Origin of the sequence: Mesorhizobium sp. M1227 (genome assembly GCF_040318315.1) — a bacterium.
In the GTDB taxonomy this organism is placed as follows: Bacteria; Pseudomonadota; Alphaproteobacteria; order Rhizobiales; family Rhizobiaceae; genus Mesorhizobium.
On the sequence record NZ_JAMYLZ010000003.1, the window covers coordinates 281538 to 337740 of the forward strand.

Sequence of the window (56203 nt, forward strand, 5' to 3'; positions counted from 1 at the left end):
GCGATGAGGCCGCCACGACCCGCTGGCGATTGCCGAGCACGATCTCGGCATTGGTGCCGACATCGACGATCAGCATCATCTCGTCCTGGCGGTGCGGCCCTTCCGACAGCGTCACTGCGGCAGCGTCCGCGCCGACATGGCCGGCAATGCAAGGAAGCATATAGAGCCTGGCGCCCTGGTTGAGCTTCAAACCGATATCCGATGCCTTGATGTGCACGGCGCCGGAGACGGCTAGCGCGAAGGGGGCGCCGCCGAGCTCGGTCGGATCGATGCCGAGGAACAGATGGTGCATGATCGGATTGCCGACGAACACGGAATCCAGGATGTCGTTGCGCTGGACGTTGCCTTCGGTGCAGACCTTGTCCACAAGCCCCGAAATGGCCTCGCGCACGGCGACCGTCATGCCTTCGCGGCCGTCCGGGTTCATCATCACGTACGAGACACGGCTCATCAGATCCTCGCCGAAGCGGATCTGCGGATTGGATGTGCCCGACGAGGCGGCGACGCGGCCCGACAGCAACGACACCAGATGCATGGCGATCGTGGTCGAGCCGATATCGCAGGCAAGTCCGTACGCCTCGTTCTTGAGGCCGGGCCACAAAGCGATGACCCGTGCGGTCTCGCTGTCGGTGTCCTTGTGGATGGCGGCGGTCGCGGTCCAGTTGCCTTTGCGCAAAATGCCTTGCACCTGCGGCAACAGATGGAAATCGAAATCGAGGCTCTTGAGGCCCCAGTCCTTCATCAGCGCGATCTTCAGACGGTCGAGGTCGCCGAGCGGCTTGTGCATGTCGGGTTCTTCGATCTCGACATAGCACATGCGGATTGCCGCATCGCGGGCGATGACCCTGGTGTCGGCGTCCTTGCGAATGGTCTGCGCGTTGATGACGGTGTCCTGCGGCACGTCGACGACGAGATCGCCGAGAATCTGCGCCGAGCAGGACAGCCGGCGGCGCTCGGGCAGGCCGCGTACGCGCTCGTAGCGCTCTTCCTTGGCGCCCTTGGGCGAGAGGTGATCGTTGGAGGAAACGATCTTGTGCTTGGCGAAATTGCCTTCCTGCACCTCGATCTGGCAACGCCCGCAAGTGGCACGCCCGCCGCACACGCTCTCGACATAGACACCGAGTTGGCGCGCGGCGTCCAGAACCGGCGTGCCGACCGGAAACCGGCCGCGCTTGCCCGACGGCATGAACAGCACGAGCGGATCGGTGATGTTGACGGGAGAGTTCATACGTTCCAGACTTTACTTTCTACGCAGCTCGGGTCTTGGCTACGGCAGCGATGCCGCTATGTCTCGGTTCCTCCCCAGTCCTAGGCCCCATATCGTGTCGGCCAAGACCTGGCTCAACCCCGGGCCATACGCGCTTCGCGGCCGCCGCGCCTGCGTCCGCCATTGCCATTGCCATCGCCCGGCGCGTTGACCTGCGTCCGGGCGGCAACGGCCTGGCCGCCTTCAGCAGGCTTGTAGTCCTTGTAGGTCCTGATCCAATTGGTGCAGTTCTCGTCGGTGCCGTTCAGCACGTTGGCGCCACGCACCGCTTCCATTTCCTGCGGCCGCACCGGGTTCATGATCGCCGAGGTCATGCCGGCGCCGATCACCATCGGGATGAAGGCGGCGTTGATGCCATGACGGTGCGGCAGGCCGAACGAGATGTTGGAGAGGCCGCAGGTGGTGTTGACCTTGAGCTCCTCGCGCAGCCGGCGTAGCAGGGCAAATACCTGGCGGCCGGCATCGCCCAGCGCGCCGATCGGCATGACCAGGGGGTCGACGACCACATCATGCGCCGGAATGCCGAAGTCGGCACAGCGCTGAACGATCTTCTTGGCGACGGCGAAGCGCACATCGGGGTCCATCGAAATACCGGTCTCGTCGTTGGAAATGGCGACGACGGGAACGTTGTATTTCTTGATCAACGGCAGGATGGCTTCGAGCTTTTCCTCCTCGCCGGTGACGGAATTGACCAGCGGCCGGCCTTTGGCGACCTTCAGCGCCGCTTCGATTGCCGCAGTCACGGAGGAGTCGATCGACAACGGCAGGTCGACTAGGCCTTGCACGATCTCCAGCGTCTGCACCAGCAGCGCCGGCTCGGTGGCGTTGGGATCAACTGCAGTGACGCCGGCATTGACGTCGAGCATGGTCGCCCCACAGGCGGCCTGTTCCAGCGCATCCTTGATGACGGTCTCAAAATTGCCGGCGATCATTTCGGCGGCCAGTTTCTTACGGCCGGTCGGGTTGATGCGCTCGCCGATCACGCAGAAGGGCTGATCGAAGCCGATGATGATTTCTCGTGTCGCCGAGGCGACGATGGTGCGGGTCATGAAATCTCTCCATCGTGATATAAAGAGTTCTTTATATCGTTATCTGTTTCTGATCAAGCGAATGCTGACGATTCGCGCTGTCAATGCGCGGTCTTGACCATGTCGACCTGGGTTTCGGTGAGGTCGTCATGCAGTATGTGGTCGAGCCGGTCGGCAACGAGCTGGTCGTCGCGGCGGATTTCGCGTTTCCACGGCCGGCGACCCTTCAGCACGCCAGATTCGTCGACGATCTCAGCGACGTATTCTTCCTGGCGATAGGCCATCACATGGACGCCGGACACACCGGGAATTTCCTTCACCTCATTGATGATGTCGATGCAGAGCTGCTTGCCTTCCTTCTTCTGATCCTGAGCGCCTTCCAGGCGCTTGACGATCTGATCGGGAATGTGAATGCCCGGTACGTTGGAGCGGATCCATTTGGCCGTCTTGGCCGAGGCCAGCGGCCCGACGCCGCACAGGATGAAACATTTCTCGGTATAGCCGAGATCGCGGACCTTCTGCATGTAGGTGCGGAACATCGGTACGTCGAAGCAGTACTGGCTCTGCACGAACTGTGCCCCGGCGGCGATCTTCTTGCCCAGCCGATAGGGCCGGAAATCGATCGGCGGCGCAAACGGGTTGATCGCCGCGCCAAGGAAAAGCTGCGGCGGGGTCGTGAGTTTGCGGCCGGACAGGAATTTGCCGTTATCGCGCATAACGCGGCAGGTTTCGAGCAGCGACATGCAGTCGAGATCGAACACCGGCTTGGCGCCGGGCTGGTCGCCGGCCTGCACGCCGTCGCCGGTCAGGCACAGCATGTTGGCGACGCCCATCGCAGCACCCCCAAGCACGTCGCCCTGGATGGCGATGCGGTTCCGGTCGCGGCAGGCGATCTGCATGATCGGGGCATAGCCCATGCGGGTCAGCAGCGCGCAGATGCCGACCGACGACATGTGGCAGTTGGCGCCGGAAGCGTCGACGGCATTGATGGCGTCGACCCAGCCGTCGAAAATCCTGGCGCGGTTGTAGACGTCTTCCGGATCGGCGCTGTCGGGCGGATTGAGCTCGGTCGTCACTGCGAACTCGCCGCGCCTGAGGACGCGTTCCAGCCGGCCACGCGAGGTGTGGCCGGGCAGGGGATCGAGCGGCAAATGGATGCCGGCCGGATTCTCGTCTGGCTGACGGCCGATCATGCCGATGCTCCGGTCTTCGTAGTATTCCGGGCCGCATTGCGGGCGGCCGCGGCCTGCGCGGTGACCCGCAGCCAGGCGGAAGTTTCGCGCAAGGACTGATCCACCGGCTTCTGCACTTCCAAAATCTTGTCGCCATGCACCATGTTCCGCGAGCCTTCCCAGGCTTTGACCCAGACGCAAGGCATGTCAGGCTCGACCTCGCAATTGCCGTTGGCGCGGACACCGCCGCAAGGGCCGTTGCGCAATTGCTTGGGGCAGTTCATTGGGCACGACATGCCGGTCGAGGAAAGGATGCACTGGCCGCACATGCGGCAGTCGAACATGAATCCCTTGACGCGCTTTTCGACGAATTTCACAGGCCCTTCGACACGGCTGTAGCCGATGCCCTTCCACAGCGGATGGAGGAGCAGGAACATGTCGGCGAATTTGCCGTAGAACCATTCGAGCAGCCGCGAATGCCGCACAGACCAAAGGCGCACCGCGAAAGAGCGCTGCACACGCCGCTGCGGCGACACGTCGGCCGGCTTGTAGTCGGATTTCGGCGCCGCCTTCTTGACGATGGTCGCCTGGGTCACGCCGGCTTGAGCCGTCGTCGCCGGCATTGATTGGGGATCAGACATTCTCTTTGCCCCCCGCCTTGACCAGAGCGACCAGCCGCTCACGGTCGTATTTCGCATCAAGTTCCTGAAGAGCCTTCTCGGCCTCGGCTTCAAGATCGTCACTGACCGGGAGGGGTTCTGCCTTGTGCCATTCGGCAAGATAGTCGTCGGTGCCGCCAGCGCCGGTGCGCATGGCGCACATGTCGATCGCCTCGGTGAAGCGCAGCGGCAGTTCGCGCTTGGCGTTCTGCCGGCCCTTCTTGACGATGACCTGGGCGGGGATGTCGCGCCAGTAGACGACGATCAGATCGGCCATAATTTCCTGCTCCTGCAGAGCGCCGTGCGTCCAATCGGACGCACAAACGATGCTCTACCATTTAACTCCGCTGCATCGTGCTCTCCGAAGATCGATTCCGATCTTTTGGCCAATGCAGTGGTTTCGAGCATTGCCGGAAGCGCTGTTGGGCTGCTTGTTATGGGACGACGCGGGGGCCTTCAAAAGCGACGCAATCGACGGCCGCGGTTGAAAGCGGAGTTTCTTCCAGCACTGGTCAGCCGGCGCGGCCATCGTAGCTGCCGACCAGCTTCCTGTGGAAGCGCACGTAACCTCGTTCGGTCGTGCGTAAATGCTCCGCGACGATGTCATGGAAGCGCGGCAGGCGGTGGAAGGGAACGGCCGGATAGGAATGGTGCTCGGAATGGTACGGCATATTCCAAGCCACGAAGCGCACCAGCCTTGTGGTGAAGGTGGTGCGGGTGTTCTCGAGCATGTTGGCGACATGTGGGCACAACGCGTGCTCGGCCAGCAGGTAGGCACGCAAAAACGGCTGTCCGACCAGCACCGGCACGATCCAGACCCACAACAGCAGCGCCGACTGCGCGGCGAGCGATGCGGCCAGCAATGCCGCATAGCCGATCAGGAACTGCCGTGCTTCGGCAACCACCTTGCCGCGGCGCTTTTCCGGCACAAAGCCGTCGCGGTTGCGGCCCGCCGCATTGGTTGCGATCACACGGCCCATGGCGATCCAATAGGGGCCGCCTGACAGATAGCGCAGATATTGGCTGATGGTCTCCGGCTTCGGGGCCATCAGTTCGGGGTCGTTGTCCGGGTCGTGCGTATGGCGGTGATGGGCGAAATGGAAATAGCGGAACCATGCCGGCGGCAGCAGGATAAGGAAGCCGGCCACGGCGGCGATGGTGCGATTGAGCCGCGCCGTTCTGAACGCAGTTTCATGGATGGTCTCGTGCAACGGCGTGAAGAAGAAGACGATCAGGATTCCCTGCGGCAAGACGAGCGCGGGCCAGAACGGGATGCGAGCGGCGATCAGCGCGCCTAGCAGGATAACCAGCCCGGCATGGACCGCCAGCCGGACAATGCCTGGCCGGTCAACCCTGGCGGTGAGGTCGCGACGGTCCTCGACCGAAAGGCCGGCAATGATGGTGCGGTGGTCGATGTCGCTCATGATGCAATGTTAGTGGCGGGTGGCTGTCCGGTAAATCGGCGCGTCACCAGACGCCGTTCCTTATCCCCGTCCAGAGATAAAACCATATCGTCGGATGATACCATTGTGTCGAAGGTAGGCCGGGATCCACCGTGCCGAGCTTGCCGGCCAGCGCATCCCTGACCGCTTCGACGCAGATGTCGCGCGAGAAGGCCGCCTGCCGCAACGCGTAGCTCGAAACTGTGTCGCCCGGCTGCGGTTTGCCACGCGTCTGCCGCAGCACGCCGCCAGTGTCGACGCCGGCGTCGACCAGATGCACGGTGGTGCCGAAGTTCTCCGCATCGCCTGAAGCCAGCGCCCAGTAACCGCCGTTCATGCCACGATATTTCGGGGCGATGCCGGCATGGTAGTTGAGGACCGGGCAAGGGATTTTCGCCAGCGTCTGCCGCGACAGCAAGCGGCAGCCGGCGAGCAGCACCACACCCGGCTGGATTTCCGCAATCGCCTGCAGGCACTCCGGCGCGTTGGCCGACGAGACATAAATGATCTTTTGCCCAGGCTTCGGTTCGGTTTGCAGCTTCTGCCCGGCGGCAAGCCGTGCTGCGTGGCCGGCGAAGAAGCGCTTGCCGAGGCGCGTCAGCACCATCGTGCCGAGTTGACCGATGGCCGAGGTCCAGCCTTGCCGCCGCGCCCGCGCGAGGAGCAATTGCTTTTTGGATTCAGGAGCTTCGAGGATGACGCTGACCGGGCCGAGTTGATCGGCGAGGGCGTTGACGATCGCCCAGATATGCGGGCCGCCTTCGGTGACGACGACGATCGGCCGTTGGTTTGTTTTCGACAGTGCCATGCTCTGCGACTCCCCGCAAAGAACCTGTTCTTTGCGCGCGAATGCTAGGCTGACCGGGTTAACCCCTGGTGATCGGGCTCAGCGCTTGAATTCGAGGATATCGAGCTTCGATTCGTAATAGGGCGCCGGGAACTCGATGCGCCATTCACTGGCGCTGTTGCGGAAGGCATAGCCGACCTGATCGCTTTCCGGGCCGCTGCCGTAGGGCTTTGCCGGATCGTCGTTGACGTGGAAGGAACCGAGATAGATCGCGCGTTTCTCGCCATCGTCGAAGAAGCGGCCCTTGGTGCGCTGCGAGCCGGTGATCTTTTCCAGTCTCCAGCCGGAACCGTCGTCGCTCACCTTGCATTTGAACCAGCCATAGATGACGAGCGGGCTCAATCCGCCGGCCTTGATGGTGCGGCATTGCCATTTGCCGGTCAGGTCCCTGTCAGAGAAGGGAACCAGCGGCTTTGCCAGCAAAGCGTCGAGCTGCTTGACCTCGGCGGGATCGCCGGCCTTCGCCTCGTCAAGCGCTGCCCTGCGCGTCTCGCCATACTTGTTGAGCCGCGCCTTGTCGGCAGCCGTTATCAGCTTCTGCACCTCGCCATCGGCGAACGCGGGCATGGTCAAGCAGAGGACAGTTGCTGCGGCAAACATGAGGCGAGCGATCATCGGTGGCGTTTCCTTTTTGATGGCTGGAGCAGGCTGTTTTCTTGTCTGGCGCATACCTTAATGTTTCGCCGCGTTCTGTCATCCGTGCCTGAGCATCGACAGCAGAAACGAGGTGGAAAGAATGCGGATCTTGCTGACGGGATCGTCCGGTTGGCTGGGCAGCGCCTTGGCGCCGCGCCTGCGGGCTCTTGGCCATGACGTCACCGGCCTCGATCCCGTTCCGTCTTCGGAAACGCCAATCGTCGGCTCAGTCGCCGATCGCGACCTGGTCATGAGGGCGGTCGAGGGGAACCGCGTCGAGGCCATCATCCATAGCGGCGCGCTGCACAAGCCTGACATCGAACGTTATCGCAACGAGGATTTCGTCGAGACGAATGTGCGCGGCACGCTCAACCTGCTCGACGCGGCGGCAGCATTCGGCGTTCAGCGTTTCGTGTTCACGTCGACGACGTCGCTGATGATTTCCCAAACCATTCGCGCCGGCTTCACCGGCGGGACGCGCAAGGCGGCATGGCTGACGGAAGACATGTCGCCTGAACCGCGCAACATCTACGGCGTCACCAAGCTTTCAGCCGAACAGCTCTGCCGGCTCTATCATTTGCAGTTCGGCCTGCCGGTGATCGTGTTGCGCACCGCCCGGTTTTTTCCCGAGGCGGACGACATGGCGCACGTGATCGAACAGTCGGATGCCAACACCAAGGCCAATGAGCTGTTGTTCCGCCGGCTGACGGTGGAGGACGCAGCCGACGCCCACATCGCTGCCCTGGAGAAAGCGCCGCAATTGGGCTTCGACACTTTCATCATCTCGGCACCGACGCCTTTCCAGCCCGAAGATTGCGCGGCCTTGATCGCCGACGCGCCGTCGGTCGTGGCGCGCTATTTTCCGGATTATCCGGCGCTCTACGCGAAGAAAGGCTGGACGATGTTTTCGTCGATCGACCGGGTCTATGATGCGTCGCGGGCTAGGGACCGGCTGGGTTTCGTCTGCAAGACGAGCTTTGCAGATGTGCTCGCCGGGCTTGAAGCTGAAGAACGCTTTGCCTAGAAATATCGTCAAGCCAGGATTGCAGCGCTGGCCAGTTCCTTCGTCAGGTCACCATAGCCGGTCGAGCGCCGCTCATAGGCGAGGCCGAGCATTTTCGCCGCCTTTTCGGCGACCTTGTCGAGTTCCGGGTCGTCGGTCTGAGCGATATAGATCAGCTTCTCGTAGTTGCCGAAATAGTCCTTGATCAGCTCCGGGTGCTTGTCCAGACCGAGCGGCTTCATGAAGAAGGCATCGAATTGCCGGCAGAGGAAATCGGTCATGTAGAACGACATCATGTCGTCATCGGCGACCTTCGCATAGGCATCCATGCCCTGGTAGAAAGCAAAGCAATGCGGCCCGGCCATGCGCTCGACGCCATGCTTCTCGCAGATCCGATCGAGCAAGCCACCCGTGCCGCAATCGGCATAGCCGACGAATATGTGGCTGTAGCCGTCGGTCTTGGCCTTCTCGATAGCCTTGTCCATGGCCGGCGCGATGCGGTCCGGATAGAAATGGAACTCCGCCGGCAGGCAGGTCAGGTCGAGATGGTCGAGCCCGAGCTGCTCCTTGACCGCCAAAACTTCGCGCGCAATCATCCCGCAGGCGATGACGAGCAGCCTGTCGCCTTGATCGGATTGTTGTTTTCGCGCGGTAGTCATGGAACCAGTCTAATCCATCTTCGTTGCTGTCCAGCGAATTTATATCCTGAGGGAGACACCATTCATGAAATTGTTCCGCGTCGCGCCAATCGCTATTCTCGCCTGCGCCTTGGCTGTTTCGGCCTGCGCCAACACGGTGCGCGGCGTCGGTAAGGATATCAAATCCACTGCGAAGGCTGTTGACGATACCGTCAAGAAACCCTGATCCGCACGGCTCTAAACATTTGGGAATAAAAAAGCCGCACTGCAAGGCGCGGCTTTTCTCGTTGGTGCCGGACTTATTGGCTCAGGCCGAAGCGCGGACGTTGTGCTTGCGCTTCATGAAGTCCTTGGCGGTCTCGACCGCCACCGCGGCGTCGCGGCAATAGGCGTCGGCGCCGACGGCTTTGCCGAATTCCTCGTTGAGCGGTGCGCCGCCGACCAGCACGACATAGTCATCGCGAATGCCCTTTTCCTTCATCGTATCGATGACGACTTTCATGTAAGGCATGGTCGTCGTCAGCAGCGCCGACATGCCGATGATGTCGGGCTGGTGCTTTTCGATGGCATCGAGATATTTTTCGACCGCATTGTTGATGCCCAGGTCGATGACATCGAAGCCGGCGCCTTCCATCATCATGCCGACCAGATTCTTGCCGATGTCATGGATGTCGCCCTTGACGGTGCCGATCACCATCTTGCCCTGCTTCGGCGCGCCGGTGGCGACAAGCAGCGGACGCAGGATGAACATGCCGGCCTTCATCGCGTTGGCCGACAGCAGCACTTCGGGAACGAACAGGATGCCGTCGCGGAAGTCCTCGCCGACGATGCGCATGCCCTCGACCAGAGCCTCGGTTAACACCTTGTAAGGCGCCCAGCCGCGCTCGAGAAGGATATTGGTGCCTTCCTCGATTTCTTCCTTCAACCCGTCATAAAGATCGTCGTGCATCTGCTGCACCAACTCGTCGTCGGAGAGTTCCGAAAGGATGATCTCGTCGTCGGCCATTTTTTCTCAGGCTCCTTGCCGGCTACAACTGTTGCGGCAGCTTAAAAATATCGCGTCAATACCTAACCCGCACGGGCCGGTTGTCCATAGCTGATTTGCGACTTCCCGCAAAACGAAAGCGACCGTAAATCTCTTGGAATTCTTGTCGATTTTGCGACAGGCGTTGGCGCTGGCGGGCCGTTTCGAATAGGGTGCATGGCTACGATCCGGCCAGAGACCGCAATATGCGGCCGCAAACGGATTTCAGGCCGGTGCAGGAGCCAGGCCGGAGTAAATCAGGCCAGAACGAAAGCCAGGGAAGAACGATTATGAGTGAGAACGCGCCGGTCGATCAGGAAGCGTCAAACGCACGGCGCGGGCGCGCTGCCAGCGGTGGCGCCGCAGCCCGACGGGCTGCGCGTTCGGGCGGCGGCCCCGGCACACAGCTCACCTATATCAAGCGCAAGATCAACGTCTATGAAGTGCTGGACGAGGAAGGGCTGGCGCTGATCGAAAAGAACACCGACACCGTGCTGGAGGAGATCGGCATCATCTTCCGCGACGACGCCGAGGCGCTGCAGCTTTGGAAAGAGGCGGGCGCCGACGTCAAGGGCGAGCGGGTGCATTTCCCCAAGGGCCTCTGCCGCTCGCTGTTGAAGACCGCTCCGTCCGTCTATACCCAGCACGCCCGCAACGGCGAGCGCTCGGTGCAGATCGGCGGCAACGCGACAGTGTTCGCGCCGGTCTATGGACCGCCCTTCGTGCGCGATCTCGACGGCGTCAGGCGCTATGCAACGATCGAGGATTTCCGGAATTTCGTGAAACTCGCCTATATGGCGCCGTCGATCCACCATTCCGGCGGCACGGTTTGCGAGCCGGTCGACGTGCCGGTCAACAAGCGCCATCTCGACATGGTCTACAGCCATATCAAATATTCAGACAAGCCGTTCATGGGCTCGGTGACCGCGCCCGAGCGCGCTGAAGATACGGTGGCAATGGCCAAGATCGTGTTCGGTGACGATTTCGTCGAGAACAACACGGTGCTGACCAGCCTGATCAACGCCAACTCGCCGATGGTTTTCGACGAGACCATGCTGGGAGCGCTGAAGGTCTATTCGCGCCACAACCAAGCCTGCATCGTCACGCCGTTCATCCTTGCCGGTGCGATGAGCCCGGTGACGGTCGCCGGTACACTGACGCAGGTTTTGGCCGAAGTGCTGGCCGGCGCGTCGTTCACGCAGCTGATCCGGCCGGGTGCGCCGGTGCTGTTCGGCACCTTCGCCTCGTCGATCTCGATGCAGTCGGGCGCGCCGACCTTCGGCACGCCGGAGCCGTCGCTGGTCTCGTATGGCGCCGCACAGCTTGCCCGTCGGCTCGGCCTGCCGTTTCGCACCGGCGGTTCGCTCTGTGCTTCAAAAATCCCCGATGCGCAGGCCGCCTACGAGAGCGCCAACACGCTGAACTCGACGATCCTCGCCGGCACCAACTTCGTGCTGCATTCGGCCGGCTGGCTCGAGGGCGGTCTCGCCTCCTGCTACGAAAAGTTCATGATGGACATCGACCAGCTCGGCATGACGCAGAAGTTCTCCGAGGGTGTCGACCTGTCGGAAAACGGCCAGGCGATGGATGCCATCCGCCAGGTCGGCCCGGGCAGCCACTATCTCGGCTGCGACCACACCCAGGCCAATTTCCAGACCGCGTTCTACCGTTCCAACATTGCCGACAACAATTCTTACGAGCAATGGCTGGCGGAAGGCGAAAAAACCGCGCCGCAGCGCGCCAACGAGCTCGCCCGCCGCTGGCTGGAAAGCTACGAGGCGCCGCATCTCGATCAGGGTATCGACGACGGGCTGAAGGACTTCATTGCCAGGAAGAAGGCGTCGATGGCCGACGCCTTCACCTGAAAGGAGCCCGAATCAGGCGGGGCTAAAGTCGCCAACATCATCCACAAGGAAGTCTGGCGGAGTGCCTTCTCCGACCCGGACAAGAAGGGATGATCCCGAGCGCAGCATGATCGAAACCATCGCGGCTGCGCTTTCCGCCCACGGCCTTATGCTTCGCGGCGGCTTCGATTTTGCGGGCGGTGAGGAAACACCTTCCGGTCTCTCCGGCGCTGCCGCCAGATCCGTTCTGCTGGTGGGGCAGGCGGGCGCCGCACCTTGGCCGCACTTCCTGCGCTGGCTGGAGAGACAGTCACAGCCGATCGACGATCCGCTCGACAGATGGTCTCGCGAAGTGATCGGCGCGGTGGCCGAAAGATTCGGGGCACGCGCGGTGTCGCCGTCCGACAGGCCTTATCTGCCATTCCAGCAATGGGCGATGCGTGCGGAGGGGCTGAAGCCGTCGCCGCTCGGCATTCTCATGCATCCGAAATATGGGCTCTGGCATGCCTATCGCGGCGCGCTGCTGTTCGAAAATGAGATTGCGCTCCAAGAACCCCACGACGTAATTCACCTTTGCGATACATGTTTGGAAAAACCTTGCCTGAAATCCTGTCCGGTCGAGGCTTATTCTGCGAATGGTTTTGCACATGAAACCTGTCTGGCCCATGTGCTCGGGCAAAACGGCGCGCCTTGCCGAACCGGCGGCTGTCTTGATCGCAACGCCTGTCCCTACGGCACCGATTATCGCTATCCGTCCGAGGTTCAGGCCTTTCACATGGCAGCATTTGCGCGTCTGTAGCGTCGCCGAATGCCGCACGAAATCTTGAAGCAGATCGCCTCACTACAGCTTGCGGCGACGGCCACCGCGGGTATCTATCGCACGTCAGATCAACGGAGCGGATGATGGCCACGCAAGCGATGCAGATCAAGACAAGCGACGGCATTGCCAAGGCCCGGCTGTTCCGTTCGGCGGCCCCAGCCAAGGCAGCGATCATCCTCTACATGGACGTTTTCGGTCCGCGACCGGCGCTCGACCAAATGGCGGAAAGGCTTACCGACGAAGGCTATGCGGTGCTTGTGCCGGACCTCTTTTACCGCAATGCGCCCTACGGTCCGTTCGATCCCAAGACTGCGTTCGGCGACGAGAGGAGCAAGGCTGCCATCACAGGTCTCCTCGGCGGCACGACCCAGGAGATGACGATCCGCGACAGCGGCGCTTTCCTCGATGTGCTCGCTGCCCAGGGCCTAACCGGGCCGGTCGGCATTGTCGGCTATTGCATGGGCGGAGCGCGGGCGCTGAACGCCGCGGCCAGCTATCCCGATCGCATCGCCGCCGCGGCCAGTTTTCACAGCGGCAATCTGGCTGGTGACGCAGCCGACAGTCCGCATCGGAAGGCCGCCTCGGTCAAGGCAAGGGTCTATATCGGCACCGCCGGTGTCGACCGCAGCTTTCCGCCGGAGCAATCGGCGCGGCTGGCCGAAACACTGCGCGCCGCCGAGGTCGATCATGTCATAGAGAACTATGCCGGTGTGGCGCATGGCTGGTGCATGCCGGACCATAGTGCCTTCGATGCAGCCGGCGCCGAACGCCACTGGAAGCGGCTGACGACGCTGTTTGCGGAGACGCTCGGCCAAGGCACGCCAACCATCACGACGTGACCGCCCGCCAAAAAATTCTTTCCATCGCCCCAAGGAACCGCCATTAGCCTTCGTCCAACAGGCAAATGATGGCGATGATGCTGGACGAAAGCGAAGCCTCCGACGCCGAACTGATCGGACGGGCGAAGGGCGGAGACCGGGGTGCTTTCGGCAAGTTGCTCGAAAGGCACTATGGTTTCGTCTATCGCGCCGCCTATCGTTGGTGCGGGAAAAAGGCCGACGCCGAGGACATCGCCCAGGAAGTCTGCGTCCGGCTCGGGCGGGCGATCCGCGATTATCACGGCAGCGGTGCCTTTACGACGTGGCTCTACACCATGACGCTGAATGCGGCGCGCGACATGATGCGCAAGACCGCCCGTGAGACGGTCAAGACCGAGGCCTATGGCGCCTATGCGCTGATTTCGGGGGAAATCTCGGCTGAGCCGGAAGACCCGGCCGAGGCGCTCTGGGCAGCGGTGCGCAAGCTGCCGGACAAGCAGCGCGATGCGGTGCTGCTGGTTTATGGCGAAGGGCTGAGCCACGCCGCCGCCGCCGAGGCGATGGCGATCTCGGAGACGACGGTTTCCTGGCACATCCATGAAGCGAAGAAACGGTTGAAGACGCTGATGCGTTCAGCCGGGGAAGTGTGACCATGGTCGACGACAATCAACTGAACAGGCTGCGCGATATCGCTGCACCGGCGCCCGATGCGGATGCAAAGGCGCGTGCCCTGCAGGCCGCGCTGCGTGCCTATGATATGGACGAAAAAACTTTACCTGCCGCCCAAGGATCGGCAGGCGGGGTTCGTCTCACAGAGCGAGCACAAAGGCTCTGGAGCGAAATCATGCAAAAGAAACTCTTCGCCACGCCGGCCATTGCCGGGCTCGTTGCCCTGCCGATCGCCGGATACGCTACCATCTACATGCTTGGGGAATCCAAATTCGGCGGGCCCGAATTCGGCGGGGATAAGATCACCGAAACGCTGGCTGACAAACCGGCGACCGTCAAACCGCCGGTCGTTGCCGAAGCGGACAAGCAGAAGAAGGCGGACGCCGACCGTGAAAGCCGCGACACCGGCGAGGCGCTTGTGGCGCCGACATCGCCGCCGAAGGCGGAATCGACCGCAGTCGGCGGGCTGACGCAGCAGGATGTGCTCAGCCGCAATGCACCTGAACCGGCGCAGAGCGGCGAGTTCGCGCTGGATGGGGGTGCAAGCTCCGCGGCTCCGGCAGTCGATGGCGGCGCGCGGGTCGGACGCATGCCTGGCACGGTTGCCGAGTCCAAGCTGATGGCACAGCAGCCCGCCGCTGCGCCGGCCGACCAGATGCTGCCGCAAGAGGAAAACCGCGACCGCGTCGAGAATTTCAAGACCAACCCGGTGCATGCCGCACTTGAAGACCCGGTCTCGACCTTCTCGATCGATGTCGACACCGCTTCCTATTCCTTCGTCCGGCGCTCGCTGAAGGAAGGCTTTATCCCGCAGGCCGACACGGTTCGCGTCGAGGAGATGATCAACTACTTCCCTTATGCCTGGAAGGGACCGGACTCCGCCTCGACGCCGTTCAACTCGACCGTCAGCGTCATGCCGACGCCGTGGAACGAGCACACCAGGCTGATGCATGTCGCCATCAAGGGTTTCGACGTGAAGCCGGCCGAGCAGCCCAGGGCCAATCTGGTCTTCCTGATCGATGTGTCGGGCTCGATGAACGAGCAGGACAAGCTGCCGCTCCTGCAGTCGGCCTTCCGGCTGCTGGTCAACAAGCTGAGACCTGACGACACCGTCTCGATCGTCACCTATGCGGGCGATGCCGGTACCGTGCTGGAGCCCACCAAGGCTTCGGAAAAGGACAAGATCCTCGCTGCCATCGACAATCTGACATCCGGCGGCTCGACGGCAGGCGAGGCCGGCATCAAGGAAGCCTACAGGCTGGCACAGAAATCCTTCGTCAAGGACGGCATCAATCGGGTGATGCTCGCCACCGATGGCGATTTCAATGTCGGCCAGACCGATGACGACGACCTGAAGCGGCTGATCGAAAAGGAGCGCAAGACAGGCGTATTCCTGTCGGTGTTCGGCTTCGGCCGCGACAATCTGAACGACCAGATGATGCAGACCATCGCCCAGAACGGCAATGGCACTGCTGCCTACATCGATACGTTGGCGGAGGCCGAGAAGGTGCTGGTCGAGGATGCCTCCTCGACACTGTTCACCATCGCCAAGGACGTGAAGATCCAGGTCGAGTTCAACCCGAACAAGGTCTCGGAGTACCGGCTGATTGGCTACGAAACCCGCGCTTTGAACCGAGAGGATTTCAACAATGACCGGGTCGATGCCGGCGAGATCGGCTCAGGTCATTCAGTCACCGCGATCTACGAGATCACGCCTAAGGGCAGCGGCGGCGAACAGATCGACCAGTTGCGCTACGGCCAGGCCTCGGTGAACAATGGCGGCGTTGCCAATGCCGACGAATATGCTTTCGTCAAGATCCGCTACAAGCTGCCGAACGAGGACACCTCGAAGCTGATCACCACGCCGGTAACGTCAGCCAACGAGGTGGCGTCGTTCGACCAGGCCAGCACCGACCAGCGTTTCTCCGTTGCCGTTGCTGCCTTCGGCCAGAAGCTGCGCGACGAGGATGCGACCGCGAAGTTCGGCTACGACAAGATCATGGAGATTGCCACTGCCGCCAGAGGAGCCGACCCGTTTGGATACCGGTCCGAGTTCCTCTCGCTTGTGCGCCTTGCCTCGGCGCTCGGCGGTAACCGGTAGTGGCAATGACGGCCGGTTTCTTTCAGATGGGATCGTTCTGATAGGGGGAGCCGGCCTACGGGCGGGTGAGGCAGGCCGGCGAGGGAAACCTTGCCGGCCTTTTTTCGCGGCCGCACTGCTTCGCGCGGACCATGTCGCAGACGAAAGCGTCAGGCGCGTCCGCGGCGCCGCTCGCGGCGGGCTTCGCTGGTCTCGGCGACGTTGACCGTAGCCTGCTTGTTGCGCATCGGGCCGATGCGTTCGACGATCTGCTCGACGGTCGGGCGATCCGACTTGGTGTGCGCATCGAGCGCCTTGCGCATGGCGGCGAGGTGCTGGAACGAGGTGCCGCAGCAGCCGCCGACGATCTTGGCACCGGCGTCGACGGCGAGACGCACATAGTCGGCCATCAGCTCGGGTGTGCCGGAATAGTAGATCTCGGCACCGCGAAATTCGGGAATGCCGCAATTGCCCTTGACGATCACCGTTGCTTCCGGCTTCGCCTCGGTCATGTCGAGCAGCGAAGCGAGAATGTCGGAGGCACCGACACCGCAATTGGCGCCAACACCGAGCGGTGTCTGCGACAGGCCATCGACGACGCCGTGGATGTCCTTCGGCAGCAGTCCCATCATGGTGCGGCCGGCGGTGTCGAAGGAGCCGGTATAGGTATAGGGCAGGCCGACGCGGATGGCGGCTTCGGCGGCGGCGCGGATTTCGTCAGGCGCCGACATGGTTTCGATCCAGGCGACTTCGGCGCCGCCGGCCTTCAGTCCCTCAATCTGCTCGGCAAAGGCTTCGACCGCCTCGTCGTAGGTCATGGCGCCGAGCGGCACCAGTAGCTCGCCGGTCGGGCCGACGGAGCCGGCCACGATCACCTTGCGGCCGGCCTTGCCGGCGACGGCGCTTGCGATCTCGGCGGCGCGCTTGTTCAGTGCGTAGACACGGTCCTGCGCATGGTGCAGCTTGAGCCGATGGCGGGTGCCGCCAAAAGAGTTGGTCAGGATGATGTCGGCGCCGGCATCGACAAAGTTCTGGTGCAGGCTGGTGATGGTGTCGGGCGCGGTCTCGTTCAAGAGCTCGGGAGCCTCTCCGGCCTCAAGGCCCATGGCGAACAGATTGGTGCCGGTGGCGCCATCGGCGAGCAGGACGCCCTTTTCGGCAAGCAGAGCGTCGATCGGATTGGTCATGTGAAATACGCCTTCCCGGAAGAATAACTGAGATAAGGATATAAAGAATTCTTTATGTGCCGTCAATGTCGGCACGTAGAGCAACCGGTCAAAATCGCATCTCCGCCAGCTTTCGTGTGAAGCTGGCCGCTTCATGCGCGTTGACGTCCGCGGCACGGATCAGATTGTCGAAATGGCTGGTCAGGATGCGGATCGGCTGCGTGGCGTTCAGCACCAGATACATGTCGCCGACGTAAATGGCGGCGCGATAGGGCCCGAAGATGGTGTAGGGGATCGAATAGCGCATCCGCCCGTCATAGAGAAACAGGCGGAAGGTGGGATAGAGGTCGTCGAGCAGCGTCGCCATGTGCAGGAGCTGCTGGTGGCGGTCGGCCTCCGGAAAGCGGTCCCACACGCCCAGCCCGCGCGCGAAGATCTCCAGCGTGTGGCGCGGCATACAGACTTCCATGTCGGTTTCGGGCCGTCGGTTGTAGTCGATGCGGTACTGCGTTTCGCCGGCCTGTGCCTCGCGGCTCTTGTTGGCGATGACGGCTTCGTAGTCGACAAGCGCCTCGGTGCGCAGAAGATCGGGAATGCCGGCCGGCACGTAGCGGATTTTCGTTCCCGCCGCCTCGGCATGCCAGCGAGCCAGCAGCGTGCGGTCGAAGCCGTCCGGCGCCTCCTCGATCTCAAGGCTCTCGCGGATTTCACCGGTGACGCCCTCATCGTGGCTGAGGCCGAGCAGCCAGTCGAGCGAGACTTTGAATTCGGCGGCGATGTTGAGCAGCGTTTCGGCGCGGGGAAGGCGGATCGACGCGCCGGAGAGCAGCTGCGACAGTGCCGAACGGTCGATGCCAACCGCGGCGGCGAAGGCCGACTGGTTCAAATCGGACCTTGTCAAGAGCATTTTCAGGCGCTCGCGAAAGATCGTCGACAGGTCGCGCTTGTCCAAATCTCTACTCTCCCTGACGTGAGCAAAATTTTGCGCCGAAGCGATCTACATGGCGTTTAGAGCGCAAATGAATCTACGAGCTTGTTTACAATAGATAACATCTGCAGCTGAAAATGCGCAATCGCAACAGTTTGTGCGCTTTATCGCGTTGCAGCGATGCAACGCTCCTGACACAATGCTGTCAGGAATCAAACGGGTTCCGGCGACTGGAAGGCAGTGGTCGATAGCATGACGAGCATGGGCAACAGGCGACACGGCGCAACGGCCATCGAATGGCCGACAGCATTTCTCGCACTTCTCTGCTACGGCGGCTGGCTCGCTACCGGCTTCCTGCTCTGGCCCTCTTGCCCGCTGCTGGCACTCGCCTTTCTGACCCTGATTGCGGCGCTGCAATCCTCGCTGATGCACGAGGTCCTGCACGGCCACCCAACCCGGAATGCGCGGCTCAACGAAGCCTTTGTGTTCCTGCCGATTGGCCTTGTCTGGCCGTTTCGCCGATTCAAGACCATTCATCTGCGCCACCATGCAGACGAGCGCCTGACCGATCCGCTCGATGATCCCGAAAGCTATTACAAGGCTCTCTGGCAGCACGAGGAGCTGCCGTCGGCGATGAAATTCCTGCTGAAGGTCAACAACACGATGATCGGGCGTTTGGTGCTAGGCCCGTGGCTTTCCTGCATCGGCTTTTTCATCGACGACGCCAGGCAAGTTGCCGCGGGCGACAATTCCATCCGCAAGGCATGGCTGCTGCATGCGATCGGCCTCGTCGTGGTGCTGCCTGTCGTGCAGTTCGGCTTCGGCATGCCGTTGTGGCTTTACGTTCTGGTGCCGGTTTGGCTTGGGCAGTCGCTGATTTCGATCCGCACCTACGCTGAGCACCAATGGTCTGAACATCCGGAAGGCCGCACGATCATCGTCGAGCGCTCGCCGCTGTCCTTCCTGTTCCTCAACAACAATCTGCATTTCGTCCATCACAAGAGCCCGACGGTGGCCTGGTACAGGCTGCCGAAGGTGTTTCGCGACCGCCGTGACGAATGGCTGCGGATGAACAATGGCTATGCCTACCCGAACTATTTCGCGCTGCTCAAGGCCTATGCCTTCAAGGCGAAGGAGCCGGTCGTCCATCCCGTGCTGCGGCGCATGCCGGAACCAGGACGCGCATTCAAGCCGCGCGTCAGGGCACGCAGCCTCAATGGGCTTGGCAGCGCACCGGTACCCGCCGAGCCGCCGAAAGAATGATTCTTGCGTTGTTGCAGGCGGTGCCGCGCGGACGACGCTTTCCTGACCTTGTCAATTTCCCCGCATAACGGTCAAATCCCGGCATGAGCGAATTCATTGCGGCTTTGCCGATGTACGACTGGCCGGAAGCGCGGGACGATGTCGACGCGCAATGGGCGCGGCTGCGCGATGCTTTCAGACAAAAAGGCATCGATGCGCCGGAGACGATCATCCGCCGCACCGGCGATTTGCCCCCCGTGCCTGGCGGTATTCGCGACGATCAGGGAAAACCCATCGCGCCCGATCCGGCGACATTGCCGCCGGACGAACTGGATTTTCACCAGCTCTGGCTGCATCCGGCGCTGCTCTTTGCGCAAACCTGCTGGGGACCGATGGAACTCGGCCTGTCGCAGCGTGTCCAGCTCATCGGCCAGCCGCGTTACGACGCCTTCGAGGGTGGACAGGGCGAACTCTATTCGAGCGCCATCGTCATGAGAGCGGGCGAGGCACCGCCGGCAAGGGCGCCGGCCGACGGCGGTGCCGTCATTCCGCTCGATCAGCTGCGCGGCAAGCGCTTTACCTTCAACAGCCTCGATTCCATGTCGGGCATCATCGCGCCAGCCCGCGACCTGCAAACATTGGGCGAGAGTTTGGATATCTTTTCCGCGCTGAGCGAAAGCTGTGGGCACCGTGCTTCGATCGTTGCCGTTGCCGAGGGCAGGGCGGACGTCGCGGCGATCGATTGCGAGAGCTGGGCGCTGGCGCAGAGTTTCGAGCCGGCGGCGCAGAAGGTGACGGTCGTCGGCTGGACAAGGCGGCGCAAAGGCTTGCCGTTCATCACGGCCAGGACAACGCCGGAAACGATCGTCGCTGCGATGCGCGAGGCGATCGCCGCGCTCGCATAAAGCGCGTCGCGTTCGGTCGGCCTCATGCGACGCGCTTTAGATTCTTGTTTTATGCATGTCGTTATCGCAAAGCCGCTGCATACTTTTGCGCGACATGCATTAGCGTCGCTCAGCCGCCAAGCAGCCGATTGTCGAGCGGGTAGGTCGAAAGCTTCTCGTTGCCGGTTTCAGTGATCAGGATCTGTTCTTCGATCTTGACGCCTTCGTAGCCGCCAAGCCGACCGATATAGCTCTCGACGCACAGCACCATGCCAGGTTCGAGCACTCCGTCCGGTGTGTCGTCGGTCCAGTCGCCAGCATGCGGCAAAGTCGGGTATTCGTCGGCAAGGCCGACGCCGTGATAGAGCACCCCGTAACGGGCCGGGAAGCAGTCTCCCGGTGGCACTGACGAGCCCTCGACGAGGTCGCGGAACGATATGCCCGGCCGCATCAGCTCGGTGTTGTGGGCGATCTGGTCGGCGGCGATGCGGAACAGGTCGCGCTGCTCCTGCGACGGCGGCGCATCACCGCAAAGCCAGGAGCGCGAAAGGTCGGCGCAGAAGCCGTAAGGACCGATCAGGTCGGTGTCGAAAGCGACGAGCTCGCCGGCCTCGATCGTCCGCGACGAACACTCCTGGAACCATGGATTGGTGCGCGGGCCCGACGCCAGGAGCCGGGTTTCGATCCATTCGCCGCCGCGCGCGATGTTGCCGCGATGGAGTTCGGCCCACAATTCGTTCTCGGAGATGCCAGGCCTCAGCGCCTTCTCCATCTCGCCCATTGCCGCCTCGCAAGCGGCGATCGCCCGGCGCATGGCAAGGATTTCGTCGGGCGATTTGATCAGCCGGGCATTTTCCATCACCGCCTCGCCATTGCCGGTCGAGATGCCGAGGCGGGCGAGCTCTTCGATGCCCTCGGGATTGATGTGGTCGACTGCGATGCGGCGATTGCCGCCGCCATGTTCCAATACCAGGTCGGCGATGCCGGCTGCCCAGCGGCGGACTTTTTGACTGGTCAGCTCGCCGCTGTACAGATAAGCCCACGACACCGCCGGCCGCACCTCGTCGACGACGCCGGAATGATCGGAAAGGTGCTCGCAGGAGAAATAGTCGAACAGCACCACCGGGCCATCGGTGGCAACGAAACAATGCCTGGTCCGATTGTGTGCGACCCAGAGCTGCATGTTGGTTGCGTCGGTGGCATAGCGGATATTGACCGGATCGTAGAGCAGGGCTCCCGCATAGTCGCGGCGCTTCAGCTCGGCGCGGATGCGCTCGAGCCGATATCGGCGCATGGCGGGCAGGTCAGGAGCAGCAATGCCCGCCGCCTGCCATTCGACTTCCGCCAGCGCTCCATAGCCCAGCGCATGCTGGTTGAGTTCAGCGGCCTTCAGCCGCGATTTTTTGTGCAGCACATCGTTCGAGCCGTCCGGCTCGAACGGCATGATCTTGCGGTGATGACGGGGCCGGTCAGTCGGGTTCCTGTCCACCCTCGGCTCCTCCGCTAACGCCTTCCTTGGGCGCCGTGGTTTCTCCCACCGCCATTCTCTTCAATCTTACATAGGCGCCGGCCCGGGCGGACTTGCCGGTGCCGCGCAACAGCGGAACCATCATTTGCCGTGGTTGGCCGTCCGGCTCATAGCCGGCCGCTTTGAGCTGCTCCAAAATGACCGGACGCGGATCGTCTCGGTCAAGCCAGACGAGTACGGCCGGCTCCTGCATCAGCGTTTCGAAATTAGGCACTTCCTGGTCAAGTGCGACCAGGTTTTCATCGACCAACCGCAGGTTTCCGACCCATGCACCATCAGATATTGCGGTTTTGACCGGTCCGTCCGCAGTCAGTTGGCGATAGAGGGCGGGGTAATCCACGCGGATCATCCGCGAGAGGCCACTGGTCCCGTTTATCTGGACGTACCAGGTGGCGGGCGCGAGCAGCACGGCGATGATCGCTCCAGCCGCGATCACCAGGAGCTGCGCATTCCTGCCGCGCGGCGCCAGCCGTTCCATAGTGGCGACGATGGCCAGCGGCAACATGAACAGGACCGGTAGCAGCCAGCGGTCCTTGACCACCGTCACGCCGGTGGCAAGTACAAGTACTGCAAGCATGGCCAAGCCGAGCGCCAAGGTACGCCACAACAGAATTTCCCTTGCCGGACCTTTCGGGTGCCGCTCGGAGAAACGGAACTTCGCCAGCCAGAACGTGAGGGCGGAAACGAGCACCGGCAAGACCGCGAAATTGAAGGTGCCCATGATAAACTTGCCGGCGCCGACAAAGGCCGCCGCCACGCGCCCTTGTTGCGCGTCTATTCCGAACTTCTCGCCTCTCGACAATAAATCGGCGGGATGCATGAGGCTCCAATAGGTGGTTGGCGCCAGCACCAATATCGCGACCGCTATGCTGATGGCGAACTTCGGATCGAGAATCGCGCTGCGCCATTCGCGCAGCGACAGCACGGCCGCAACAAGGGCCACCACGAGGAAGACATCATTATATTTGGCAAGAATTGCCGCCGCCGTGGCCAGGCCAAACGCCGCATAGGCGATCATGCTTCGCCGCTCGAGAAGATAGGCCATGGCCAGCAGGAGCAGCGAGCAGAAGCCGACGACGGCGACGGAATGCGACAAGGCGCGCTGCGATTCCCAGACGATCTGCGGGACGGTAAACAGGCCGAACATGGCCGCCGCCGCTGTCGCTTTGGTGTAGCTGAACCGCCGCATGGCGGCGAACACGCTGCAGGCGGCAAGGAACAGCACGGAGTATTTGACGAGCTTCAGCGTGAAGATACTGGTGCCGAAAACATGCGCGGCCAGCCAGTTGATCCAGGTGTACAGGGGTGGTTGCGAGCCGCCATATCCAGCCCAGAGATACGGAACATAGATCAGCTGCTCCGCATCATCGATGCCGACGCCGGTTCCCGCCCAAGAGCTCAACAGGGACAGTATGATGGTCTGCAAGGCAAAGTAAGCCGCGACCATGACGATCGCCGCCGGGAAGGGGCCGATCCGTCCCTCGGCCAGCCACTCGGCCCATCTCAGATTGTACTTCAATGAAATCTCATCGCCCTTGCCAGCAGAGTGTTGCCGGCTGCGCTAGCATGAAGAGTATGCTCCGCACAATGCGACCGGCTGGCTGCGCCTACGTCCTCATCTTTTCGCCGCTCGGGTCGAAAGGCGGTTCGACATTGATGCGTGCGGGACGCCGGTGCCCGAGGATTTCGATCTCGAACAGGCCGGCGCTCTCGTTCTCGGCAAGCGCCGCCGGTACATATCCCTGCGCCATCGACTTCTCGACATAATGCGCATAGCCGCCGGAGGTGACCCAGCCGACCACGCGCCAGTTGCCGTCGACAATGCCGCGCACGGCAGACGCGCCTTCGGCGGCGTTCGAGCCGCGCACTTCCTTGCCGCCCGCGTCGAAGCGCGGCGCGCCATAGCCATGCGGCTTTTCCACGGTGCCGTAATCCTTGCCGCCGACCTTGGCCCAGATCGGCTCATCGCCCATGACGTCTGCATCCGCGGCATCGACGATGAAGGAGACACGGCGCAGTTTCGGCCCTTCTGCCTGTTCCTTGGCCGCTGCTTCCCGGCCGATGAAGTCGTTCTTCTCCAGCTTGATGAAGCGGTCCATCGAGCCTTCGAACGGTCCGTAGATCGGACGTAGCTCGCGGAACCAGGTCGGGAAGTTCTTCTCAAGGCGCATAGAGAGCAAAGCCCGCATGCCGAAATCGACAAGCCCAAACTCTTCGCCAGCCTCCTTGATCGCCTTGTAGACAAGGCGCTGGTAGGCAGGCGCCATCCAGATCTCGTAGCCGAGGTCGCCGGTGTAGGTGATGCGATTGACCATGCAAGGCGCGCCGCCGACCGCCATTTCGCGGAAATCCATAAAGCGGAAGGCCTTGGTCGAGATGTCGACATCGACCAGTTTCTGCAGCAGGTCGCGGGATTTCGGCCCGGCGATGGAGAGACCGACCAGCGTCTGGTCGAAGCGGTGGATGCGGATGCTTCCATCCTTTGGCAGATGCTTCTCGAACCAGCGCATGTGGTATTTTTGCGCTGCCGAAGAACCCCATATCATGAAGCGTTCTTCCCCACCCCTTGGGCCCGCCTTGGCGATTGTGAAGTCCCCGATCAGCCGGCCGAACTCGTTCAGCATGGGCGTCAGCACGATGCGGCCGGTCTTCGGCATGCGATTGGTCATCAGACGGTTGAGGAAGTCCTCGGCCCCTGGCCCGGAGACTTCGTATTTGGCGAAGTTGGCGATCTCGGTGACGCCGACCCTCGCGCGGGTGGCGCGCACCTCCTCGCCGATCGGGCGGAAATCATTGGAGCGGTGGAAGGACACGACGTCCTTCGGCTCCGAGCCTCTCGGCGCGAACCAGAGCGGGGTTTCGAGACCCCAGCTGTCGCCCATGACGGCGTTGTTGGCGATCATGGTGTCGTAAAGCGGGGTCGTCTGCGCTGGTCTTGCCGCCGGTAATTCCTCGTTGGGAAAGCGGATGGAGAAACGGCGCGAATAATTTTCGCGGACCTTTGCGTTGGTATAGCGCAGCGTTGCCCATTCGCCGAAGCGCGCAACGTCCATGCCCCAGACGTCGAAGCCGGGGTCGCCATGGACCATCCAGTTCGACAGCGCCAGGCCGACGCCGCCGCCCTGGCTGAAGCCGGCCATGACGGCGCAGGCGCACCAGAAATTGGTCAGGCCCTGCACCGGGCCGACCAGCGGGTTGCCGTCCAGCGCGAAGGTGAAGGGGCCGTTGATGATCTGCTTGATGCCGGCCTTTTCGATGCCGGGGAAATGCTTGAAGCCGATCTCGAGCGACGGCGCGATGCGGTCGATGTCGGGCTGCAGCAACTCGTGGCCGAAATCCCACGGCGTGCTGACCGGCGACCACGGCTTGCAGGCCTTTTCATAGGTGCCGAGCAGGATGCCGTTGCGTTCCTGGCGGGTATAGATCTCGCCCTTGAAATCGAGCACGCCAATCATCTCGCGGCCGGTCGACTTGTTGAATTCCTCGACCTCCGGCATCGGCTCGGTCAGGAGATACATATGCTCCATGGCCAGCACTGGCAGTTCGACGCCGACCATGCGACCGATCTCGCGCGCCCACAGGCCGCCGCAGTTGACCACATGCTCGGCTTTGACTGTGCCTCGCTCAGTGACGACGTTCCAGGTGCCGTCGACCTCCTGCGTCAGTTCCACGACGCGGTTGCGCAGTACGATCTCGGCGCCTAGCTTCCTGGCGGCCTTGGCATAGGCATGGGTGGTGCCGGAAGGGTCGAGATGGCCCTCGACTGGATCCCACATGGCGCCGACGAAATTCGTCTCGTCCATCAGCGGGAACATTGCCTTGGCTTCGGACGGCGTGATCAGTTCGGTGTCCATGCCGAGATAGCGGCCCTTGGCGTGGGCGAGCCGCAAGAAGTCCATGCGCTCGGGCGTGTCGGCCATCATCACGCCGCCGGTCAGGTGCAGCGAGCAGGATTGGCCGGAAATCTCCTCGATCTCCTTGTAAAGCTGCACCGTATAGGCCTGCAGCTTGGCGACGTTGGGATCGCCGTTCAGCGTATGGAAGCCGCCCGCCGCATGCCAGGACGAGCCGGAAGTGAGCTCCGAACGCTCGATCAGCATGATGTCGGTCCAGCCAGATTTGGCCAGATGATAGAGCACCGAGCAGCCAACGACGCCGCCGCCGATGACAACCGCTTTTGCATGAGATTTCATGAAGATAGATCCGTTTTCGAAGAGATTGAATCGAGTGAGCGGGGCGCGAAAACAAAGCGGAGATGGGATACAGCGATGTTTCGGGCCAGCCTGCCATCAAGACGGAGTGGGGGTCGACTACTCATCAGATGATCAAAAATCGGTCGGCGCGCCGCCTTCGGCCCGGCGCTTGTCGACGAAGGCGTTGAGCTCCTCCCGGATTGCCGGATCCATGTAAGGCTCTTCATAGGAGGCCAGCCGTTCCTTCCAGACGCGATTGGCCTTTTCGAGCGCCGTCGGCGATCCGGCCTCCGCCCAACTCTCGAAATTGCGCCAGTCCGAGATAATAGGCGCATAGAACGCGGTCTTGTAGCGGTCCTGCGTGTGCTGGGTGCCGAAGAAATGGCCGCCGGGGCCGACGGACTGTATGGCGTCGAAACCGAGTGCTTCCTCGGAAAGATCGAGCGGCGTCAGGAACTCTGCGACCATCTGCAACAGGTCTATATCCAGGATGGTCTTCTCATAGGAGCAGCGCAGGCCGCCTTCGAGCCAGCCGGCGGCATGCATCATCAGGTTGCCGCCGCCCTGGATGGCGCCCCACAGCGAGAACACACTTTCATAGGCGGCCTGCGCGTCGACCGTGTTGGCTGCGCAGGTGTTGGAGGTGCGGTAGGGGATGTTGTAGCGGCGGGCGAGCTGCCCGCCGACCAGCTGCGCCTTCATATATTCCGGCGTGCCGAAGGCCGGCGCGCCGGACTTCATGTCCACATTCGAGGTGAAGCCGCCGTAGCCGACAGGCGCGCCCTTGCGCACCATCTGCGCGAAGGCGATGCCGGACAGCGCCTCGGCATTCTGTTGCACCAGCGCGCCGGCAATCGTCACCGGCGCCATAGCGCCGGACAGGGTGAACGGCGTCACGATGACCACCTGGCCCTTGCTCGACATCTGGATGATGCCTTCCATCATCGGCACGTCGAGCTTGAGCGGCGAATTGGTGTTGATGATGGTGAATACCGACGGCTCCGCAAGCAACTGCTCATGGCTGATGCCACGTGCGATCCTGGTGATCTCGATGCCGTCGACGTTGCGCTCCTTGCCGAGCGAATAGATGTGGAACATCTTGTCGGTCAGCGTGGCGAGGTCACGTATGCATTCAAGGTGGCGGACGGACGGATGGATGTCGATCGGCTCGACCGGATAGCCGCCCGTGCAGTTCAATATGTTGTGCATCTGCGCAAGCTTGAGGAAGTTGCGGTAGTCCTGCTGGTTGCCCGGCCGGCGGCCGCGGTCGACGTCGGAGCAATTGGGCGCCGACGCCATCATCGAGATGATCAGATTATCGCCGCCGAAGCGCACGTTGTGCGCCGGGTTGCGGGCGTGGATGGTGAATTCCGGCGGGCAGTGCGCAACCAGTTCCAGGATCATGTCACTGTCGAAGCGCACCCGCTCGCCGCCTTCGCGTACATCGGCGCCATGCGCCTTCATGATGCGCCGGGCTTCGTCATGCAGCACGTCGACGCCGATTTCCCGCAGCACGCGCAGAGAGGCGAGGTGGATAGATTCCAGCTCGTCGTCGGAAACCAGCCGGGTCGGCGCCAGCGGGTTCTTCAACTGCCGAAACGGCGGCTGCTCGAACGCCGCCGATCCGCCGGCACGCTTTCCCGCGCGGCCGCCGCGGCGGGCGCGGTCGTTTGCCAATGCAGGTTCGGCGGGCTGAATGGCGGCGGTCATGATAGTCCTCGTACGCTGCGGCAATGCGGCGGCATAATGGACTGCCGGCCGGCCAGCCATTGCGGAGGCGGCGACCACTAGGACGAGGGAAGCGACATGCCTGAAGGGCAGCCGGAGGGATCGTCAGGCTCTTATTCTCTTCCGGCTGGCGCAAGCGGTTTTCGTTGCCGGTGCTTACCGCGATGAAAGCGAAACGCTAGTCCTGCATCATGGACCGGGCGGAACAGGACAGCGGCGAGACAGTGCAATGGGCGGCGATCACCGGCGTGATCGCCACCGTCTCGGTGTTCGCCATCGCGCAAGGGCTGAGCTATCCGCTGTTGAGCTTCATCCTGCAGCGCCAGGGCGTCTCGCCGGCCATGATCGGCCTGTCGGCGGCAATGACGCCGATCGGCTTCATCGTCCCGTCGCCGCTGGTTCCGGCGCTGGCGGGGCGTTTCGGGGCAGGGCGCACCGCGCTTACTTGCGCGGCACTTTCCGCGCTGGTGCTGGCGCTGATCGGCTGGACGCAAAATGTCTATCTGTGGTTTCCTCTGCGCTTTTTGATCGGCGCCGTCACCAACCCGCTCTACGTGCTGAGCGAAGTCTGGGTGATCGCACTGGCGCCGCCGACACGCCGCGGCCGCGTCATGGGCATCTATTCGACCATCATTTCGGCGGGCTTTGCGGCGGGGCCGCTGTGCCTGCTTGCCGTCGGCACCGAGGGGTGGCCGCCGTTCGTCGTCGGCATTGCCGCATTCCTGTTTTGCGGCGCCTGCCTCGCCTCGGTGCTGGCACGGCTGCCCAAGGTCGACGAGAGCGGGCACCGGGTTTCGGTCCTGGGGTTCGTGCCGCAGGCTTGGCTGTTGTTATCGGCCGTCGTCCTGGCCGCCGGTTTCGAACAGGCGGTGCTCGCCTTGCTGCCGGTCTACGGAACACATTATGGCATTGCGGAAGCGCGCATGTCGGCGCTGCTGTCGGTGATGATCGCCGGCAACATCGCTATGCAGGTGCCGCTCGGCCTGCTGGCGGAACGACTGACAGCGCGGCTGGTGCGGTTCATCTGTGTTTCGATGACGGTGCTCGGATGCGTTCTGTTGCCGGTTCTCTGGCCGTGCGTCTTCATCTGGGGCGCGGTTTCCTACGGCATTTACACGATGTCGATCATTGAACTCGGCGAGCGGTTCACCGGCTCGGCACTGGTCGCCGGCAACGCCGCCTTCTCGCTGATGTGGGGCGTCGGCGGCATCGCCGTGCCGCCGCTGGCGGGCAGCGCCATGGATGTTGTTGGCGCCGGCGGCCTGCCAATGACGCTCGGTGCCATTTGCCTGGCGCTGGCAGTTGTAACGGTCATTCGAAGACGGATGGTGTGAATGCCAGAAAGCCGCCGTTTCTGACGAATGACTTGAATGTAAGCGGCCCCATGTCGATCTTGGCTATGTCGCCACCCGACTCAACCGGAGACCTCATGAGCAAATCGAATACCAAGGGCCAGCCGGGTTCGGCGGCCGAAGACCCGTTTCTCTGGCTTGAGGACAGGAGGGGCAAGCAGGCGCTCGACTGGGTGCATCACCAAAATGCAGTTACGGTCGGGGAGCTGCAGGGTGATCCGTCCTATCAGACGTCGTTCGAGACGGCGCTCCACCTGATGACAGCCGAGGATAACATCGCCGTCGGGGCCGCTATCAACGGCTATGTCTATAATTTCTGGCAGGACCGGACGAACGTACTCGGCCTCTGGCGGCGCACCACCGTCGCCTCCTACAAGACCGACAAGCCGCAATGGCAGACGATCATCGACTTCGACAGCCTGGCGGCGAAAGAGGGGGTGAAATGGGTGTTCAGCGGCGCCAGTCGGCTCTACCCCGACTTCAGCCGCTGCCTGCTCAACCTGTCGCCGGATGGAGGCGATGCCAGCGAGATGCGCGAATTCGATATCGAAAGCAGATCGTTCGTCGATGGCGGCTTTCGCGCTCCTGCCTCGAAGTCGAGCTTTAGCTGGCTGGACGAGGACACGGTTATCGTTTCCGCCGCCTTCGAGGAGGACGACAAGACCCAGTCCGGTTATCCGCGCGTGGTCAAGCTTTGGCGGCGCGGCACGCCACTGGAAGCGGCGATGCCGATCTTCGAGGCGCTGAAGCAGGATCTTGCCGCCGGCGGGTCAGTCGAATTCGACGGCGACAAGCGTCATGTCTTCCTCGCCCAGACCATCGACTTCTTCGCCTCCCACAGTTTCCTGCGGCTGCCTTCCGGCGAGAACAGGCGCATCCCGTTGCCGGACGACGTCACCGATACAGCGCTGTTCAAGGGCCAGCTCGTCTTCGGCGTGCGTACCCCGTGGACTGCGCCGGACGGCACGCTGTGTAAGCCCGACGGGCTCTATTCACTCGATTTCGAGCGCTGGATCGAAACCGGGATATTCGGATCCCTCGATACCGTGCTCGAGCCGGCGCACCGCGTCTCGATCGCCGGCATTGCCCGCACGCAGGACCGGCTGTTCATCAATTTGATGGACAATGTGCGCGGCAAGGTCGTCGCCGGCGAGCGCAGCGACAGCGGCTGGGAGTTCAAGCCCGTGGCGTTGCCCGAAAACGGCAATGTCGGCATCAGCCATGCCGAGCATTTCGGCTCCAGCGTCTCCTTCTCCTTCACCGATTTCCTGACGCCGAGCTCGATCATCTGGTCGGACGACAACGCCGCGGGGCTGGCAACGGTGAAGTCGCAGCCGGCGCGTTTCGATGCGTCGTCCCTGGTCTCCGAACAGTTCGAGGTGCGCTCGAAGGATGGCACGATGATCCCGTACTTCGTCGTCAGGAGGCGCGACTTGCATGGACCCGTGCCGACATTGCTTTACGGCTATGGCGGCTTCGAAGTGCCGCTGCTGCCCGGCTATGCCGGCGTGCGCGGCAGGCTGTGGCTGGAGAAGGGCAATGCCTATGTGCAGGCCAACATCCGCGGCGGCGGCGAGTTCGGCCCGAACTGGCACCAGGCGGCGCTCAAGGCCAATCGCCAGAATGCCTTCGACGATTTCGCCGCGGTCGCGCAAGATCTGGTCAAACGCGGCATCGCCACGCCCGCCACGCTGGGCATCCAGGGCGGATCGAATGGTGGCTTGCTGACCGGCGTCTCGCTGACCCAGCACCCGGAATTGTTCGGTGCAGTGATCATCGACGTGCCGCTGCTCGATATGCTGCGCTACACCGAACTGCCGCCCGGCGCGTCGTGGATGGCCGAGTATGGCGATCCGGCGAAGCCGGAAGAGGCAGCCTGGCTCGCCGCCTATTCGCCCTACCAGCATGTAGACACGGATGCAGCCTATCCGCCGGTGTTGCTGACGACCTCGACCGCCGACGATCGCGTCCATCCCGGGCATGCGCGCAAGATGGCGGCACGGCTGCAGGCGGCCGGCCATGGCAAGACGCTGTTCTTCGAGGAGACCGAGGGCGGCCATGGTGGACGCGGCGACCGGCGGCCGCAGGCCGCACAGGCGGCGATGAAGTACGTCTTCCTGCAGCGGGCCCTGACTGGCACCAATTGACCGGCGTCGCTTGACCGGCACGGCTTGAACTGAGGGCTCGAGGCAGCCTAAGGTACATGCATGGCTCGGCTGGCGAAATCGGGTTGCGCATTTAGGGTGGCGGTGACGCCGTCGTCGCGCACGCTACGCGCCGAGCTGTTGCGGCTCTGCGCTCGCATCGGCTATTCGCCGCCCGCTGTCCTCTGACGAATCCGCCCCGGCGCGAAAGCTGCCGGATTGGTTCAAGAGGAAAGACCAGACATGACCTACCAGAATTATTCGCTGAAGCAGCTTCAGCAGATCGATGCCGCGCATCACCTTCATCCGTTCACCGACCACAAAGAGATGCGCGAGACCGGCTCGCGCATCATCACCCACGCCGACGGGCCGTTCATCTATGATGCCGAAGGGACGGAAATCCTCGACGGCATGGCTGGGCTGTGGTGCGTCAATGTCGGCTATGGCCGCGACGAGCTCGCCGACGCCGCCTACGCCCAGATGAAGGAGTTGCCCTACTACAACTCTTTCTTCAAATGCTCGACGCCGACGCCGGTTCTGCTGTCGAGAAAGCTGGCGGAGATCGCGCCAAGGCACATCAACCAGGTGTTCTACGGCTCGTCCGGTTCGGAGGCCAACGACACGGCGCTGCGCCTGGTCCGTCACTATTGGGTGCTGGAAGGCAGGCCCGAGAAGAACCGCATCATCTCACGCAAGATGGGCTATCACGGCTCGACCATCGCCGGCGCCTCGCTCGGCGGCATGGATTTGATGCACAAGCAGCTCGGAGGCGCCGTGCCCAACATCGTCCATGTGATGATGCCCTATGCCTATGAGCTCGCACTGCCCGGCGAAAGCGACCATGATTTCGGCCTGCGCGCGGCAAAAGCGGTCGAGGACGCGATCCTCGAAGCCGGCGCCGACAAGGTGGCCGCCTTCATCGGCGAGCCGGTGATGGGGGCAGGCGGGGTGAAGATCCCGCCGATGAGCTATTGGCCGGAGGTGCAGCGCATCTGCCGCAAATACGATGTCCTGCTGATGCTGGACGAGGTCATCACCGGATATGGCCGCACAGGCGAGTGGTTCGCCGCACAAGCCTTCGATGTCGAGCCCGACACCATCACCACGGCCAAGGCGCTGACCTCTGGCTATCAGCCGCTGTCGGCGCTGCTGGTCGGCGACCGCATCGCGGCGACGCTGGTCGAAAAGGGCGGCGAATTCTATCACGGCTACACCTATGCCGGGCATCCGGTGGCCTGCGCGGTGGCGCTGAAGAACCTCGAGATCATCGAGCGTGAAGGCCTGGTCGAGCGCGTCAGGAACGACACCGGGCCTTACTTCGCCAGGGCCCTGCAGGAACGTCTCGGTGGGCACGATCTGGTCGGCGAGGTGCGCTCGTTCGGGCTGATGGGGGCGATCGAGATCGTCAAGGACAAGGTGACCAAGGAGCGCTTCCTGCCTGCCGGCAGCGCGGCGGTGATGGTTCGCGACCACGCGATTGTCCAGGGCATGATGCTGCGCGCTACCGGCGACACGATGATCCTGTCGCCGCCGCTGATCTGGACGCGCGAGACGATCGACATGGCCTGCGACCGCATCGCCACGGCGCTCGATCTGGCGCAAGCGGATTTGCGCAAGGGGGTAAGGTAGAACCATCGCCGGGCGTCCTGCAGTCGGACGCTCGGCGATCGCTGCGTCGATCGCCGAGCAGATGGTCGAGGACGTGGACAAAGTCAGTTCGAATTCGGCTGCGGGTGGAAACGCGCCCCATCCAGGCACTGCCGACTATTCAGCTTTGGCGCGCCAAGCCTACCTCACTCCCCGGCTGGCAAAACTCGTCCATGCCGAGCGCGGCAAGCGTGCGAACGGCGCCCGTCTTGTCACCTGCCGCCGATCAGCGTGACGTCCGTAAGCCATCCGTAAGTCCGGTCCTGTCAACTTCGCCTGATCGACTTCAGCAAGGGATCATTCGTTCAAGGAGACCAAAATGGGCGACTAGCTGTCCTTAGCGCCACGTCGCAACGAATTGCGCCACGTTGAAGAGCGAACAAGTCGAGCGGTGTGCAAATCTGAAGCATGCTTGCTTCCCAATTGAGGCATTTGGCGAATCCAAATCTGAGGGAGTGACACATGTTTAAATATCTGTCTCGGGAGGGTCTCACGCGCGAACAATCGGAAGCCCTGGAAAAGGCCGCGTTCTTGATCATCAGCGCGCGGAAAGAAGCCGCGGCGCTACTGGCGCGGGCGGGAGTAACTTTACCTGATAATGGGTTTGGGTTCGGGAACCCTTGCAACGCGCACATAGAGGCGCACGGCAACTGCCCGTGCAACGATTACACGGGCGATGGTGGGCCATGTTTGACGCAGACTACCCTCGATACGGCCTTCCCCCCGTCCCGGAGTTGCGGCCATCCACCATCAAAACATCTCTCCACGTAAGGCGTATTGGAGACAGTTGATGCGCACCGTTTCTTTGATCCTAGCCTTGGTTATGCAATCGGTCATCACTGTATCTCTTGCGCAGGACGCCAAAACACCTTTCAAAAGGCCGGTTCCAGAAGAGCACAAGGGCTTCGTGGCGGAAATTGAGAGTGTTTTCAGGAAATATCCAAAGGCGATCGCTCGCTACAAACTCGTGGATATCGGCCTCGTAAATATTGGCGAGATGCCGCGCGTGGAGTGCACAGTGGAATGCGAGTTTGATTCTACTTGGGGCGGATGGTGCAAAGACCGTTGTGATACGGAACGCGAAGAATAGCACTGCCGGTTTCCATTGCCCGGTTGCTAGTCGACAGACACGCGCTTTATGATGGCTGCTGAAGCGCCGATCGGGCCCGTTGCCCGAGATCGTTGTGCGGGAGGGACACTATGGCCCAGCAGGAGCAGTGGCAGCTGGAAGGCAGCGCCGCGGACCTCTACGAGCGCTACCTGGTCCCGGCAATCACAGCCCTGTGGGCTGCGGACCTGATGGATCGTGCTGCGCCTCAATCTGGTGAGCGGATTTTGGACGTAGCTTGCGGCACCGGCGTGGTGGCACGCTCGGCGGCCGAGCGTATGGGAAGTGGGCAGGTCGTCGGCCTCGACATCAATACGGGCATGCTCGCCGTTGCTCGGTCGCTCCCGAGAGGCGCTGGAGCGCGTATCGACTGGCACGAGGGAAGCGCGCTCGAAATGCCGTTCCCTGACTCCGCCTTCGATCTGGTTCTTTGCCAGCTCGGACTGCAGTTTTTTCCGGATCGATCTAGTGCGCTCCGTGAGATGTTCCGGGTTCTGGTGCCTGACGGCCGACTGGCTTTAAACGTTTTCAGCGCTATTGAGCACACTCCTGCGGCGAAGGCGCTGGCGGATGCCTTGGATCGACACCTCGGTCCAGGCGCTTCGGCAACGAAAAGGTCTGAGCATTCACTCGCCGATGCGGACGAGCTTTACCGATTGGTGGCCGAGGCGGGATTTCGTCAGGTGACCATCCACACGACGACACAAAACATCCGATTTCCCTCGTCTAGGGAATATGTGCGACTACAGCTGGCAGCGACTCCGCAGGCCGGGCTGGTCAGCAGAATTGATGCCGGGCATCGGGAAGCAGTCATCGCAGCGATCACCGGTGATCTAGATTTTTCGCTGGCAATCTATTCAACTGAAGGGGAGCTGATGTTCCCCCAAGAGGCCCACGTCGTGCTCGCACGCAAGTAGCGTAGCTGACCGATGAGCCATGGCACCGACGCGCTGGGGGATTGGGGCGCGACCACCTGTGGGTCGACGTAGCTCAGGACAGCAGCCACGACGCCGACGATCATCTGGAGACACGCCAGGGCGATCGCCTCATTGTCCTTGAAGAATGCGAAACGCAAAAACCGCGCTCCATCGGAACGCGGCTTTGCCAGATACGCATGGCGCTTCGCCAACAATACACTTGCGAAACTTACGGCGAAACTTACGGGCTCCGGTACGCGAGACCTGATCCGGAGCGCCGGGCGGATGTCCGCCTCGCAATCCGTTTTAAACGCATATCGTTACTGCAGGGTTAGCAAGAGCTTAAGCAAACCTAAATTTGCCGGCTTTCCGCATTGGGCAGATCGAAAACCTGTGAACCTGGAGCTTACGCCGGGTCACCACGGAGGAAATTAATGATGCCGGAAAAATCCGCGCCGGCATTCCCTTGTGCGTTGAACAGCGCATAAAGCTGGGCTGCCTCGGCGCCGAGCGGCGTTGCTGCACCGACGCTCTGTGCGGCCTCCTGCGACAGTTTCAGGTCCTTCAGCATCAGTGCCGCCGCGAAGCCAGGCTTATAGCCATTGTTGGCGGGCGATGTCGGCACCGGGCCGGGCACCGGGCAATAGGTGGTCAGCGACCAGCACTTGCCGGACGAGGTCGAGGCGACGTCGAACAGCGCCTGGTGCGACAGGCCGAGCTTTTCTGCCAGCACGAAGGCCTCGGCAACGCCGATCATCGAAATGCCCAAAATCATGTTGTTGCAGATCTTCGCCGCCTGTCCGGCGCCGTCGTCGCCGCAATGAACGATGCGGCCGGCCATCGGCTTGAGGATTGGTTCGGCCTTGGCGAAGGCATCCTTCGAACCGCCGGCCATGAAGGTCAGCGTGCCGGCCGCCGCACCGCCCGTGCCGCCGGAGACCGGCGCGTCGATCGACAGCAACCCGTGCTTGGCGGCGATGGCATGGGCCTTTCGAGCCGACTCGACATCGATGGTAGAGGAATCGATGAACAGCGCGCCTTTTTTTGCCCTGGATACTATGTCTGCGTAAACCGACAGAACATGCTTACCGGCTGGCAGCATGGTGATGACCGCATCGGCGTCTTTCACCGCCGCAACGGCGTTGGCCATGATGACGACGCCGTGTTCCCTGGCGATGACGAGATTCTCCGGCACCAGGTCGAAGCCGTGCACGGCATACCCGGCCTTGACCAGGTTGGAGGCCATCGGATTGCCCATATTGCCGAGGCCGATGAAGGCGATGGTGGTCATAATGGCGCTCCGTGGTTTGGGTAGGCAGTAGGCAGTAAGCGACCTATTCGGGCGCAAGTTTGCTAATAAGTTGGCGAAGCATTTTCCCGATGCCCTCGGTCGCTAAAAGCACGTGATAAGCTTGATCATGCGTAGCAAGGCCAATGCGTTCGGCGATCTGGAGGTGTGTCTCGAACTCCTTCAGCGATCCCTGGGCAATCCTGAGAAATTGCTGATAGGAGCCTCTGTCTCGGCCGTAACCTTCCGCGATGTTTGCAGGAATAGAGGTTGCTGAGCGGCGGATTTGGCTGGTCAACCCATACAATTCCTCTTTTGGCCATGCCTTGGTCAGGGAGTAGGTGGTGACGGCCAGATCCATCGCCTGCTGCCATACGATAAGATCCTTGTACGAATTGATCTTGCCGGTCATCTTTCTGCCTACTGCCTACTGCCTACTGCCTTACCGTCCGATCAGCGCGCGAGCGATGATGACGCGCATGATCTCGTTGGTGCCTTCGAGAATCTGGTGGACACGCAGGTCGCGCACCAGTTTCTCGATGCCGTAGTCGTGCAGATAACCATAGCCGCCGTGCAGCTGCAGGGCGTCGTTGGCGACGTTGAAGCCGGCGTCGGTGACGAAGCGCTTGGCCATCGCCGACCATTTCGAGGCCTCCGGCGCGTTGCGGTCGAGCTTCGAGGCGGCGGTGTAGAGGAAGACGCGCGCTGCCTGCAGTTCGGTCTCCATGTCGGCAAGCTTGAACTGCAGCGCCTGGAACTGGTTGATCTTCGAGCCGAAAGCCTTGCGTTCGGCGGTGTAGGCGAGTGCCTTGTCGAGTGCCGATTGCGCGCCGCCGAGCGAGCAGGCGGCGATGTTCAACCGGCCGCCGTCCAACCCGGCCATGGCGATGCCAAAACCGGCGCCTTCAGCCGACAAAAGATTTTCGGCCGGCACCTTGCAGTCCTCGAAGACGACCTGGCGCGTCGACTGCATGTGCCAGCCCATCTTGTGCTCGTTGGCGCCGAAGGAAAGGCCCGGCGCATCGTTCGGCACGACGAAGGTGGAAATGCCTTTCGGCCCGTCGGCGCCGGTGCGCGCCATGACGACATAGAGGTTGCTGTCGCCGGCACCGGAGATAAACTGCTTGGCGCCGTTCAGCACATAGTCGCCGCCGCTTTTGACCGCACGCGTCTTCAGCGCCGCGGCATCGGATCCCGAACCCGGCTCGGTCAGGCAGTAGCTGGCCAGCCATTCCATCGAGGTCAGTTTGGGCAGGAAGCGCCGGCGCTGCTCGTCGCTGCCGAAGCGGTCGATCATCGATGCTGCCATGTTGTGGATCGAGATGAAGGCGGAAAACGCCGGATCGGCACGCGAAAGCGCCTCGAAGATCAGCACGGCGTCGAGCCGGCCGAGCCCCGAGCCGCCGACGTCGTCGCGGACATAGATGCCGCCAAGGCCGAGCGGACCTGTCTCGCGGATCACATCGGCCGGGAAATGCTTGTTGCGATCCCAGTCGAGTGCGTTCGGCGCCACGCGGTCGGCGGCGAAGGCTTGCGCCATCTCCTGGATGGCGCGCTGGTCCTCGTTGAGTTCGAACTGGCTGGTGCCCGCATCGACAGCGGCGTCCATGGCGTGCTCCCTGATGTTTCCGGCCTGCTGGCCTGTCGTTTTTGGCTTTGCGCGCCGTCCAATCTAGACCAATGATGCCGCCGCGCAACCCGACCCGTCTTGATCCAACCATCTGGGCAGCCGCTGTGGGCGAATGCGCTTTGGAGCAAAGTGTGACGACAACTTTCGACGAACTGCTTGGATGCTTCCATGCCTATCTCCAGACGTTCGATGATGCGCTGGTGCGCGACGCCGTGGCCCGGATCGGCTGGGACATGCCGTCCCGTCCGCTCGAACCGCATGCACTGCCTTGTCTCGTCCAGCTCGACCGGATCGTCGAACTCGCTCCCGCTGCGGCCAAGTCGCTGGCGCGGCTGGTTGCGGAGCGTCGCGGCTATCTGCACTGGGGCCAGACCTATGGCGAGGCGGATTTCGGCAAGGTTTTCATCGACAATTACGGCTGGCTGGAGGTGTTCGGTACACGCGGGCATTTCGTCAATGACGAGGTCGCGGGCGGCCTGCTGATCCTTGGACCCGACACCGTCTACCCCGATCACCACCATGTCGCGGAGGAGATCTACATCCCGCTGACCGGCGGCACCGAATGGCGCATGGGCGATGGCGGTTTTCGCCTTCGAGCGGCGGGCGAGGTGATCCACCATGCCCCTGATATCAGCCACGCCATGCGCACCGGCAAGGAGCCGCTGCTGGCGCTCTACATCTGGCGCGGCGGGCCGCTGGCAGCCAAGTCGACGATCACCGGAACTGTTGCGCAGGGCAGGGGCTGATATGGCCAAGGCGATCATGCTGCAGGGCACGGGTTCGGATGTCGGCAAGACGGTGCTGGTTGCCGGCCTCTGCCGCGCGGCGAAGAAGCGCGGCCTGAAGGTGCGGCCGTTCAAGCCGCAGAACATGTCGAACAACGCGGCCGTCGCCGATATTCCGGGCGATTCAGGCGGCGGCGAGATCGGCCGCGCCCAATGGCTGCAGGCGATCGCCTGTGGCGTGGCGCCGACCATCCACATGAACCCGGTGCTGCTCAAGCCGCAGACCGATGTCGGCGCTCAAGTCGTCGTGCAGGGCAAGGTGTTCGGCGAGGCGCGGGCGCGCGACTACCAGGCGCTGAAGGGCCGGCTGATGGATGCGGTACTGGACTCCTGGGCAAAGGTCGGCGAGGGCGCCGATCTGGTCATTGTCGAGGGCGCCGGCTCGCCGGCCGAGATCAATCTCAGGAGCCGCGACATTGCCAATATGGGCTTTGCGACGCGCGCCGGCGTGCCGGTGATCCTGGTCGGCGATATCGATCGCGGCGGCGTCATCGCCTCGGTCGCCGGCACCCATCTGATCCTGCCGGAGGAGGACCGGAGCATGATCGTCGGCTACCTCATCAACAAGTTCCGTGGCGACGTCTCGCTGTTCGAAGACGGCATCAAGGCGATCGAAAAATTCACCGGCTGGCGCTGTTTTGGCGTCGTGCCGTGGCTGAAGGCGGCGGCGCGGCTGCCATCGGAAGATTCCGTCGTGCTCGAGCGACTGGCGTCCGGCGAGAAGCGCGCGCTGAAGATCGCCGTGCCGGTGCTCTCGCGCATCGCCAATTTCGACGATCTCGACCCGCTCAAGGCCGAACCGCAGGTCGAGGTGGTGTTCGTGCCGCCTGGTGAGCGCTTGCCCGAAGATGCGGGTCTGGTGGTCATTCCCGGCTCGAAGTCGACGATCGGCGATCTCCTGAAATTGCGCGAGAACGGCTGGGACCGCGACCTTGCCGCGCATAGGAAACGCGGTGGTCATATCGTCGGCATTTGCGGCGGCTTCCAGATGCTTGGTCACATCGTGCGCGATCCCGACGGCATCGAGGGCAGCGTTACAGAAACGCAAGGGCTTGGCCTGCTCGACGTCGAAACGGTGATGGAGCCGGAAAAGACGGTGCGCAATGTCAGCGCGCGCTCGGTGCAATTCGATCTGCCGCTCGAGGGCTACGAGATCCATCTCGGCCGCACCACCGGTCCGGACACGCTGCGGCCGTCCGCCGTTATCAACGGCATCGATGACGGCGCTATCTCGGCCGACGGCAAGGTGCTGGGCACCTATATGCACGGGCTGTTTTCCGCCGACGCCTTCCGGGCGAAATTCCTCGAAAGCCTCGGCGTCAAGGGCGGCGGCATCGACTACCGCGCCGAGGTCGAACGGGCACTGGACGAGATCGCAGCCGAACTGGAAACCCACCTCGACTGCGACACGATTTTTGGGCTGGCGCGTTAGATACTTTGCCTGAGCATGATCTTGTCCGAAAACCGGTCTCCACTTTTCGGGATCATGCTTTCTCGTCAGCCTTCGGCCAGTAGGTGCCGAACGACCAGACGTTGCCTTCCGGATCGCGGCAGATGAATTCGCGGCTGCCATAGTCGCGATCGGTGAGTTCTTCCAGAATCTCGGCGCCGGCGGTCTTTGCCCGCGCGTATGCCGCGTCTGCGTCAGCGACCGCAACGTAGATCGACTTGCCGCCACCCGAACCCGGCGCGCCGACCATCTTGCCATAGGCGTCGTCGCGCGCCGTGCCGAGCATGACGATCGAAGAGCCGAAAGCGAGCTCGGCGTGGTGCACCACGTCGCCTTCGCCATAGCGGGCGCGAACGCTGAAGCCGAAGGCCTCGCACAGCCAGTCGATCATCTTGCCGGCATTCCTGTAGCGCAGCGCCGGATAAAGCCGCGGTGGTTCGGGGGTGTTCGGCATGGCTGATCTCCTTCAGCGGGTTGGTCGATCAACCCAGTCTGCGCGACGGCCGGTTGCGCGTCTTGAAGAAATGTTACCTCGCGGCAAGCGCCGTCGGCGCGACGCCTGCCAGGTCGCGAAACTCGCGCACCAGATGCGCCTGGTCGGCATAGCCGCAGTCGGCGGCGATGTCGGCCCAAGCGCTGTTCGCCTGTCTCGACAGGCCAAGCGCATGATTGAAGCGGACGATGCGCGAGAGCGTTTTTGGGCCGGTGCCGATAGCGTCCGAAAATTTTCCGGTAAGATGCTTGCGGCTCCAGCCAAGCTTTTCGGCCAGCGTCGAGATGCGGATCCGCCCACGCGTCGAGACGATCGTCTCATAGACCCAGACCATTTCGGTCTGAGTGCGGTCCGCGGTTGCCAACCGATCACCGACGAAGGCTTCGGCGATGGCAAAGCGTGTGCTCCAATCCGGCGCATTGCCAAGCCTTTCGCGCAGCGCGATGCCGTCGACGCCGAGCACGTCATCCAGGCCGACCATGCGGTCGGTCAATTCGCTCATCGGGCGGCCGAAGAAGCGACGAGCGCCGAGCGGGGTGAAATTGATCTGCACACAGCAGGCGCCGCCGAAGGATTCGATCACTACCGGCCCGGCATAAAGGCCGGCGGCAAAACTGGCGAAGCGGTCATTGTCGCCCGGGTCATGGCCGAGCCCAATGGCAAAGGGTTCGGCAAAGCTGATGACCAGCGGCACGGTCAGCGAGGCATATTCGACGGCGCGGAAATGGCCTGGCATGGTTTCGCGAAAGCCGCACATGTCGGTGACGACGCCCTGAAGCCGATGGCTCGGCGCGCGCCGCACCATCTCGAACCGATCGAGGCCTGGGCTTTCGTGGCGGCTGCCGTCTTCGCTGTCGGGCATGCGCTTTCCTTCCGCCACGCGACTTTAACAGACCATACGCCGGAATCAAAAGCGCCCGGTTTTGGCCGGGCGCTCCGAGTTGCCTGAGATTCTGAATTGTCTGGACGTGTTTAGGCGCCGCGCATCAGGCAGCCGGCGGCCAGCACGATGTAAGCGATGACAACAATCCACACAGCAGCCAAAGGGATGAACGCAAGGACGCCAAGCGCGGCGAGAACGCCGATAATGGCGATAACAAGGGATATAATGAAAATAAGCTGGGTAGGCGCACTGAGATTCATGTTCGGTCCCTCCTCAACATGATTCGTACAACGGCATAGTATCAGGCGCGCGGTCACACACCAATGAGCGCAGCGGGTTCGCCGGATTGGCCGGCAGTTTTATGGAGTGCCAGAACGGTGCGGCGCATTCGATCACGAAGGGCAATCGCTTCGGACGAATGACAGTTTCCAAATTGTGGCGGAGACCACCAATTGTCGATGTCGCCGCCGCCCCTCATTGCCCTGCCGGGCATTTCTCCCCGCATAGTGACGGGGAGAAAGGGCTGGTCGCAACGTCGGCGCCTTTTCTTGCAGCGCCTGCGATTGGCGAAACCGGTGACGAGAGCGCCCCTCTCCCGTCACTAAACGGGGAGAGGATGCCGGCAGGCAGGTGAGGCGCAGCGCCAACGCCCTAAAAGGGTGAGGAGGCGAATTCAAAACCGATTGCCCTGTTCCACCATTCGCACCCGTTTGCGCCAAGCCGATTCCGCGCTACCTTCCCGACGAATCGGAAGGGGCTGATGGCGATGGGATTGCTGGACCAGATACGCTCGATCTTCGACGGCGACCCCGGCGTGCGCAAGGTCGCGGACGATCCGGTGCTGTCGGCGGAATTGCTGATGCTGTTCCGTATGATCCTGGCCGACGGTTCGGTCAGCGAAAGCGAAATGACCGCCTTCAGGCGTATCTGCCGGGACGCCTTCGGCATTCCCGACACCAGCATCGACAGCGTCATCGAATATCTCAACGATTTCGGCTACGAGACCAACAGCTCGCAGGCCGTCGCCCAATTCCGCGACCTCGACGTCGAACGGCGCAAGCTGCTCGCCCGCCACATGGCCGAGATCGCCAAGGCCGATTCGCAACTTGCCGGGAGCGAGATGCAGCTGTTGCGCCGCACGCTCGACCTGCTCGACATCAGCCCGGCCGATTTGGTCAAGCCGCAAGGCTGAGGCCGCTCACCCCTGTTCCTGCAGTCGTTTCGCGATCGCCCGGTGCAGGTCTGGAGCAGCAGTGACCAGCGCCTTGGCCGCCTCGGACTGCGGGTGGTCAAGTACTTCGCTCGTCCTGCCGCGCTCGACGATCTTGCCGTCATGCATGACCATCACCTCGTCGGTGATGGCGCGGGCGACGGTCAGATCATGGGTGATGAACAGATAGGCGATGCCGAGCTTCTGGTTGAGGTCGGCGAACAGATCGAGGATCTGCGCGCGGATCGAGACATCGAGCGCCGAGACCGGCTCGTCGGCGACGACCAGTTTCGGCCGCGTGATGATGGCGCGGGCGATCGAAAGGCGCTGGCGCTGGCCGCCCGAAAACTCATGCGGATACTTGTCCATGTCGCCTGGTGAGAGGCCGACCTCGTGCAGCGCATACGCCACCATCTCGCGCCGCGCGGCGGGCGCCGGCTTCTTCTCCAGCACATGCAGCGGCTCGGCCACCAATCTCTCGACCTTCTGGCGTGGGTCGAACGAGCCGTACGGGTCCTGGAACACGACCTGCATGTCGCGCCGTGCCGGCTTCAGCTCCGCCTCGCTCTTGTCGGTGAGGATATCGCCGCGGAAGCGGATGGTTCCCGATGTCGGCTTGTCGAGTGCCAGAACCATGCGGGCAAGCGTCGACTTGCCGCAGCCGGAACGGCCGACGAGCGCCACCGACCGGCCGGGCGCCATCGAGAAGGAGACATCGTCGACGGCGCGGATGGCAGCCGCGCGTTTAAACAGGGATATGCGCCGTCCCGGATAATCCCGCGTTACGCTCTCTACCTGAAGCAGCGGTTTGGCCGATCCGCTGTCGTGTGTGCGGGCCCGCGCCGGCACATGCATCGAGGCCTGCGCCAGCTGTCGCGTGTAGGGATGAAGCTGTTCGGACAGCGTGCGCGCGGTATCGCCGGCCTCCATGACCTCGCCATGGCGCAGGATGGTGATGCGGTCCGCCATCTCGGTCACCACTGCGAGGTCGTGCGAGATGAGCAGAAGACCCATGCGGTTTTCCGCTACGAGGTCGCGCAGCAGGTCGAGGATCTGCGCCTGCAGCACCACGTCGAGCGCGGTCGTCGGCTCGTCGGCGATCAGCAGCTTGGGCTTCAGCGCACAGGCGATGGCGATGACGACGCGCTGGCGCTGGCCTCCGGACAGCTCATGCGGATAACGCGACAGCGGGAACTGCGCCGCCGGCAAGCCGACCCGGTCGAGCATTTTTCGCGCCCGTTGCTCGGCGTCCGCGCGGCTCGCCCTGGTGTGCCAGCGAATACCTTCGGCGACCTGCTCGCCAATGGTCTTGACCGGGTTGAGCGCCGTCATCGGCTCCTGGAACACCATGCCGATGTCGTCGCCGCGCAGCGCGCACATCTGGTCCTCGCTCGCCGCCAGAATATCGATGCCGTCGAAGGTAACGCGTCCCGTGGCGCGTGCCGCCCAGGGCAAGAGCTGCATCACGGTGAGCGCAGTCATCGACTTGCCGGAGCCGGATTCGCCGACCAGCCCCATCACTTCGCCGGGCGCCACGGACAGCTCGATGTCCCTGAGGATGGGCGTGCCGCCGATGGCCAGCGACAGCTTCTCGATTTCGAGCAGGCTCATCGCTGCCGCCGCGACTTCGGATCGAGAATGTCGGCAATGCCGTCGCCAAGCAGGTTCAGGCCAAGCACGGTGACGACGATCGCCATCCCGGGAAAGATCGCCATCCACGGCGCCACCACCATGCGGGTCTGGGCGTCGAACAGCATGCGGCCCCAGCTCGGCATCGGCGGCTGGGTGCCCAGCCCGACGTAGGACAAGCCCGCTTCGGCCAGTATGCCCAGCGCGAACTGGATGGTGCCTTGCACCAGCAGCAGCGTGGCGATGTTGGGCAGCACATGTTCGATGCTGATCAGCGTCCTGCTCTTGCCGGCGGCGCGGGCGGCGAGGATGAATTCGCGCGGCCAGATCGCCAGGGCGCCGGCGCGGGCGACGCGCGCGAACACCGGGATGTTGAAGATGCCGATGGCAATGATGGCGTTGAACGCGCCGGGCCCGAAGATGGCAGTGATCATGATTGCCGAAAGCAGCGCCGGAAAGGCGAAGACCAGGTCGTTCAGCCGCATCAGCACGTCATCGGCGATGCCGCCGCGCGCCGCAGCGAAGGCGCCGAGCGGCACGCCGACGCCCATGCCGATGCCGACCGCCACCAGCGCCACGGCGATCGAGTTGCGGGCGCCGACCATGATCATCGACAGGATGTCGCGACCGAAATGGTCGGTGCCGAACCAGTGCGCCAACGATGGCGCCTGGGTCTTGTCGGAAATGACCAGCCTGGTGACGTCGTAAGGCGTCCACACGAAGGAGAGGATCGCGACCGCAGCCACCAGTGCGGTGACGACGAAGCCGGCGAGGAACGAACGGTTTCGAAACGCCTTGGCCAGGATGCCGGCAAGGTTCTCGTCGGGGATGTCGATGTGCAGCGTCATTGCCTGCCTCTCAGGCGCGGATCGACCACCGCATAGGAGAGATCGACAACGAAATTGACGATGATGACGGCGGCAACCAGCAGCATGACGACGCTCTCGACCACGATCAGGTCACGCTGGTTGATTGCCTGGAACACCAGCCGGCCGAGGCCGGGCAAATAGAAGACGTTCTCGATGATGATGGTGCCGGCAAGCAGGAAGGCGAATTGCAGGCCTAGAATGGTGACCACCGGGATCAAGGCGTTGCGCAGCGCATGCCGCCACAAGACAAGACGATAGGGCAGGCCCTTGGCGCGGGCGGTGCGGATGTAGTCCTCATTCAGCACTTCAATCAGCGCCGAGCGGGTGACCCGGGCGAGGATCGCCGCCTGCGGCAGAGCGAGGGCGACCGCCGGCAGGAGCAGCGACTTCAGCGCCGGCCAGACGCCGGCGCCCCAGCCGGGAAAACCGCCGCCCGGCACCAGCCGCAGCCAGACGGCGAACAGATAGATCAGCATCAGCGCAAACCAGAAATTGGGCACGGCGACGCCAAGCTGGGCGGCGCCCATCGCAATCGTGTCGCCGGCGCGGCCGCGTCTGCTGGCGGAAAACAGCCCGACCGGAATGGCAATGACTGTGGACACCGCCAGCGCCATCAGTGCCAGCGGCAGCGAGACGACGAGGCGCTCGCGGACCAGATCGATGACCGGCACCGAATAGGTGTAGGAACGGCCGAAATCGAGGCTCAGCAAGCCGCCGGCCCAATGCAGGTAGCGCAGCACGACGGGAGCGTTGAGACCCATCTGGTTGCGCAGCAATTCGATCTGGTCGGCACTGGCGTTCAGGCCAAGCATCAGCCGCGCCGGGTCGCCGGGAATGATCTCCAGCACGGCAAAAACGACCATTGAGGCCAGAACCAGCGTGACGATGGCGATGATGAGGCGCTTGAGGAGGTAGGCGGTCATGGACGTTGAGGAACCGCTGTGTTGCCGGACGCAAAAACCGGGCGAAGCTTGCGTTCCCGCCCACCCCCCTCTGTCCTGCCGGACATCTCCCCCTCAAGGGGGGAGATTGGCAGTTTCCACGCTGGCACTGTCCTTGCAACGCTAGTGGTTAGCGAAAGCGGCGATGAGGGCTCAATCTCCCCCCTTGCGGGGGAGATGTCCGGCAGGACAGAGGGGGGTGTGACGGAGTGCAACTTTCGCCCTTCTATCAGCGACCCGCTCAATCCGTCCACTTCACCTTGGTCAGGTCGTTGGCCTGGATCGGGGCATTTTCCCACAGGCCCTGCAGTTTGGCGTCCCAGACGCCGACCTTCGGCAATTCGTAGAGGAAGCCGACCACGGCGTCATCGGCCAGGACCTTCTGCGCCTCGCCGAGCAGCGTCGTGCGCTTGGCCTCGTCGGAGGTAAGGTTCAATTCGTCGATGATCTTGTCGAAGGCCGGATTGTCGTAGTTGAAGTAATAGTCCTTACGCGAATAGATATCGATGTCGTTAGGCTCGGTATGGGAAACGATGGTCAGGTCGTAGTCCTTCTTGGTGAAGACCTGGTCCAGCCATTGCGCCCATTCGACCGGGATAATCTCGAGATCGATGCCGATTTCGCGAAGCTCGGAGGCGATGATCTCGCCACCAAGCCGCGCATAGGAGGGCGGCGGCAGCTTGAGCGTCGCCTTGAAGCCATTCTCCAGGCCGGCTTCCTTCAGCAACTCCTTGGCCTTCTCCACATTGTGCGGATAGAGGCCGGTGAGGTCGACATAGGCCTTGCTGGCGGGCGACATGTGCGAGCCGATCGGCACGCCTAGGCCGGCCGAGGCGCCGTCGATGATCGCCTTGCGATCGAGCGCAAAGGAAATCGCCTGCCTGACCTGCAGCTTGTCGAAGGGCGGCTTCTTGTTGTTGATCGACAGGATGGTTTCACCCTCGGTCGAGCCGATCACCACCTTGAAGCGCGGATCGTCCTTGACCTGGGCGACGCTGTCGGGGTCGAAGAACGGAAAGGCCTGAACGTCGCCGGAAAGCAGCGCCGGAACGGCGGCGGCGGCATCCGGAATGATGCGGAACTCGGCCTTGTCGAGAAATACCGGGGCGCCCCAGTAATTATCCGACTTGACCAGCGTGATCGATGAGCCCTTGGCCCAGTTCTGGAACTTGAACGGGCCGGTGCCGATCGGTTTTTCCTTGTTGGTGTCGGCTGTCTCAGGCGCCACGATCACCGCGTCGCCCCAGCCCATATTGTAGAGGAACGAGCCTTGCGGGTTCTTCAGCGTGACCTTCACCGTCGCGGGATCGACGACCTCGACCTTGTCGATGGCGGCAAACAGGGCCTTTTGCGCGTTGACGGAATTGTCGGCGCGGGCACGGTCGAGCGAGAATTTCACGTCGTCGGCGTTGAAGTCGGTGCCGTCATGGAATTTCACGCCTGTATGCAGCTTGAAAGTGTAGACCTTGCCGTCGTCGGAAATGCTCCAGCTTTGCGCGAGATCGGGCAGCACCTCGCCGTTCGGGCCGATGCGGGTCAGGCCCTCGAAGACATTGGCATAGAGTACCTCGTCGATTGCCGCGGCGGCACCCGCGGTCGGGTCGAGATGCGGGGGTTCGAGCGTAATGCCGATGACCAGGTCGGTGCGCGCGGCCATCGCTGAGGTCCCGGCGGCCAACGCCAGCGCCGCGGCGGCCAGAATGGTTTTCCACAATTTCATCGTGCAACTCCCCATGTCTAAAACACGTGCTCAAACCCGGGCGGATAGAAGCGTGAATTCGCCGCCGAGTAAATTGCGTTTCGTACCGTGTGCCGACGCCGGGAGGAATGTTTTTCCGCCCATGGCCGGATCATGGCGGGCCGGCGCCCCTCAGCAGCACGCCGAGGCCGATTGCCATCACCTTTGCCGAGTCCAGCATGTCGGCAATGCCGACCCATTCATCGGGCCGGTGGGCGAGATCGAGGATGCCCGGGCCATAGGCGATGCAGTCATAGATGTGGCCGATGCGGGCGATGTGCTTCTGGTCGTAGGTGCCGGGCGAAATCACATAATCCGGCTCGCGGTCGAATATCTCCATGATGCCTTGCGCGACCGCCTTCACCACCGGTGCGTCGCGCTCGGTCATCAGCGGCAGCACCTCCATAAGATCGCGGATCTCGTAATCGAACTTTTTGCGCTCGCGCTTCAGCCGTTCCAGGATATCGGTCACCTCGCTCTTGACCGTAGCGAGATCCTCTTCGAGCAGGAAGCGGCGGTCGATTGTCAGCCGGCAGGAATCGGGCACGTTGGGCGAGGGCAGGCCGGGCCGGAAATCTTCCGTCTGGCCGCCATGGATCGAGTTGATGTTCATGGTCGAGCGTTTTGCGCCTTCGGGCACGACCGGCATGCGCGTCATCTTGCGGTCGAGCGCCGGAAACAATTCCTCCTCGAAGGCCCGCAGCACGGCGCCCATATGGCGCACCGCATTGTCGCCGAGGAACGGCATCGAGCCGTGCGCGATCTCGCCCTTGGTCTCGATCTCCGCCCACCAGACGCCGCGATGGCCAAGGCAGATGCGATCCTTGTTGAGCGGCTCGGGAATGATGACGTGGTCGACCTTCGGTCTGGAGAAATAGCCGAGCTTGGCCAGATGCGCGACGCCGCCAAAGCCGCCGGACTCCTCGTCGACCGTGCCTGAAATCTCGATGGCGCCGGGAAAATCGGGAAACACCTCCATGAAGGCTTCAGCGGCGATGATCGAGGCGGCAAGCCCGCCTTTCATGTCGCATGCGCCGCGGCCATAGACCTTGCCATCCCTGACGATGCCGGCGAACGGATCGAGGCTCCAGCCGTCGCCGGGCTCGACGACGTCGATATGCGAATTGAAGTGCACGCAAGCACCCGGCGCCCGGCCATCGAAGCGGGCAACGACGTTGACGCGCGGGTAACGGTCAGTGTCGCCGGGCGTGCCCTCGGCACGGATGAATTCGATCTCAAAACCACGCTTCTTCAGCCGCTCGCCAATGTATTCGGCACATGGCCGATAGGCTTCGCCGGGCGGATTGATGGTTGGAAAGCGGATCAGATCCGCAGTCAGTGCAACCAGATCATCGGCTTGGTCATCGATGGCCTTGAGGAGCCGTTCGTTCGGTTCGTTCATTCGGCGAATTGAGCAGCGGATGAGGCGGTTTTGCAAGCCCGATGGCGAATTGCGAGGCGATTGCGTGTCGTTACGGCAACTATTGCGGGAAATCGTTCAAATTCGCTGCTTTGGATTGGTGAAATCGTCAGGGAGTAGGTGTTAGCTCGCTGGCTTGCCATCAAAACGCTGGAGAACAGCGTGAGGCAGGCAGGCAAGGGGCATCAAAGGGCATCAAAGGGGTTTGATTGCATGAAAAACACTGTTCTCATGGCAGCGGCATTGGTAGCGATGCTGTTCGGTTCGTCGTTCGAGAGCCGTGCGGCCAGCCTGGTCGCGAACATCGATATTTCCTCACAGACGATGACGGTAAGATACGGGCTTTCGTATTATCGGTGGAGCGTTTCCACCGCCCGCAAGGGCTACATCACGCCGCGCGGCAGTTACCGGCCACAGCGGACGGCCCGGATGTGGTATTCGCGCAAATACGACATGTCGCCGATGCCCTATTCGGTGTTCTTCCGCGGCGGCTATGCCATCCACGGCACCGGCGCGATCCGGCAATTGGGGCGCCCGGCATCGCATGGCTGTGTGCGCCTCCACCCCAGCAACGCCGCCGCGTTCTATTCGATGGTGCGCGAAGCCGGCTTCGGCAATACGCGGATTCTCGTGACGAATTAGGGCCTGCTCCTCGGCCCGCAATAAAAAACCCGCCGGAGCGGCGGGTTCATTGGGGCCAAATAGCACCATACCGAAATTAGTAGCATAGCTGCCGGCACAAAGCAAGAACAAAATAAGGCTTGCGCCCAAAAAAGATGGTGCGCTCAGGCGGGTTTGTCGCGCATTGTCGCCGGCCGACGCTTTTTGCGGCCGCTGATCTCCCAGCGCTTGTGGAACCACATCCACTGGCCGGGGTCTTCGCGCACCCAGCGCTCGACCACGTCGTTGAGAAGCTGGGTGGTGGCGGGGACGTCGACACTGCCGCCGGCGGTGCGCGGCAAGGTGAGCTTGTCCTCGATCTCGAGCCGGAAACGATTGTTCGGCAGGCGCACGCAGCGCGCCGGGTAGACATCGCAATCGTAGTGCCGCGCCAGGGTGCCGAGAACCCGGTTGCTCTCGCAGGGGCGGCCGAAGAATGTCGTCTCGAGCCCGCCGGTGAATTTTTGGTCGACCAGCACGCCGATATTGCCGCCTTTCTCGAGGATGGCCGCAAGTGCGAACGAGGCACCGGTCGAAGACGGCAGCAGCGATCCCATGCTCGAGCGGCGGGTCGAGAGGATGTAGTCGGCGAGGTAAGGGTTGTTGGGCGGGCGAAACAGCGCCGTGATGTTCATGCCGAATGTCGCCGCAGCCACCGGCAGCAGCTCGAAATTGCCGAGATGCCCGGTGAAGACGATATGCGGCTTGTCCTCGCCAGCGATGCGCACGAAATGCTCCACGCCCTTGACCTCGACACGGCCCGGCTTCGTCGCAGCGGGATCGTAGTCGAACAAAGCATCGAGAAAGATGTATTCGGCGGCCAGGCGGGCCATGTTGCCCCACATATCGGAAGCGATCGCCTCGATCTCGGCATCGCTTTTTTCCGGATAGGCCTTGCGCAGATTGTCGACGGCAACCTGATGGCGCGCCACCCAGGGGCCGATGCGGCGGGCAGCGCGGTCGGCGAAATTGAGCGCCCTGTCGGGCGGCAGCAGGCGCAGCGCGGAGATGATGATCATCGCGACGCGCGCGACCAGCCAGTAGTTGAACTGGCGAAGCCGCCTGCCATAGCGGAATCCCACGTCCCTGCGGATCTTCCTGAAGGCGTTGCCGATCATTTCAGCCGACGCGCAGGATGATCTTGCCGAAGACGTCGCGGCCTTCCATGCGCTTCAGCGCCGCATCGATGCCGTCGAAGCCGACCTCGGTGTCGATCACCGGCGCGACCCGGCCCGCGGCCATCTTCTGCATGGCGTCGGCCATATTTTCCATGCGGCAGCCGAACGAGCCGAGCAGCTTCAACTGCTGCTGGAACAACTGCATCAAATTGATCTGTGTCGACACGCCGGAGGTCGAGCCGCAGGTGACCAGCCGGCCGCCGCGCTTCAGGCACAGCATCGAGGCGGCAAAGGTGTCGGTCCCGACATGCTCGAACACCACGTCGACGCCCTTCTTCTTGGTCAGCTTGCGCACGATGCCTTCGAAGCGGTCGTCGCGATAATTGATTACGTGGTCGGCGCCGAGCGCCTTGGCCTTGTCGATCTTGTCGTTCGAGCCGACGGTGGTGATGACCATGCAGCCCATCTTCTTGGCCAGTTGAATAGCGGCGGAGCCGATGCCGGAGCCGCCGGCATGGACCAGTATCGTCTCGCCGGGTTGCAGCCGGGCATTGTCGAACAGCATGTGCTCGACCGTGCCGAAGGTGACAGGCGCCACCGCCGCGCCGATTTCGCTCACGCCTGGCGGGGCGGGGACCAGAAGGCGCGCCGGCAGGTTGATCTTTTCCTGCGCAAAGCCGTCGAGATGGAAGCCGTGCACGCCCGAGACATGCTCGCAGAGATTGTCACGGCCTTCGCGGCAGGCGCGGCAAAGACCGCAGGTGCGGGCGCCATAGATCGACACCAACTGTCCGGGCAGGAGGCTGGAAACGCCGGGGCCGACCGCCTCGACCTCGCCGGAGGCCTCGGCGCCGACGACCAGCGGCAGCTTGCGCTTGGCGAAGGCCATGCCGCGCCAGCCCCAGACGTCGATATGGTTCAGCGCCACGGCCTTGATGCGCAGCGTCACCTCGCCGAGCGACGGCGGCGGCGGTGGCGGCAGGTCCACCGTTTCAAGCCGGCGATCCTCGATAAGTTGCAATGCGCGCATGCCAGATCCCAGGTTGCGCATGACCGAGAACCGTTTCGGAAAGGACCATGCGCACGACAACAGTGCTAGAGCGGAACGGTCGCTTAGACCGGTTCCCGCGCCATGACAAGGCAGGTGTTCTGGCCGCCAAAGCCGAAGGAGTTCGACAGGACGGTGCCGACCTCGGCGTTGCGCTTGGTGTTCGGCACCACGTCGAGCACGATTGCCGGGTCGGGATTGTCGTAGTTGATGGTCGGCGGAATGATGCTTTCGCGCATCGTCATCAGCGAAAATGCGGCCTCGACAGCACCGGCAGCCGATAGGGTATGGCCGATCATCGACTTGTTCGACGAGACCGGCATTGACGAGATCCGCTCGCCGAATACCGTCGACAGCGACAAATGCTCCATCTTGTCGTTTTCGGGCGTCGAGGTGCCATGGGCGTTGACATAATCGATCCCGTCCTCGCTCAGGCCGGCATCGGCAAGAGCGGCGCGCACCGCCGCGATCGCCGGCGAACCGTCCGGCTTGGAGCGGGTGCGATGGAAGTCGTCGGCCTTTTCGCCGCAGCCGCGCAATATGCCGAGAACGGTGGCGCCGCGGGCAAGTGCTGCCTCCAGCGATTCCAGCACAAGGGCGCCCGAGCCTTCGGCGAGCACGAAGCCGTCGCGGTCCTTGGAGAAGGGTTTTGAGGCCTTTTCAGGGATGTCGTTATGGGTGGAGAGCGCCGATAGAAGCGAGAAGCGGATCAGCGCCTCGGCGGTCGCCGAGCCATCGGCGCCGATCGACAGCGCCCTGTCGCATTCGCCGCGGCGGATCGCCTCGACGCCGAGCTGGATCGCCGTGGCGCCCGAAGCGCAGGCGGTCGACAGCGTAATCGGCAGGCCGCGCGTGCCGAAACGGTCGGCAAGCCGGTCGGCAATCGAGCCGAACTGGGTGGTCTCGAAGATGTCGAGTTCCCTGAGGCCGCGCGCTACCCGCAGCAGCCTCTCTGCACCGGTGTCGTGCCTGTCTGAATTATTGGGCGTGTCGGAATTGTAGAGCGAAAAGCGCTCGCTCCAGTCGAGCTCGACCGGCGGCGAAGCGAGGAACAGCGGTCCGCCGAAATCGCCGGCATCGAGGCCGGCCTCCGACATCGCTTCCTGGGCGGCGGTTTCGGCAAGCTCATAGGTGAGGAGACTGGCGCCCTTGGAACTCGACGGCAGGAAATCGACCATGCCGGAGATGCGGGTGTTGAGATGATCGACCGGGAAGCGGGTGATCGGATGGATGCCGGACTTGCCTGAGGTAAGTGCCGCCCAATTGTCGGTTTTGCCAACACCGAGCGACGTCACCACGCCGATGCCGGTGACGGCGACGATGGGCCTGCCCATGTGGTCGTTCAGATTGGCCATTTGTTGTCCAAAAACCTGTTTCTCTTGGAGCGTCGGATCGCCCGAAAACCGCGCCACACTTTTCGGTCCGATGCTCTAGGCGGCTTTGATCAGCGCCATGCCCTCGAATTGGTGATAGCCGATCGCCGTTGCAAGGACGGTCTTCGGGACGCCGGCAAACGGCTTTTCGACTGTGGCGTCGAAGACAGGGTAGGCGGCCTTGCGGTCGACAGCCAGCGCCGCCAGCGCCACGGCAAAGGGGAACTGCGCTTCCTTCATGTGGCCAGTCAGCGTCGAAAAGCCGCGTGCGGCGATCGCCGGATTGGCGTCGAGCGCCGATTTCTCGGCGGCGGTCGCGGCATGGGCGCCCGAAGCGCCGGAGATCGCGAGCAGCTCGCCATTCGGCAATGCGGCTTGCTTCAACAGCACGGCGATCTCGCCGTCGAGTTCGTCCCGCCGGCGCCTGGCGCGACCGGACAGGACCGGGCCGAGCTCCGCATAGATCTTCCGGCCACGGCTTTCCGCATGCTCGCGCTGCTCCAGGACGAGAAACGCGCCGCCGGATCCGGTCACCACGCCGCCGCCTTCGGCACCTTGCCTCTGCCAGACCGGCCGCCACGGACCGCGATGCAGGTAGCCGGCCAGTTCATAGCCGAGCAGCATGTCGGAATGTTCGGTCTGGAAAGCGCCGCCGACCAGAATATGCGTCGACTGGCCGGAGCGGATGCGCGCGGCCGCGGTCTCGACAGCGGCAACGCCGGCACCTTCCTCGCCCATGAAGGTGCGCGACGACCCCGTCACCTTGTGGACGATCGAGATGTTGCCGGCGAGCAGGTTGGAAAGCTGTGCCAGAAACAGCGTCGGACGCAATTCGGTGGTCAGCTTCTCGTTGAGCAGCACGTCGCGGTCATTGCGGCTTTCCGATGCCGCGAGAATGGCCGCATCGACCGCCTCGTCGCGCTCGCCGCCGCCGGCGGCCACCACCATGTCCATGGTCGCGCAGAGTTCGTCATTACCCTTGATGCCGGCATCGTCGAGCGCAAGGCCGGCCGCATAGGTGCCCAGCCTCTGCCAGGTTTCCATCTGCCGCTGGTCGCCACGCTTGGCGATCTGCAGGTTCCAGTCGATCTCGGGCAGCGGATGGACCGTATAGGGCGAGAAGCGCGAGGCCTCCAGAACCGGCTCAAGCCGTGGCTGGAGGAGCTTTTGCCAATGCGCATCCGGACCCTCGCCCAGTGACGAGACAAGGCCGATGCCTGATATGACGACGTCGTGGGGGTTCATGGGAGGCTGTTGTGGGTCGGGCGCGTCAGGCGCTGTGTTCACGTGGCGTTCTTGGCGGCGACGAGCGCGTCGATCTTGGCGCACAGGTTCTTCATGACGAAATAGTCGTCGGTCGAAGCCTTGCCGTCATTGACTTCCTGCGTCCACTTTTCCAACGGCACCTTGATGCCGAATTCCTTGTCGATGGCAAAGACGATGTCGAGGAAGTCGAGGCTGTCGATGCCGAGATCGTCGATGGTGTGGCTTTCGGGCGTGATCGTCTCGATGTCGATCTCGCTGGTGTCGGCGATGATCTTGGCGACTTTGTCGAACGTGGTGGACAAGGGCTTTTCCTTCGATTGCGGGCGGAATCTGTCCGCATGTGTTTTGGGCTGTCTAATCGGTTTTTCCGGGCAGGAAAAGGCCTGATACGCCGCGCGCAGATGGGATTGCTGCCCAGGCAGAGCAATAGGGGTCGCTGGCAACCCCCGGCGATATGCCGAAACCGTCCCATCTCTGACCATTGGGTGTACCAATGTACCATGGTACAAAGATCTATGACCATAGAACGCGTGCAGACCGGGGTGCGCCTGGAAAAACGATTGGTGAAGGTGCTCAAGGCCTTGGCTGAGCATCGCGACATGAGCCCGGGTGACCTCATCGAGGGCATCCTGCTGCATGCTTTCGAAGGCCGGACGCCGTTCTCCGCGGCGACCCTGGAAACAATCGGCCAATTGAAGCGCATCTACGAAATGGAGCTTGCCGCAGCGGACAGCCACCGTCCGGCGGAAACCGGCGGGGAGGGCGGATGACGAGCCATCTTGAGCGCAGCCACAGCATCGTGCTTTCGGGGCCGATCGACCGCGGCTTTCCGCTGTTCACGCCGATCGGAGAGACCCTGTGGGTGGACGGCTGGCGTATCGCATCCGCTATGTTCGCGTTACGCGGATTCGCGTTTCGGATTTGTCGAGGTGGCCTGCCGACCGACCACTAACGGAGGCACGGAGGCGTCGATTACCTATGCGTTCACGGCCTTGGAGCCCGGCAGGAGCATCCTATCTGTCCGAACTTACAGAGGACGCGTTCGCGGACATGATCGAGGGATGGAAGCTCCGTGTCGACGCTTGGCTGGTAGCGGTGAAAATCTGACGCCAAGTAACTTAAACGAATTGCCACCAAGGGTGGAATGTTACCTTCGTCTCGTAGATGGGAACGAGCAAGTAGCGGACAAAGCGGTCGCTCAGTGAAGTTTCCTGCGTTCTGTGCCTTGATGATGGGACAATTCTTCGCCGCTGATCGGAGCAACACCCGTGGCCATGCATTCCTTCCACATCCACATCCCGGATGAACAGATCGAGTACCTACAGCGTCGTATCCAATCGACAAGATGGCCGTCGTCGATCTTCGCATACGGATGGGACGACGGTACTGACGTTGATTTCCTCAGAAAGCTTTCACGTTACTGGGAATACGATTTCAGGTGGCGCGATCACGAAAAACGTCTGAACCTGTTGCCTCAGTTTAGGGTCACGATTGACGGGTGCGACATCCATTTCGTTCACCAGAAAGGAAAGGGGTCAGCACCCTTGCCGTTGATCCTCACTCATGGCTGGCCCGGCTCCTTCGCCGAGTTCGAGCACGTCATCCCGCTGCTCACGGA

The 56203-nt window shown here is 62.6% G+C and carries 54 protein-coding genes (2 of these 54 only partly in view); 22 read left to right on the forward strand and 32 right to left on the reverse strand.

Features of this window, described 5'->3' with window-relative positions:
• The 8 genes from NKH28_RS06895 to NKH28_RS06930 form a co-directional block, all read right to left on the reverse strand.
• A protein-coding gene (locus NKH28_RS06895) for an ASKHA domain-containing protein (RefSeq protein ID WP_023676517.1) crosses the window boundary here: on the reverse strand, positions 1-1228 show its 5' portion. Its footprint begins 842 nt before the window's first position; 1228 of the gene's 2070 nt are visible here — the first part of the coding sequence; its start codon is at positions 1226-1228; the stop codon falls past the left edge of the window.
• A gap of 113 nt (positions 1229-1341) precedes the next feature.
• Positions 1342-2316: a methyltetrahydrofolate cobalamin methyltransferase gene (locus NKH28_RS06900; RefSeq protein WP_023676516.1), complete on the reverse strand. Its 975-nt coding sequence runs from the start codon at positions 2314-2316 to the stop codon at positions 1342-1344.
• A gap of 80 nt (positions 2317-2396) precedes the next feature.
• On the reverse strand, positions 2397-3488 hold the full coding sequence (locus tag NKH28_RS06905; RefSeq protein ID WP_023676515.1) for a methylenetetrahydrofolate reductase: 1092 nt from the start codon (positions 3486-3488) through the stop codon (positions 2397-2399).
• Positions 3485-4108, reverse strand: coding sequence for a methylenetetrahydrofolate reductase C-terminal domain-containing protein (locus tag NKH28_RS06910; RefSeq protein WP_352454616.1), 624 nt, complete (start codon positions 4106-4108; stop codon positions 3485-3487). The genes NKH28_RS06905 and NKH28_RS06910 overlap by 4 nt, the downstream gene beginning before the upstream one ends.
• Positions 4101-4403 carry a virulence factor gene (locus tag NKH28_RS06915; RefSeq protein ID WP_352470289.1) on the reverse strand — a complete coding sequence of 101 codons (303 nt, stop codon included), beginning with the start codon at positions 4401-4403 and terminating at the stop codon, positions 4101-4103. The genes NKH28_RS06910 and NKH28_RS06915 overlap by 8 nt, the downstream gene beginning before the upstream one ends.
• A 235-nt stretch (positions 4404-4638) precedes the next feature.
• On the reverse strand, positions 4639-5550 hold the full coding sequence (locus NKH28_RS06920) for a fatty acid desaturase (protein WP_352679959.1): 912 nt from the start codon (positions 5548-5550) through the stop codon (positions 4639-4641).
• Positions 5551-5593: 43 nt separating this feature from the next.
• Complete coding sequence (locus NKH28_RS06925) at positions 5594-6376, reverse strand: formyl transferase (RefSeq protein WP_352679962.1); 783 nt, start codon at positions 6374-6376, stop codon at positions 5594-5596.
• 78 nt (positions 6377-6454) lie between these two features.
• Positions 6455-7030, reverse strand: a complete 576-nt coding sequence (locus NKH28_RS06930) for a DUF4893 domain-containing protein (protein WP_352928347.1) — start codon at positions 7028-7030, stop codon at positions 6455-6457.
• A 121-nt stretch (positions 7031-7151) separates the two neighbouring features.
• Between NKH28_RS06930 and NKH28_RS06935 the strand changes: the two genes are divergently transcribed.
• Positions 7152-8075 carry an NAD-dependent epimerase/dehydratase family protein gene (locus tag NKH28_RS06935; RefSeq protein ID WP_352978310.1) on the forward strand — a complete coding sequence of 308 codons (924 nt, stop codon included), beginning with the start codon at positions 7152-7154 and terminating at the stop codon, positions 8073-8075.
• A gap of 8 nt (positions 8076-8083) precedes the next feature.
• Here the strand turns inward: NKH28_RS06935 and NKH28_RS06940 are convergent, their stop codons facing one another.
• Positions 8084-8713 carry a DUF1638 domain-containing protein gene (locus NKH28_RS06940; protein WP_352707867.1) on the reverse strand — a complete coding sequence of 210 codons (630 nt, stop codon included), beginning with the start codon at positions 8711-8713 and terminating at the stop codon, positions 8084-8086.
• Positions 8714-8777: 64 nt separating this feature from the next.
• On the opposite strand from NKH28_RS06940, the gene NKH28_RS06945 reads away from it, so the two are divergent.
• Complete coding sequence (locus NKH28_RS06945; protein WP_023676507.1) at positions 8778-8918, forward strand: entericidin A/B family lipoprotein; 141 nt, start codon at positions 8778-8780, stop codon at positions 8916-8918.
• A gap of 81 nt (positions 8919-8999) precedes the next feature.
• Here NKH28_RS06945 and NKH28_RS06950 read toward each other — a convergent pair whose 3' ends face one another.
• Positions 9000-9698 carry a cobalamin B12-binding domain-containing protein gene (locus NKH28_RS06950; protein ID WP_023676506.1) on the reverse strand — a complete coding sequence of 233 codons (699 nt, stop codon included), beginning with the start codon at positions 9696-9698 and terminating at the stop codon, positions 9000-9002.
• A gap of 308 nt (positions 9699-10006) precedes the next feature.
• Between NKH28_RS06950 and NKH28_RS06955 the strand changes: the two genes are divergently transcribed.
• The 5 genes from NKH28_RS06955 (at position 10007) to NKH28_RS06975 (ending at position 15968) form a co-directional block, all read left to right on the forward strand.
• Positions 10007-11581 (forward strand): trimethylamine methyltransferase family protein, encoded by a 1575-nt coding sequence (locus NKH28_RS06955; RefSeq protein WP_352452099.1) that lies wholly within the window; start codon positions 10007-10009, stop codon positions 11579-11581.
• A gap of 106 nt (positions 11582-11687) precedes the next feature.
• Positions 11688-12359 carry a hypothetical protein gene (locus tag NKH28_RS06960; RefSeq protein ID WP_352707868.1) on the forward strand — a complete coding sequence of 224 codons (672 nt, stop codon included), beginning with the start codon at positions 11688-11690 and terminating at the stop codon, positions 12357-12359.
• Between the two features lie 104 nt (positions 12360-12463).
• Positions 12464-13219, forward strand: a complete 756-nt coding sequence (locus NKH28_RS06965; protein ID WP_352978313.1) for a dienelactone hydrolase family protein — start codon at positions 12464-12466, stop codon at positions 13217-13219.
• Positions 13220-13287: 68 nt separating this feature from the next.
• The gene (locus NKH28_RS06970) at positions 13288-13848 is read left to right on the forward strand and encodes an RNA polymerase sigma factor (RefSeq protein ID WP_352452095.1); all 561 of its coding nucleotides are present in this window, start codon (positions 13288-13290) and stop codon (positions 13846-13848) included.
• Positions 13849-13850: 2 nt separating this feature from the next.
• Entirely contained in the window at positions 13851-15968 is a 2118-nt protein-coding gene (locus NKH28_RS06975) for a vWA domain-containing protein (protein WP_352742269.1), read from the forward strand.
• A gap of 149 nt (positions 15969-16117) precedes the next feature.
• Here NKH28_RS06975 and bmt read toward each other — a convergent pair whose 3' ends face one another.
• Both bmt and NKH28_RS06985 read right to left on the reverse strand, forming a co-directional pair.
• On the reverse strand, positions 16118-17134 hold the full coding sequence (gene bmt, locus NKH28_RS06980) for a betaine--homocysteine S-methyltransferase (protein WP_352617637.1): 1017 nt from the start codon (positions 17132-17134) through the stop codon (positions 16118-16120).
• A gap of 88 nt (positions 17135-17222) precedes the next feature.
• A complete protein-coding gene (locus NKH28_RS06985; RefSeq protein ID WP_352452091.1) occupies positions 17223-18065 on the reverse strand; it encodes a helix-turn-helix domain-containing protein in 843 nt (280 codons plus the stop codon).
• Between the two features lie 228 nt (positions 18066-18293).
• On the opposite strand from NKH28_RS06985, the gene NKH28_RS06990 reads away from it, so the two are divergent.
• Complete coding sequence (locus NKH28_RS06990) at positions 18294-19304, forward strand: fatty acid desaturase (RefSeq protein WP_352742267.1); 1011 nt, start codon at positions 18294-18296, stop codon at positions 19302-19304.
• A gap of 83 nt (positions 19305-19387) precedes the next feature.
• Entirely contained in the window at positions 19388-20188 is an 801-nt protein-coding gene (locus tag NKH28_RS06995; RefSeq protein ID WP_352452089.1) for a phosphate/phosphite/phosphonate ABC transporter substrate-binding protein, read from the forward strand.
• A gap of 109 nt (positions 20189-20297) precedes the next feature.
• Here the strand turns inward: NKH28_RS06995 and NKH28_RS07000 are convergent, their stop codons facing one another.
• From NKH28_RS07000 to NKH28_RS07015, 4 genes are all read right to left on the reverse strand, one after another.
• A complete protein-coding gene (locus tag NKH28_RS07000; protein ID WP_352978419.1) occupies positions 20298-21611 on the reverse strand; it encodes a M24 family metallopeptidase in 1314 nt (437 codons plus the stop codon).
• A gap of 25 nt (positions 21612-21636) precedes the next feature.
• A complete protein-coding gene (locus tag NKH28_RS07005; protein ID WP_352978315.1) occupies positions 21637-23214 on the reverse strand; it encodes an ArnT family glycosyltransferase in 1578 nt (525 codons plus the stop codon).
• Positions 23215-23302: 88 nt separating this feature from the next.
• On the reverse strand, positions 23303-25888 hold the full coding sequence (locus NKH28_RS07010; RefSeq protein ID WP_352978317.1) for a GcvT family protein: 2586 nt from the start codon (positions 25886-25888) through the stop codon (positions 23303-23305).
• Positions 25889-26020: 132 nt separating this feature from the next.
• A complete protein-coding gene (locus tag NKH28_RS07015; protein ID WP_352470303.1) occupies positions 26021-27598 on the reverse strand; it encodes a trimethylamine methyltransferase family protein in 1578 nt (525 codons plus the stop codon).
• Between the two features lie 209 nt (positions 27599-27807).
• On the opposite strand from NKH28_RS07015, the gene NKH28_RS07020 reads away from it, so the two are divergent.
• From NKH28_RS07020 to NKH28_RS07045, 6 genes are all read left to right on the forward strand, one after another.
• On the forward strand, positions 27808-28950 hold the full coding sequence (locus NKH28_RS07020) for an MFS transporter (protein WP_352978319.1): 1143 nt from the start codon (positions 27808-27810) through the stop codon (positions 28948-28950).
• Positions 28951-29045: 95 nt separating this feature from the next.
• Complete coding sequence (locus NKH28_RS07025; protein ID WP_352978321.1) at positions 29046-31115, forward strand: prolyl oligopeptidase family serine peptidase; 2070 nt, start codon at positions 29046-29048, stop codon at positions 31113-31115.
• Between the two features lie 240 nt (positions 31116-31355).
• Positions 31356-32741, forward strand: coding sequence for an aspartate aminotransferase family protein (locus tag NKH28_RS07030; protein WP_352815767.1), 1386 nt, complete (start codon positions 31356-31358; stop codon positions 32739-32741).
• A 480-nt stretch (positions 32742-33221) separates the two neighbouring features.
• Positions 33222-33530: a DUF6422 family protein gene (locus NKH28_RS07035; RefSeq protein WP_352815765.1), complete on the forward strand. Its 309-nt coding sequence runs from the start codon at positions 33222-33224 to the stop codon at positions 33528-33530.
• Positions 33531-33549: 19 nt separating this feature from the next.
• Positions 33550-33849, forward strand: coding sequence for a hypothetical protein (locus NKH28_RS07040; protein ID WP_352815764.1), 300 nt, complete (start codon positions 33550-33552; stop codon positions 33847-33849).
• A 110-nt stretch (positions 33850-33959) separates the two neighbouring features.
• A complete protein-coding gene (locus NKH28_RS07045) occupies positions 33960-34784 on the forward strand; it encodes a class I SAM-dependent methyltransferase (protein WP_352539671.1) in 825 nt (274 codons plus the stop codon).
• A 406-nt stretch (positions 34785-35190) separates the two neighbouring features.
• Here NKH28_RS07045 and mmsB read toward each other — a convergent pair whose 3' ends face one another.
• The 3 genes from mmsB to NKH28_RS07060 are packed head-to-tail and all read right to left on the reverse strand — an operon-like array spanning position 35191 to position 37681.
• Positions 35191-36075, reverse strand: coding sequence for a 3-hydroxyisobutyrate dehydrogenase (gene mmsB / locus NKH28_RS07050; RefSeq protein ID WP_352815763.1), 885 nt, complete (start codon positions 36073-36075; stop codon positions 35191-35193).
• Between the two features lie 43 nt (positions 36076-36118).
• Positions 36119-36484, reverse strand: a complete 366-nt coding sequence (locus tag NKH28_RS07055) for a four helix bundle protein (protein WP_352815761.1) — start codon at positions 36482-36484, stop codon at positions 36119-36121.
• A 30-nt stretch (positions 36485-36514) separates the two neighbouring features.
• Positions 36515-37681: an isobutyryl-CoA dehydrogenase gene (locus NKH28_RS07060; RefSeq protein ID WP_352815760.1), complete on the reverse strand. Its 1167-nt coding sequence runs from the start codon at positions 37679-37681 to the stop codon at positions 36515-36517.
• A gap of 152 nt (positions 37682-37833) precedes the next feature.
• Here NKH28_RS07060 and NKH28_RS07065 point away from each other — a divergent pair, with 152 nt between their 5' ends.
• Both NKH28_RS07065 and NKH28_RS07070 read left to right on the forward strand, forming a co-directional pair.
• Positions 37834-38448 carry a dimethylsulfonioproprionate lyase family protein gene (locus NKH28_RS07065; protein WP_352742252.1) on the forward strand — a complete coding sequence of 205 codons (615 nt, stop codon included), beginning with the start codon at positions 37834-37836 and terminating at the stop codon, positions 38446-38448.
• Position 38449: 1 nt separating this feature from the next.
• On the forward strand, positions 38450-39919 hold the full coding sequence (locus NKH28_RS07070) for a cobyric acid synthase (protein WP_352978325.1): 1470 nt from the start codon (positions 38450-38452) through the stop codon (positions 39917-39919).
• 52 nt (positions 39920-39971) lie between these two features.
• Here NKH28_RS07070 and NKH28_RS07075 read toward each other — a convergent pair whose 3' ends face one another.
• The 3 genes from NKH28_RS07075 to NKH28_RS07085 all read right to left on the reverse strand — a co-directional run bounded on the left by NKH28_RS07075 (position 39972) and on the right by NKH28_RS07085 (position 41573).
• Positions 39972-40391 carry a VOC family protein gene (locus NKH28_RS07075; protein WP_352451986.1) on the reverse strand — a complete coding sequence of 140 codons (420 nt, stop codon included), beginning with the start codon at positions 40389-40391 and terminating at the stop codon, positions 39972-39974.
• Positions 40392-40464: 73 nt separating this feature from the next.
• Positions 40465-41292: a helix-turn-helix transcriptional regulator gene (locus NKH28_RS07080; RefSeq protein WP_352815756.1), complete on the reverse strand. Its 828-nt coding sequence runs from the start codon at positions 41290-41292 to the stop codon at positions 40465-40467.
• 110 nt (positions 41293-41402) lie between these two features.
• The gene (locus tag NKH28_RS07085; RefSeq protein ID WP_352451984.1) at positions 41403-41573 is read right to left on the reverse strand and encodes a hypothetical protein; all 171 of its coding nucleotides are present in this window, start codon (positions 41571-41573) and stop codon (positions 41403-41405) included.
• 500 nt (positions 41574-42073) lie between these two features.
• Between NKH28_RS07085 and NKH28_RS07090 the strand changes: the two genes are divergently transcribed.
• Positions 42074-42505, forward strand: coding sequence for a TerB family tellurite resistance protein (locus tag NKH28_RS07090; RefSeq protein ID WP_352815754.1), 432 nt, complete (start codon positions 42074-42076; stop codon positions 42503-42505).
• Positions 42506-42511: 6 nt separating this feature from the next.
• Here the strand turns inward: NKH28_RS07090 and NKH28_RS07095 are convergent, their stop codons facing one another.
• The 5 genes from NKH28_RS07095 to NKH28_RS07115 form a co-directional block, all read right to left on the reverse strand.
• Positions 42512-44134, reverse strand: a complete 1623-nt coding sequence (locus NKH28_RS07095; protein WP_352815753.1) for an ABC transporter ATP-binding protein — start codon at positions 44132-44134, stop codon at positions 42512-42514.
• Positions 44131-45000, reverse strand: coding sequence for an ABC transporter permease (locus NKH28_RS07100; RefSeq protein ID WP_352680000.1), 870 nt, complete (start codon positions 44998-45000; stop codon positions 44131-44133). Before NKH28_RS07100 ends, NKH28_RS07095 begins: the two co-directional genes overlap by 4 nt.
• A complete protein-coding gene (locus NKH28_RS07105) occupies positions 44997-45944 on the reverse strand; it encodes an ABC transporter permease (protein ID WP_352978328.1) in 948 nt (315 codons plus the stop codon). The genes NKH28_RS07100 and NKH28_RS07105 overlap by 4 nt, the downstream gene beginning before the upstream one ends.
• A 259-nt stretch (positions 45945-46203) precedes the next feature.
• On the reverse strand, positions 46204-47682 hold the full coding sequence (locus tag NKH28_RS07110) for an ABC transporter substrate-binding protein (protein WP_352831032.1): 1479 nt from the start codon (positions 47680-47682) through the stop codon (positions 46204-46206).
• 130 nt (positions 47683-47812) lie between these two features.
• A complete protein-coding gene (locus NKH28_RS07115) occupies positions 47813-49102 on the reverse strand; it encodes an acetylornithine deacetylase/succinyl-diaminopimelate desuccinylase family protein (protein WP_352978330.1) in 1290 nt (429 codons plus the stop codon).
• Positions 49103-49333: 231 nt separating this feature from the next.
• On the opposite strand from NKH28_RS07115, the gene NKH28_RS07120 reads away from it, so the two are divergent.
• On the forward strand, positions 49334-49762 hold the full coding sequence (locus tag NKH28_RS07120) for a L,D-transpeptidase (RefSeq protein WP_352470461.1): 429 nt from the start codon (positions 49334-49336) through the stop codon (positions 49760-49762).
• Between the two features lie 143 nt (positions 49763-49905).
• On the opposite strand, the gene NKH28_RS07125 is transcribed toward NKH28_RS07120, so the two are convergent.
• The 5 genes from NKH28_RS07125 to NKH28_RS07145 form a co-directional block, all read right to left on the reverse strand.
• Positions 49906-50898 carry a lipid A biosynthesis lauroyl acyltransferase gene (locus NKH28_RS07125; RefSeq protein ID WP_352978332.1) on the reverse strand — a complete coding sequence of 331 codons (993 nt, stop codon included), beginning with the start codon at positions 50896-50898 and terminating at the stop codon, positions 49906-49908.
• Position 50899: 1 nt separating this feature from the next.
• Entirely contained in the window at positions 50900-51928 is a 1029-nt protein-coding gene (locus tag NKH28_RS07130) for a zinc-binding dehydrogenase (protein WP_352978421.1), read from the reverse strand.
• 83 nt (positions 51929-52011) lie between these two features.
• Entirely contained in the window at positions 52012-53301 is a 1290-nt protein-coding gene (locus NKH28_RS07135; RefSeq protein WP_352918983.1) for a beta-ketoacyl-ACP synthase, read from the reverse strand.
• A 75-nt stretch (positions 53302-53376) separates the two neighbouring features.
• On the reverse strand, positions 53377-54564 hold the full coding sequence (locus tag NKH28_RS07140) for a beta-ketoacyl-ACP synthase (RefSeq protein ID WP_352816959.1): 1188 nt from the start codon (positions 54562-54564) through the stop codon (positions 53377-53379).
• 38 nt (positions 54565-54602) lie between these two features.
• Positions 54603-54887, reverse strand: a complete 285-nt coding sequence (locus tag NKH28_RS07145) for an acyl carrier protein (protein ID WP_023719977.1) — start codon at positions 54885-54887, stop codon at positions 54603-54605.
• A 213-nt stretch (positions 54888-55100) separates the two neighbouring features.
• Here NKH28_RS07145 and NKH28_RS07150 point away from each other — a divergent pair, with 213 nt between their 5' ends.
• The 3 genes from NKH28_RS07150 to NKH28_RS07160 all read left to right on the forward strand — a co-directional run.
• Positions 55101-55355, forward strand: a complete 255-nt coding sequence (locus NKH28_RS07150; RefSeq protein WP_352978334.1) for a hypothetical protein — start codon at positions 55101-55103, stop codon at positions 55353-55355.
• Positions 55352-55537, forward strand: a complete 186-nt coding sequence (locus NKH28_RS07155) for a hypothetical protein (RefSeq protein ID WP_352816954.1) — start codon at positions 55352-55354, stop codon at positions 55535-55537. Before NKH28_RS07150 ends, NKH28_RS07155 begins: the two co-directional genes overlap by 4 nt.
• Before the next feature lie 322 nt (positions 55538-55859).
• Positions 55860-56203: the start of an epoxide hydrolase family protein gene (locus NKH28_RS07160; RefSeq protein WP_352978423.1), read on the forward strand. It continues 817 nt past the right edge of the window; 344 of the gene's 1161 nt are visible here — the first part of the coding sequence; its start codon is at positions 55860-55862; its stop codon lies off the right edge, out of view.

Excerpts from the sequence above, each read along its gene's own strand:
- NKH28_RS06900 (WP_023676516.1), bottom strand. The coding sequence starts at position 2,316 with ATGACCCGCACCATCGTCGCCTCGGCGACACGAGAAATCATCATCGGC.
- NKH28_RS06905 (WP_023676515.1), bottom strand. The coding sequence starts at position 3,488 with ATGATCGGCCGTCAGCCAGACGAGAATCCGGCCGGCATCCATTTGCCG.
- NKH28_RS06910 (WP_352454616.1), bottom strand. The coding sequence starts at position 4,108 with ATGTCTGATCCCCAATCAATGCCGGCGACGACGGCTCAAGCCGGCGTG.
- NKH28_RS06915 (WP_352470289.1), bottom strand. The coding sequence starts at position 4,403 with ATGGCCGATCTGATCGTCGTCTACTGGCGCGACATCCCCGCCCAGGTC.
- NKH28_RS06920 (WP_352679959.1), bottom strand. The coding sequence starts at position 5,550 with ATGAGCGACATCGACCACCGCACCATCATTGCCGGCCTTTCGGTCGAG.
- NKH28_RS06925 (WP_352679962.1), bottom strand. The coding sequence starts at position 6,376 with ATGGCACTGTCGAAAACAAACCAACGGCCGATCGTCGTCGTCACCGAA.
- NKH28_RS06930 (WP_352928347.1), bottom strand. The coding sequence starts at position 7,030 with ATGATCGCTCGCCTCATGTTTGCCGCAGCAACTGTCCTCTGCTTGACC.
- NKH28_RS06935 (WP_352978310.1), top strand. The coding sequence starts at position 7,152 with ATGCGGATCTTGCTGACGGGATCGTCCGGTTGGCTGGGCAGCGCCTTG.
- NKH28_RS06940 (WP_352707867.1), bottom strand. The coding sequence starts at position 8,713 with ATGACTACCGCGCGAAAACAACAATCCGATCAAGGCGACAGGCTGCTC.
- NKH28_RS06945 (WP_023676507.1), top strand. The coding sequence starts at position 8,778 with ATGAAATTGTTCCGCGTCGCGCCAATCGCTATTCTCGCCTGCGCCTTG.
- NKH28_RS06950 (WP_023676506.1), bottom strand. The coding sequence starts at position 9,698 with ATGGCCGACGACGAGATCATCCTTTCGGAACTCTCCGACGACGAGTTG.
- NKH28_RS06955 (WP_352452099.1), top strand. The coding sequence starts at position 10,007 with ATGAGTGAGAACGCGCCGGTCGATCAGGAAGCGTCAAACGCACGGCGC.
- NKH28_RS06960 (WP_352707868.1), top strand. The coding sequence starts at position 11,688 with ATGATCGAAACCATCGCGGCTGCGCTTTCCGCCCACGGCCTTATGCTT.
- NKH28_RS06965 (WP_352978313.1), top strand. The coding sequence starts at position 12,464 with ATGGCCACGCAAGCGATGCAGATCAAGACAAGCGACGGCATTGCCAAG.
- NKH28_RS06970 (WP_352452095.1), top strand. The coding sequence starts at position 13,288 with ATGGCGATGATGCTGGACGAAAGCGAAGCCTCCGACGCCGAACTGATC.
- NKH28_RS06975 (WP_352742269.1), top strand. The coding sequence starts at position 13,851 with ATGGTCGACGACAATCAACTGAACAGGCTGCGCGATATCGCTGCACCG.
- bmt (WP_352617637.1), bottom strand. The coding sequence starts at position 17,134 with ATGACCAATCCGATCGACGCTCTGCTTGCCGAAAAGGGCGTCCTGCTC.
- NKH28_RS06990 (WP_352742267.1), top strand. The coding sequence starts at position 18,294 with ATGACGAGCATGGGCAACAGGCGACACGGCGCAACGGCCATCGAATGG.
- NKH28_RS06995 (WP_352452089.1), top strand. The coding sequence starts at position 19,388 with ATGAGCGAATTCATTGCGGCTTTGCCGATGTACGACTGGCCGGAAGCG.
- NKH28_RS07000 (WP_352978419.1), bottom strand. The coding sequence starts at position 21,611 with ATGCCGTTCGAGCCGGACGGCTCGAACGATGTGCTGCACAAAAAATCG.
- NKH28_RS07010 (WP_352978317.1), bottom strand. The coding sequence starts at position 25,888 with ATGAAATCTCATGCAAAAGCGGTTGTCATCGGCGGCGGCGTCGTTGGC.
- NKH28_RS07015 (WP_352470303.1), bottom strand. The coding sequence starts at position 27,598 with ATGACCGCCGCCATTCAGCCCGCCGAACCTGCATTGGCAAACGACCGC.
- NKH28_RS07020 (WP_352978319.1), top strand. The coding sequence starts at position 27,808 with ATGGACCGGGCGGAACAGGACAGCGGCGAGACAGTGCAATGGGCGGCG.
- NKH28_RS07025 (WP_352978321.1), top strand. The coding sequence starts at position 29,046 with ATGAGCAAATCGAATACCAAGGGCCAGCCGGGTTCGGCGGCCGAAGAC.
- NKH28_RS07030 (WP_352815767.1), top strand. The coding sequence starts at position 31,356 with ATGACCTACCAGAATTATTCGCTGAAGCAGCTTCAGCAGATCGATGCC.
- NKH28_RS07035 (WP_352815765.1), top strand. The coding sequence starts at position 33,222 with ATGTTTAAATATCTGTCTCGGGAGGGTCTCACGCGCGAACAATCGGAA.
- NKH28_RS07040 (WP_352815764.1), top strand. The coding sequence starts at position 33,550 with ATGCGCACCGTTTCTTTGATCCTAGCCTTGGTTATGCAATCGGTCATC.
- NKH28_RS07045 (WP_352539671.1), top strand. The coding sequence starts at position 33,960 with ATGGCCCAGCAGGAGCAGTGGCAGCTGGAAGGCAGCGCCGCGGACCTC.
- mmsB (WP_352815763.1), bottom strand. The coding sequence starts at position 36,075 with ATGACCACCATCGCCTTCATCGGCCTCGGCAATATGGGCAATCCGATG.
- NKH28_RS07055 (WP_352815761.1), bottom strand. The coding sequence starts at position 36,484 with ATGACCGGCAAGATCAATTCGTACAAGGATCTTATCGTATGGCAGCAG.
- NKH28_RS07060 (WP_352815760.1), bottom strand. The coding sequence starts at position 37,681 with ATGGACGCCGCTGTCGATGCGGGCACCAGCCAGTTCGAACTCAACGAG.
- NKH28_RS07070 (WP_352978325.1), top strand. The coding sequence starts at position 38,450 with ATGGCCAAGGCGATCATGCTGCAGGGCACGGGTTCGGATGTCGGCAAG.
- NKH28_RS07075 (WP_352451986.1), bottom strand. The coding sequence starts at position 40,391 with ATGCCGAACACCCCCGAACCACCGCGGCTTTATCCGGCGCTGCGCTAC.
- NKH28_RS07080 (WP_352815756.1), bottom strand. The coding sequence starts at position 41,292 with ATGCCCGACAGCGAAGACGGCAGCCGCCACGAAAGCCCAGGCCTCGAT.
- NKH28_RS07085 (WP_352451984.1), bottom strand. The coding sequence starts at position 41,573 with ATGAATCTCAGTGCGCCTACCCAGCTTATTTTCATTATATCCCTTGTT.
- NKH28_RS07090 (WP_352815754.1), top strand. The coding sequence starts at position 42,074 with ATGGCGATGGGATTGCTGGACCAGATACGCTCGATCTTCGACGGCGAC.
- NKH28_RS07095 (WP_352815753.1), bottom strand. The coding sequence starts at position 44,134 with ATGAGCCTGCTCGAAATCGAGAAGCTGTCGCTGGCCATCGGCGGCACG.
- NKH28_RS07100 (WP_352680000.1), bottom strand. The coding sequence starts at position 45,000 with ATGACGCTGCACATCGACATCCCCGACGAGAACCTTGCCGGCATCCTG.
- NKH28_RS07105 (WP_352978328.1), bottom strand. The coding sequence starts at position 45,944 with ATGACCGCCTACCTCCTCAAGCGCCTCATCATCGCCATCGTCACGCTG.
- NKH28_RS07110 (WP_352831032.1), bottom strand. The coding sequence starts at position 47,682 with ATGAAATTGTGGAAAACCATTCTGGCCGCCGCGGCGCTGGCGTTGGCC.
- NKH28_RS07115 (WP_352978330.1), bottom strand. The coding sequence starts at position 49,102 with ATGAACGAACCGAACGAACGGCTCCTCAAGGCCATCGATGACCAAGCC.
- NKH28_RS07120 (WP_352470461.1), top strand. The coding sequence starts at position 49,334 with ATGAAAAACACTGTTCTCATGGCAGCGGCATTGGTAGCGATGCTGTTC.
- NKH28_RS07125 (WP_352978332.1), bottom strand. The coding sequence starts at position 50,898 with ATGATCGGCAACGCCTTCAGGAAGATCCGCAGGGACGTGGGATTCCGC.
- NKH28_RS07130 (WP_352978421.1), bottom strand. The coding sequence starts at position 51,928 with ATGCGCGCATTGCAACTTATCGAGGATCGCCGGCTTGAAACGGTGGAC.
- NKH28_RS07135 (WP_352918983.1), bottom strand. The coding sequence starts at position 53,301 with ATGGCCAATCTGAACGACCACATGGGCAGGCCCATCGTCGCCGTCACC.
- NKH28_RS07140 (WP_352816959.1), bottom strand. The coding sequence starts at position 54,564 with ATGAACCCCCACGACGTCGTCATATCAGGCATCGGCCTTGTCTCGTCA.
- NKH28_RS07150 (WP_352978334.1), top strand. The coding sequence starts at position 55,101 with ATGACCATAGAACGCGTGCAGACCGGGGTGCGCCTGGAAAAACGATTG.
- NKH28_RS07155 (WP_352816954.1), top strand. The coding sequence starts at position 55,352 with ATGACGAGCCATCTTGAGCGCAGCCACAGCATCGTGCTTTCGGGGCCG.